This is a genomic window from Kitasatospora sp. NPDC015120 (assembly GCF_043080305.1).
Lineage (GTDB): Bacteria > Actinomycetota > Actinomycetes > Streptomycetales > Streptomycetaceae > Kitasatospora.
This window is the reverse complement of sequence record NZ_JBIBVJ010000015.1, coordinates 57,672-115,342: the sequence shown is the minus strand read 5'-3', so window position 1 is coordinate 115,342 and position 57,671 is coordinate 57,672. Positions and strand designations below refer to the sequence as shown.

At 74.4% G+C, this 57,671-nt stretch carries 44 protein-coding genes (2 of these 44 cut by a window edge); 10 read left to right on the top strand and 34 right to left on the bottom strand.

The window, feature by feature from the left end; genetic code table 11:
* Positions 1–64 carry the 3' portion of a response regulator transcription factor gene (locus ACF1AK_RS27660; RefSeq protein WP_391501537.1) on the top strand. The gene continues 380 nt to the left of window position 1, outside the view, so 64 of the gene's 444 nt are visible here — the last part of the coding sequence; its start codon lies beyond the left edge, outside the window; the stop codon is at positions 62–64.
* Positions 65–85: 21 nt separating this feature from the next.
* Here the strand turns inward: ACF1AK_RS27660 and ACF1AK_RS27655 are convergent, their stop codons facing one another.
* Positions 86–355: a hypothetical protein gene (locus ACF1AK_RS27655; protein WP_391501536.1), complete on the bottom strand. Its 270-nt coding sequence runs from the start codon at positions 353–355 to the stop codon at positions 86–88.
* Positions 356–647: 292 nt separating this feature from the next.
* On the opposite strand from ACF1AK_RS27655, the gene ACF1AK_RS27650 reads away from it, so the two are divergent.
* Positions 648–1,277, top strand: a complete 630-nt coding sequence (locus ACF1AK_RS27650) for a TetR/AcrR family transcriptional regulator (protein WP_391501535.1) — start codon at positions 648–650, stop codon at positions 1,275–1,277.
* Positions 1,278–1,353: 76 nt separating this feature from the next.
* Here the strand turns inward: ACF1AK_RS27650 and ACF1AK_RS27645 are convergent, their stop codons facing one another.
* From ACF1AK_RS27645 to ACF1AK_RS27635, 3 genes are all read right to left on the bottom strand, one after another.
* Complete coding sequence (locus ACF1AK_RS27645) at positions 1,354–2,547, bottom strand: RtcB family protein (protein WP_391501534.1); 1,194 nt, start codon at positions 2,545–2,547, stop codon at positions 1,354–1,356.
* 335 nt (positions 2,548–2,882) lie between these two features.
* Entirely contained in the window at positions 2,883–4,250 is a 1,368-nt protein-coding gene (locus ACF1AK_RS27640) for a M16 family metallopeptidase (protein WP_391501563.1), read from the bottom strand.
* Positions 4,251–4,270: 20 nt separating this feature from the next.
* On the bottom strand, positions 4,271–5,626 hold the full coding sequence (locus tag ACF1AK_RS27635; RefSeq protein ID WP_391501533.1) for a M16 family metallopeptidase: 1,356 nt from the start codon (positions 5,624–5,626) through the stop codon (positions 4,271–4,273).
* Positions 5,627–5,886: 260 nt separating this feature from the next.
* Here ACF1AK_RS27635 and ACF1AK_RS27630 point away from each other — a divergent pair, with 260 nt between their 5' ends.
* Together ACF1AK_RS27630 and ACF1AK_RS27625 are read left to right on the top strand one after the other, a co-directional pair.
* Positions 5,887–8,337 (top strand): DNA topoisomerase (ATP-hydrolyzing) subunit A, encoded by a 2,451-nt coding sequence (locus ACF1AK_RS27630; protein ID WP_391501532.1) that lies wholly within the window; start codon positions 5,887–5,889, stop codon positions 8,335–8,337.
* A 174-nt stretch (positions 8,338–8,511) separates the two neighbouring features.
* Positions 8,512–9,420, top strand: coding sequence for a sucrase ferredoxin (locus ACF1AK_RS27625; RefSeq protein WP_391501531.1), 909 nt, complete (start codon positions 8,512–8,514; stop codon positions 9,418–9,420).
* Positions 9,421–9,471: 51 nt separating this feature from the next.
* On the opposite strand, the gene ACF1AK_RS27620 is transcribed toward ACF1AK_RS27625, so the two are convergent.
* The 6 genes from ACF1AK_RS27620 to ACF1AK_RS27595 all read right to left on the bottom strand — a co-directional run bounded on the left by ACF1AK_RS27620 (position 9,472) and on the right by ACF1AK_RS27595 (position 16,514).
* Positions 9,472–11,235 (bottom strand): cation acetate symporter, encoded by a 1,764-nt coding sequence (locus ACF1AK_RS27620; RefSeq protein ID WP_391501530.1) that lies wholly within the window; start codon positions 11,233–11,235, stop codon positions 9,472–9,474.
* Positions 11,232–11,657, bottom strand: coding sequence for a DUF485 domain-containing protein (locus ACF1AK_RS27615; protein ID WP_391501529.1), 426 nt, complete (start codon positions 11,655–11,657; stop codon positions 11,232–11,234). Before ACF1AK_RS27615 ends, ACF1AK_RS27620 begins: the two co-directional genes overlap by 4 nt.
* A gap of 234 nt (positions 11,658–11,891) precedes the next feature.
* Positions 11,892–12,575: a response regulator gene (locus ACF1AK_RS27610; RefSeq protein ID WP_391501528.1), complete on the bottom strand. Its 684-nt coding sequence runs from the start codon at positions 12,573–12,575 to the stop codon at positions 11,892–11,894.
* Positions 12,572–13,732 (bottom strand): sensor histidine kinase, encoded by a 1,161-nt coding sequence (locus ACF1AK_RS27605; RefSeq protein WP_391501527.1) that lies wholly within the window; start codon positions 13,730–13,732, stop codon positions 12,572–12,574. The genes ACF1AK_RS27610 and ACF1AK_RS27605 overlap by 4 nt, the downstream gene beginning before the upstream one ends.
* A gap of 30 nt (positions 13,733–13,762) precedes the next feature.
* Positions 13,763–14,248 carry a DUF1453 domain-containing protein gene (locus ACF1AK_RS27600; protein ID WP_391501526.1) on the bottom strand — a complete coding sequence of 162 codons (486 nt, stop codon included), beginning with the start codon at positions 14,246–14,248 and terminating at the stop codon, positions 13,763–13,765.
* Between the two features lie 154 nt (positions 14,249–14,402).
* Positions 14,403–16,514 carry a type IIA DNA topoisomerase subunit B gene (locus ACF1AK_RS27595; protein WP_391501525.1) on the bottom strand — a complete coding sequence of 704 codons (2,112 nt, stop codon included), beginning with the start codon at positions 16,512–16,514 and terminating at the stop codon, positions 14,403–14,405.
* Between the two features lie 539 nt (positions 16,515–17,053).
* Here ACF1AK_RS27595 and ACF1AK_RS27590 point away from each other — a divergent pair.
* A complete protein-coding gene (locus ACF1AK_RS27590) occupies positions 17,054–17,284 on the top strand; it encodes a hypothetical protein (RefSeq protein WP_391501524.1) in 231 nt (76 codons plus the stop codon).
* Positions 17,285–17,459: 175 nt separating this feature from the next.
* Here ACF1AK_RS27590 and ACF1AK_RS27585 read toward each other — a convergent pair whose 3' ends face one another.
* The 7 genes from ACF1AK_RS27585 to ACF1AK_RS27555 all read right to left on the bottom strand — a co-directional run bounded on the left by ACF1AK_RS27585 (position 17,460) and on the right by ACF1AK_RS27555 (position 27,694).
* Positions 17,460–18,266, bottom strand: coding sequence for a S1 family peptidase (locus ACF1AK_RS27585; RefSeq protein ID WP_391501562.1), 807 nt, complete (start codon positions 18,264–18,266; stop codon positions 17,460–17,462).
* A 312-nt stretch (positions 18,267–18,578) separates the two neighbouring features.
* Complete coding sequence (locus tag ACF1AK_RS27580) at positions 18,579–20,222, bottom strand: RNA polymerase sigma factor (RefSeq protein ID WP_391501523.1); 1,644 nt, start codon at positions 20,220–20,222, stop codon at positions 18,579–18,581.
* Positions 20,223–20,769: 547 nt separating this feature from the next.
* Positions 20,770–21,702: a FadR/GntR family transcriptional regulator gene (locus ACF1AK_RS27575; protein ID WP_391501522.1), complete on the bottom strand. Its 933-nt coding sequence runs from the start codon at positions 21,700–21,702 to the stop codon at positions 20,770–20,772.
* A gap of 108 nt (positions 21,703–21,810) precedes the next feature.
* Positions 21,811–22,716 (bottom strand): hypothetical protein, encoded by a 906-nt coding sequence (locus tag ACF1AK_RS27570; protein WP_391501521.1) that lies wholly within the window; start codon positions 22,714–22,716, stop codon positions 21,811–21,813.
* Between the two features lie 3 nt (positions 22,717–22,719).
* Complete coding sequence (locus ACF1AK_RS27565; protein WP_391501520.1) at positions 22,720–24,447, bottom strand: ATP-binding cassette domain-containing protein; 1,728 nt, start codon at positions 24,445–24,447, stop codon at positions 22,720–22,722.
* A 228-nt stretch (positions 24,448–24,675) separates the two neighbouring features.
* Positions 24,676–25,434, bottom strand: a complete 759-nt coding sequence (locus ACF1AK_RS27560) for an NUDIX domain-containing protein (protein WP_391501519.1) — start codon at positions 25,432–25,434, stop codon at positions 24,676–24,678.
* A gap of 139 nt (positions 25,435–25,573) precedes the next feature.
* Positions 25,574–27,694: a glycogen debranching N-terminal domain-containing protein gene (locus tag ACF1AK_RS27555; protein ID WP_391501561.1), complete on the bottom strand. Its 2,121-nt coding sequence runs from the start codon at positions 27,692–27,694 to the stop codon at positions 25,574–25,576.
* A 564-nt stretch (positions 27,695–28,258) separates the two neighbouring features.
* On the opposite strand from ACF1AK_RS27555, the gene ACF1AK_RS27550 reads away from it, so the two are divergent.
* Positions 28,259–29,575, top strand: coding sequence for an alpha/beta fold hydrolase (locus ACF1AK_RS27550; RefSeq protein ID WP_391501518.1), 1,317 nt, complete (start codon positions 28,259–28,261; stop codon positions 29,573–29,575).
* A 133-nt stretch (positions 29,576–29,708) separates the two neighbouring features.
* Here ACF1AK_RS27550 and ACF1AK_RS27545 read toward each other — a convergent pair whose 3' ends face one another.
* Positions 29,709–31,325 carry a DUF4192 domain-containing protein gene (locus ACF1AK_RS27545; RefSeq protein WP_391501517.1) on the bottom strand — a complete coding sequence of 539 codons (1,617 nt, stop codon included), beginning with the start codon at positions 31,323–31,325 and terminating at the stop codon, positions 29,709–29,711.
* Positions 31,326–31,556: 231 nt separating this feature from the next.
* Between ACF1AK_RS27545 and ACF1AK_RS27540 the strand changes: the two genes are divergently transcribed.
* Both ACF1AK_RS27540 and ACF1AK_RS27535 read left to right on the top strand, forming a co-directional pair.
* The gene (locus ACF1AK_RS27540; RefSeq protein WP_391501516.1) at positions 31,557–33,755 is read left to right on the top strand and encodes a RecQ family ATP-dependent DNA helicase; all 2,199 of its coding nucleotides are present in this window, start codon (positions 31,557–31,559) and stop codon (positions 33,753–33,755) included.
* A gap of 309 nt (positions 33,756–34,064) precedes the next feature.
* Positions 34,065–34,757 (top strand): hypothetical protein, encoded by a 693-nt coding sequence (locus ACF1AK_RS27535; protein ID WP_391501515.1) that lies wholly within the window; start codon positions 34,065–34,067, stop codon positions 34,755–34,757.
* Between the two features lie 220 nt (positions 34,758–34,977).
* Here the strand turns inward: ACF1AK_RS27535 and ACF1AK_RS27530 are convergent, their stop codons facing one another.
* From ACF1AK_RS27530 to ACF1AK_RS27520, 3 genes are all read right to left on the bottom strand, one after another.
* Entirely contained in the window at positions 34,978–35,691 is a 714-nt protein-coding gene (locus ACF1AK_RS27530) for a hypothetical protein (RefSeq protein WP_391501514.1), read from the bottom strand.
* A 100-nt stretch (positions 35,692–35,791) separates the two neighbouring features.
* The gene (locus ACF1AK_RS27525; protein ID WP_391501513.1) at positions 35,792–36,502 is read right to left on the bottom strand and encodes a ribonuclease HII; all 711 of its coding nucleotides are present in this window, start codon (positions 36,500–36,502) and stop codon (positions 35,792–35,794) included.
* Positions 36,503–36,711: 209 nt separating this feature from the next.
* Positions 36,712–37,416, bottom strand: a complete 705-nt coding sequence (locus ACF1AK_RS27520; protein ID WP_391501512.1) for a TetR/AcrR family transcriptional regulator — start codon at positions 37,414–37,416, stop codon at positions 36,712–36,714.
* Positions 37,417–37,584: 168 nt separating this feature from the next.
* Here ACF1AK_RS27520 and ACF1AK_RS27515 point away from each other — a divergent pair, with 168 nt between their 5' ends.
* The gene (locus ACF1AK_RS27515) at positions 37,585–39,132 is read left to right on the top strand and encodes an MFS transporter (RefSeq protein WP_391501511.1); all 1,548 of its coding nucleotides are present in this window, start codon (positions 37,585–37,587) and stop codon (positions 39,130–39,132) included.
* A gap of 169 nt (positions 39,133–39,301) precedes the next feature.
* Here ACF1AK_RS27515 and ACF1AK_RS27510 read toward each other — a convergent pair whose 3' ends face one another.
* The 12 genes from ACF1AK_RS27510 to nrdR form a co-directional block, all read right to left on the bottom strand.
* A complete protein-coding gene (locus ACF1AK_RS27510; protein WP_391501510.1) occupies positions 39,302–40,912 on the bottom strand; it encodes a DUF4153 domain-containing protein in 1,611 nt (536 codons plus the stop codon).
* A gap of 302 nt (positions 40,913–41,214) precedes the next feature.
* Positions 41,215–42,132, bottom strand: coding sequence for a carbohydrate ABC transporter permease (locus ACF1AK_RS27505; RefSeq protein ID WP_391501509.1), 918 nt, complete (start codon positions 42,130–42,132; stop codon positions 41,215–41,217).
* Entirely contained in the window at positions 42,129–43,121 is a 993-nt protein-coding gene (locus tag ACF1AK_RS27500; RefSeq protein WP_391501508.1) for a carbohydrate ABC transporter permease, read from the bottom strand. The genes ACF1AK_RS27505 and ACF1AK_RS27500 overlap by 4 nt, the downstream gene beginning before the upstream one ends.
* A 224-nt stretch (positions 43,122–43,345) precedes the next feature.
* Positions 43,346–44,764: an ABC transporter substrate-binding protein gene (locus ACF1AK_RS27495; RefSeq protein ID WP_391501507.1), complete on the bottom strand. Its 1,419-nt coding sequence runs from the start codon at positions 44,762–44,764 to the stop codon at positions 43,346–43,348.
* A 250-nt stretch (positions 44,765–45,014) separates the two neighbouring features.
* Positions 45,015–46,241: a cytochrome P450 gene (locus ACF1AK_RS27490; protein ID WP_391501506.1), complete on the bottom strand. Its 1,227-nt coding sequence runs from the start codon at positions 46,239–46,241 to the stop codon at positions 45,015–45,017.
* Between the two features lie 56 nt (positions 46,242–46,297).
* Positions 46,298–47,542, bottom strand: a complete 1,245-nt coding sequence (locus tag ACF1AK_RS27485) for a cytochrome P450 (RefSeq protein WP_391501505.1) — start codon at positions 47,540–47,542, stop codon at positions 46,298–46,300.
* On the bottom strand, positions 47,539–48,216 hold the full coding sequence (locus ACF1AK_RS27480; protein WP_391501504.1) for an ATP/GTP-binding protein: 678 nt from the start codon (positions 48,214–48,216) through the stop codon (positions 47,539–47,541). The genes ACF1AK_RS27485 and ACF1AK_RS27480 overlap by 4 nt, the downstream gene beginning before the upstream one ends.
* Entirely contained in the window at positions 48,197–48,586 is a 390-nt protein-coding gene (locus ACF1AK_RS27475; RefSeq protein ID WP_391501503.1) for a DUF742 domain-containing protein, read from the bottom strand. Before ACF1AK_RS27475 ends, ACF1AK_RS27480 begins: the two co-directional genes overlap by 20 nt.
* Complete coding sequence (locus ACF1AK_RS27470; protein ID WP_391501502.1) at positions 48,583–49,029, bottom strand: roadblock/LC7 domain-containing protein; 447 nt, start codon at positions 49,027–49,029, stop codon at positions 48,583–48,585. The genes ACF1AK_RS27475 and ACF1AK_RS27470 overlap by 4 nt, the downstream gene beginning before the upstream one ends.
* On the bottom strand, positions 49,029–50,711 hold the full coding sequence (locus ACF1AK_RS27465) for a sensor histidine kinase (RefSeq protein WP_391501501.1): 1,683 nt from the start codon (positions 50,709–50,711) through the stop codon (positions 49,029–49,031). The genes ACF1AK_RS27470 and ACF1AK_RS27465 overlap by 1 nt, the downstream gene beginning before the upstream one ends.
* 327 nt (positions 50,712–51,038) lie before the next feature.
* Positions 51,039–53,927, bottom strand: a complete 2,889-nt coding sequence (locus tag ACF1AK_RS27460; protein ID WP_391501500.1) for a vitamin B12-dependent ribonucleotide reductase — start codon at positions 53,925–53,927, stop codon at positions 51,039–51,041.
* A gap of 215 nt (positions 53,928–54,142) precedes the next feature.
* The gene (gene nrdR / locus ACF1AK_RS27455) at positions 54,143–54,640 is read right to left on the bottom strand and encodes a transcriptional regulator NrdR (RefSeq protein WP_355365127.1); all 498 of its coding nucleotides are present in this window, start codon (positions 54,638–54,640) and stop codon (positions 54,143–54,145) included.
* 344 nt (positions 54,641–54,984) lie between these two features.
* Here nrdR and lexA point away from each other — a divergent pair, with 344 nt between their 5' ends.
* Positions 54,985–55,866: a transcriptional repressor LexA gene (gene lexA / locus ACF1AK_RS27450; protein ID WP_391501499.1), complete on the top strand. Its 882-nt coding sequence runs from the start codon at positions 54,985–54,987 to the stop codon at positions 55,864–55,866.
* A gap of 79 nt (positions 55,867–55,945) precedes the next feature.
* On the opposite strand, the gene ACF1AK_RS27445 is transcribed toward lexA, so the two are convergent.
* Positions 55,946–57,671: the 3' portion of an ATP-dependent DNA helicase gene (locus ACF1AK_RS27445; RefSeq protein WP_391501498.1), read on the bottom strand. The gene runs 407 nt beyond the window's last position; only the last 1,726 of its 2,133 coding nucleotides appear in the window; the start codon falls outside the window, past its right edge; it ends in the stop codon at positions 55,946–55,948.

Sequence of the window (57,671 nt, the reverse complement as noted above, 5' to 3'; positions counted from 1 at the left end):
GGGCGGGACGCCGTCCGGCCCGGAGACCGGCGCCGCGGCGCGGCGCTCCGGCCCCGGCGGCTGAACCGGCGGCCCGTCCGGCCGCTCAGCGTTCCAGCAGGTGCGCCCACAGCTCCTCCTCGGACCGGGTCAACGGCGCGGCGCCCGCCCCGGACCGTTCCGGATGCCACGGCGGCACGCCGGGCGGGGGCAGCACGTCCTGCGGCTTCCGCGCTCCCGGCAGCGCGCCGGGCCAGGCCATCGCCCCCATCGCCAGCCCGAGCCAGACCAGCCCGTCCGCCAGGTGGCGGCCGGTCCGCCGCAGCCACCGGCGCAGCAGCAGACGGCGGTGGGCGCGGCGCAGGGCGGTTCGCATCGGGGCCTCCGGCGGAACGGCAGCAGGGGGGCGGTGCCACGGCGGCGCCACGGCCGTCCGTCCCACCGCGCGAGCGGCCGGGAATCCCCGGCACGCTGGAAACCCCTCCTGCCCCGCCCCCGGTCACGGCCCTTCACCCGGGCGGCCGAAGCACGGCGGGCGGCACGCGCCGCACCGTCGGTGGCGCACGCCGGGGTGGGGACCGGCCTTGGAGGGGCACCCCCGGTATTTCTATGTGGACCGAGTGCACAATGAAAGCCGGAGCACCCGCCTCAGGAGACGTCGACAGCGCATGAGCCCACGCCAGTACCGAGCCGGCCAACGCCAGGTGGCCGCCGAACAGACCCGCACCCGCATCCTGGAGGCGGCCTGCGAGCTGCTGACCGGGGAGAAGGGGCCGGCCTCGTTCAGCATGGACGCCGTCGCCAAGACCGCCGGTGTGGCGCGGATGACCGTCTACTACCAGTTCGACTCCAGGACCGGCCTGCTGGAGGCGCTCTTCGACGACCTGGCCCAGCGCGGCGGCATGGCCGGGATGCCCGCGGCGTTCACGGCGCCCAGCGGCCGGGAGGCGCTCTCCGCCGTCCTCGACGTGCTCGCCGGCTTCTACGCCTCCGGCCGGGTCGCCCTGCGACGGCTGCGCGGCCTGGCCATCCTCGACCCGGAGCTCGACACCGCGCTGCAGAACCGGGGCGAGCGGCGGCGCGGCGGCCTGCGGGTGGTGCTCGGCCGGGTGCTCGCCGACCGCGACGCGCGGCTCGGCGAGGCGGAGCTCGACGAGCTGGTGGCGGTGCTCTTCATGCTGACCAGCTTCGAGACCTTCGACCTGCTGGCCGGGCCGGACGGCGACAGCGCCGCGGTGGCCCGCCGGGTCGAGGAGCTGATTCTCGCCGTTCTCGACCGGCGGCTCGCGGCCGCCTGAACCCCGGAGCCCCCGGCCGGACGGCCGGGGGCTCCGGGGGCTCCGGGGCCGGCGCGGGGAGCCCCACGCGCCCGGCTCAGCCCTTGACGCAGACCACCTGCTTGAGGTGCGCGACGACCTCGACCAGGTCCCGCTGCTGCTCGATCACCTTCTCGATCGGCTTGTAGGCGCCGGGGATCTCGTCCACCACCCCCGCGTCCTTGCGGCACTCCACGCCCTTGGTCTGCTCGGCCAGGTCCTGCGTGGTGAACCGCTTCTTCGCGGCGTTGCGGCTCATCTTCCGGCCGGCGCCGTGCGAGGCCGAGTTGAACGACGCCTCGTTGCCCAGCCCGCGCACGATGTACGACCCGGTGCCCATCGACCCCGGGATGATCCCGTAGTCGCCCGCCCCGGCCCGGATCGCGCCCTTGCGGGTGACCAGCAGGTCGACGCCGTCGTAGCGCTCCTCCGAGACGTAGTTGTGGTGGCAGCTGATCACCTCGTCGAAGGCGACCTTCGCCCGCGGGAACTCCCGCCGGACCACGTCCTGGAACAGCGCCATCATCAGCGCCCGGTTGCGCTTGGCGTACTCCTGCGCCCAGAAGAGGTCCTGCCGGTACGCGGCCATCTGCGGGGTGTCCGCGACGAACACCGCGAGGTCGCGGTCGATCAGGCCCTGGTTGTGCGGCAGCGACTGGGCCACGCCCATGTGGTGCTCCGCCAGCTCCTTGCCGATGTTGCGCGAGCCGGAGTGCAGCATCAGCCAGACCGCGCCGGTGTCGTCCACGCACACCTCGATGAAGTGGTTGCCGCCGCCGAGGGTCGCCATCTGCTGGGCCGCCCGCTCACGGCGCCACCTCACCTCGGACGCGACCGCGTCGAAGCGCTGCCAGAAGTCGTCCCAGCCGCCGGCCGGCACACCGTGCAGCCGGCCCGGGTCGACCGGGTCGCTGTGCAGGCCGCGGCCGACCGGGATGGCCTGCTCGATCCGCGAGCGCAGCCGCGACAGGTCGTCCGGGAGGTCCTTCGCGGTGAGCGAGGTCTTCACCGCGCTCATCCCGCAGCCGATGTCCACGCCGACCGCCGCCGGGCAGACGGCGCCGCGCATGGCGATCACCGAGCCCACCGTCGCGCCCTTGCCCAGGTGGACGTCGGGCATCACGGCGAGCCCGTGCAGCCAGGGCAGCGAGCTGATGTTGCGCAGCTGCTGCATCGCCTGGCCCTCGACGGTGGCCGGGTCGGTCCACATCCGGATCGGAACCCGGACGCCGGGTACCTCGGTGTACGACATGGTTCAACGACCTCCAAGGTCGGATGGTTCAAGCCTAGGCGGGGTGTCCGCCCCGGGGGATGCCGCGCGAAGGGACCCGGCGCGACGCGGGGATGTCAGAGGTCGGCGGCGCTCAGGCGGCCGAGGGGCATCGGGAGGACAGTCCCGGGGAGCGCCGCTGGGATGGCTCGACCCGCATGGTGACCGCCTCCTCTCCGTGTGTGTGACCGGTGCCGGGGGCTATCTACCCACGCACGGCGCCGCCGTCGCAAGGGAATTAACGCCGCGACGCCGAGGGCCCGGCGGAGCGTCGGAACGCTCCGCCGGGCCCTCGGCGTCTCGGTGCCCCGGGTCGGTCAGGCGCTGATCACGGTGACCTCGCCGATGCCCAGCTCCCGCACCGCGTCCGCGAACGCCGCGGCGTCGCCGACCAGGACGGTGACCAGCCGGTCCGGCGGGAACGCCTTGACCACGGCCTCGGTGGCGGCGGCGGTCGGCAGCTCGGCCAGCTGCCGGTAGACCTCGGCCTGGAAGTCGTCGGCCAGGTGCTGCTCGACCTGGTCGGCCAGGGTGCCGGCCACCGAGCCCGCCGTCTCGTACTTCAGCGGCGCCACGCCGACCAGGAACTGCACGGCCTCGGCGCGCTCCGCGTCGGTGAGCCCCTCGGCGGCCAGCGTGCGCAGGATCGTCCAGGTGTCGGCCAGCGCCGGGGCGGTGGAGGCGGTGTCCACCGAGCCGCTGATCGCCAGCAGGGAGCGCCCGCTGCCGTCGGCGGCCGAGCGCAGCGGCTGGGCGAAGGCCCGCACGCCGTAGGTGTAGCCCTTCTCCTCGCGCAGCACCCGGTCCAGCCGGGAGGTGAGGGTGCCGCCCAGGCAGTAGGTGCCCAGGATCTGCGCGGCCCAGCTCGGGTCGTGCCGGTCCGGGCCGATCCGGCCGATCAGCAGCTGGGTCTGCACCGAGCCCGGACGGTCCACGATGATCACCCGGCCGGTGTCGTCGGCGGTCACCGGCGCGTGCACGCTCGGCTCGGCCGCGGAGCCCTTCCAGGCGCCCAGGGTGGACTCCAGCAGGGCCGGCAGGTCGATGCCGGTGAGGTCGCCGACCACGACCACGGTGGTGGTGGCGGGCCGCACGTGCGCCTCGTAGAACGCCCGGACGGCGGCCCGGTCGATCGTCTTGACCGTCTCGGCGGTGCCGGCGCGCGGGCGCGACAGCCGGTCGGCGCCGTCGAACAGCTCGGCGTACAGCGCCTTGGCGGCCCGCCGGGCCGGGTTGGCCTGCTCGTGCACGATCTCGTCCAGCCGGTTGGCGACCAGCCGCTCGATCTCGTTCTCCGGCAGCGCCGGGCTGCCCAGCGCGGCGGCCAGCAGGTCCAGGCCGCGGGCCAGCCGGGAGGCCGGGACCTCCAGCGAGACCCGGATGCACGGGTGGTCGGCGTGCGCGTCCAGGGTCGCGCCGGCCCGCTCCAGCTCCGCCGCGAACTCCTCGGCCGTCAGCGTGTCGGTGCCCTCGCTGAACGCCCGGGCCAGGATCGAGGCGACGCCGTCCACGCCCTCCGGCTCGGCCGCGAGCGGCGCGTCGAGCAGCACGTCGACGGCCACCAGCTGCTGCCCGGGGCGGTGGCAGTGCAGCACCGTGATGCCGTTGCCGAGCGCGGCGCGCTCCGGCGCCGGGAACGCCCACGGGCTGGGGGTGCCGGGCTGGGGCTGGGGGTGGAAGGTCATGGCGGGGACGTACTCGGTGCTCATACGGCGGCGCCCTCCTCGTCGGTCTCGGCGGTGGCAGCGGTGTCGTCGGCGGTGTCCTCGGCCGGGGTCGGCTCGTACACCAGCACCGCCCGGTTCTGCGGGTGCAGCCGGGCGGCGGCGATCTCCCGCACCTCCTCGGCGGTGACGTCGAGGACCTTGGGCAGGGCGTCGTTCAGCAGCTTCGGGTCGCCGAACAGCACGGCGTAGCGGCAGAGTTCGTCGGCACGGCCGGCCACCGTGGTGAGCCGGTCCAGCCACTCGCGCTCGATCTGCGCCTGGGCGCGCTCCAGCTCGGCCGGGGTCGGCCCCTCGGCGGCGAACCGGGCCAGCTCCTCGTCGACGGCCGCGTCGATCTGCTCGATGGTGGCGTCGCCCGAGGTCTTGACGTCCAGCCAGCCCAGGCTCGGCGCGCCGGACAGCCGCAGCAGGCCGAAGCCGGCCGCGACGGCGGTGCGGTCCCGGCGGACCAGCCGGTTGTACAGCCGGCTCGACTCACCGCTGCCGAGGATGGTCAGCGCCAGGTCGGCGGCGTCCGCCTCGCGGGTGCCGTCGTGCGGCAGCCGGTAGGCGGCCATCAGCGCGCGGGACGGCACGTCCTCGCGGATCAGCTCGCGCAGCTCCCGGCCGATCGTCTCCGGCAGGCTGCCGTCGCGCGGCGGCTGCTTGCCGTCGTGCGCGGGGATGCTGCCGAAGTACTTCTCCACCCAGGCGACGGTCTGCTCGGGGTCGATGTCGCCGACCACCGACAGCACCGCGTTGTTGGGCGCGTAGTAGGTGCGGAAGAACGCCCGGGCGTCCTCCAGGGTGGCCGCGTCGAGGTCGGCCATCGAGCCGATCGGGGTGTGGTGGTAGGGGTGGCCGTCCGGGAAGGACAGCGCGGCGAGCTTCTCGAACGCGGTGCCGTAGGGCACGTTGTCGTACCGCTGGCGGCGCTCGTTCTTCACCACGTCGCGCTGGTTCTCCATCGACGTCTCGTCGAGGGCCGCCAGCAGCGAGCCCATCCGGTCCGCCTCCAGCCAGAGCGCCAGCTCCAACTGGTGGGCCGGCATGGTCTCGAAGTAGTTGGTGCGCTCGAAGCTGGTGGTGCCGTTGAGCGAGCCGCCGGCGCCCTGGACCAGCTCGAAGTGCCCGTTGTTGGACACGTTGGCGGACCCCTGGAACATCAGGTGCTCGAACAGGTGGGCCAGCCCGGTGCGGCCCTTCACCTCGTGCCGGGAGCCCACGTCGTACCAGAGGCAGACCGCTGCCACCGGGGTCAGGTGGTCCTCGGAGAGGACGACGCGCAGGCCGTTGGCCAGGCGGTGCTCGGTGATGGCGATGCCTCGCTGGGAGGCGGGGGCCGGGTTGGCCATGCGCTCGGGTCCTTCCCGTCGTCGAAGTCGGGGTTCGTGTGGCGTCCCCCATTGTGGTGCAACGCGCGAACGGCGTGGATGTGTCCGCGCGGACGGGGCGTTCGCCAGGGGCGGAAGAGGGGCGCTGGCCGGGACTGTCGGCGGGAGGGTCCACAATGGGGGCGCCGAGCCCTGTTGACAGATCCGCCGACAGCCCCGGCGAAACCGCGCCGACGAGACGTGGACGAGACGCAAGCGAGACGTAAGGGAGCCCCGCCGCGATGGCCCGCCGCAGTTCGCAGACCCCGCCCCCCGGAGACTTCGAGGAGCGCATCCTCGACGTCGACGTCGTGGACGAGATGCAGGGCTCGTTCCTCGAGTACGCCTACTCGGTCATCTACTCCCGGGCCCTCCCGGACGCCCGGGACGGCCTCAAGCCGGTGCATCGCCGCATCCTCTACCAGGCCAACGAGATGGGCCTGCGCCCGGAGCGCGGCCACGTCAAGTGCGCCCGCCTGGTCGGCGAGGTGATGGGCCGGCTGCACCCGCACGGCGACGCCTCCATCTACGACTCGGTCGTCCGGATGGCCCAGCCGTTCTCGATGCGGCTGCCGCTGATCGACGGCCACGGCAACTTCGGCTCGCTCGGCAACGACGACCCGCCGGCGGCGATGCGCTACACCGAGTCCCGGCTCACCGCCGCCTCGATGGCCATGGTCGAGTCGATCCACGAGGAGACCGTCGACTTCGGGCCCAACTACGACGGCAGCGAGCAGGAGCCGCTGGCGCTCCCGGCCGCCTTCCCCAACCTGCTGGTCAACGGCGCCACCGGCATCGCCGTCGGCATGGCCACCAACATGCCGCCGCACAACCTCTCCGAGGTCGTCGCCGCTGCCCGCCACCTGATCAAGCACCCGAACGCCGACCTCGACACCCTCATGCGGTTCGTCCCCGGCCCCGACCTGCCCACCGGCGGACGGATCGTCGGCCTCTCCGGCATCCGGGACGCCTACGAGTCCGGCCGCGGCACCTTCAAGATCCGCGCCACCACGAGCATCGAGGCGGTCACCGCCCGCCGCAAGGGCATCGTGGTCACCGAGCTGCCGTACAACGTCGGCCCGGAGAAGGTCATCTCCAAGATCAAGGACCTGGTCAACGCCAAGAAGCTCCAGGGCATCGCGGACGTCAAGGACCTCACCGACCGCGAGCACGGGCTGCGCCTGGTCATCGAGGTCAAGAACGGCTTCGTGCCCGAGGCCCTGCTGGAGCAGCTCTACAAGCTGACGCCGATGGAGGAGACCTTCGGCATCAACAACGTGGCGCTGGTCGACGGCCAGCCGCTCACCCTCGGCCTCAAGGAACTGCTGGAGGTCTACGTCGACCACCGCTTCGAGGTGGTCCGCCGGCGCAGCGACTTCCGCCGCCGCAAGCGCCAGGAGCGGCTGCACCTGGTCGAGGGCCTGCTGGTCGCGCTGGTCGACATCGACGAGGTCATCGCGATCATCCGGTCGAGCGACAACGCCGCCCAGGCCAAGGAGCGCCTGATGGAGCGCTTCTCGCTGTCCGAGACGCAGACCGCGTACATCCTCGACACCCCGCTGCGCCGGCTCACCCGCTTCGACCGGGTCGAGCTGGAGCAGGAGCAGGCCAAGCTGACCTCCGAGATCGCCGACCTGACCGAGATCCTGGAGTCGGACAGCAAGCTGCGCAGCGTGGTGTCCGGCGAACTCGGCGCCGTCGCCAAGCAGTTCGGCACCGAGCGGCGCACCGTCCTGCTGGAGGCCGGCGCCGCCCCGGCCGCCTCGCTGACCGTTCCGCTGGAGGTCGCCGACGACCCGTGCCGGGTGCTGCTCTCCTCCACCGGCCTGCTCGCCCGCACCGCCGACGGCGAGCCGTTCGAGCTCTCCGAGAAGCGCGCCAAGCATGACGTGATCGTCTCCGCGGTGCCCACCACCGCCCGCGCCGACGTCGGTGTGGTCACCTCGGCCGGCCGGGTCCTGCGGCTGCCGGTCATCGACCTGCCGGCGCTGCCGCCCACTCCCTCGCCCACGCTGGCCGGCGGCGCCGCCGTCACCGAGTTCCTCCGGCTGGAGGCCGACGAGCGGGTGCTCGCGCTGACCACCCTGGACGAGTCCTCCCCCGGCCTGGCCCTGGGCACGGCGCAGGGCGTGGTCAAGCGGGTGGTCCCCGAATGGCCCGCCAACAAGGACGAGTTCGAGGTGATCGCGCTCAAGGACGGCGACGAGGTGATCGGCGCGGTCGAGCTGCGCACCGGCGAGGAGGACCTCGTCTTCATCACCTCCGACGCCCAACTGCTGCGCTACCCCGCCGGACAGGTCCGCCCGCAGGGCCGCCCGGCCGGCGGCATGGCCGGCATCAAGCTCGCGGACGGCGCCCGGGTGCTCTCCTTCACCGCCGTCGACCCGGCCGCCGACGCGGTGGTCGTCTCGGTGGCCGGCACCTCCGGCACGCTGGCCGGCGAGGCCCAGTCCTCCTGGAAGGTCACCCCCTTCGAGCAGTACCCGCGCAAGGGCCGTGCCACCGGCGGCGTGCGCTGCCAGCGCTTCCTGCGCGGCGAGGACGCCCTCGCGTTCGCCTGGGCCGGACCGGCGCCCGCCCGCGCCGCCACGGCCAAGGGCGCCCCGGTCGACCTGCCGGAGCGCGACCCGCGCCGCGACGGTTCCGGCACCCCCGTGACCACGCCCATCAGCACCGTCGCCGGTCCCGCCTGATCGCCGTCCCCCCGCAGGGCGCCGGACCACGTCCGGCGCCCTGCGGCGTTCTCGCCGGCCGGCGCCCGGCGGGCCCGCCCGCGACCCCACCCGTGCGATTCCGCCCCACCCGCACGCGTCCGTCCCGCCCCGGCGGCCGCGCCCCGGCGGACGGGCAAGGGTAGCCTTACCGGGGTGAGCACCTGTGCGACCCTGTCGCGTGAACTGTCGGAACCCCTGGCCGCCACCGCCGCGACCGCGACCACCTGGCTGCTGGTCGAACAGAACGGTCCGTGGGGGGCGAAGGCGCTCGCCGAGAGCCACCTGGACCCGGCGGTCGGGCGGGCCCTGGACGCGGCGGCGGCCGGCACCGGGGTGCGGGTGGCGCTGATCCGGCGGCCCGGGCGGCACGCGGACTGCCTGCCGACGGCCCGCCACGAGGTGATCGTGGCGCACACCGTCCCGGCCCCCGGCCGCAGCTGGGTGCGCCGCCACGAGGTGGCCGACCCGGCGGAGCTCCTCGCGCTCGACTTCGCGGCCCTGGGCGCCGGCGACCACGGCGGCCTCGGGGTGCCGCACGTCGGCGGCCCGGTCGCCCTGGTGTGCACCAACGGCCGCCGGGACCGCTGCTGCGCGCTGCTGGGCCGCCCGCTCGCGGCCGACCTGGCGGCCGCCGGGCACAGCGAGGTCTGGGAGGTGACCCACCTGGGCGGGCACCGCTTCTCCCCCACCGTGCTGGTGCTGCCGTACGGCTACGCGTACGGCCGGCTGACCGCCGAGTCCGCCAAGGAAGTGCTGGCGGCGACGGCCTCCGGCCACATGGTGCCGGAGTGGTCGCGCGGCTGCTCCGGCTGGGAGCGTCCGGGCCAGGCGGCCGACCACGCCGTGCGGCTGACCACCGGGGAGACCAGGGCCGACGCGCTCACCGTGGCCCAGCACGAGGACGGCGCGGGCCGCTGGCGGGTCGAGGTCCGGCACGAGGACGGCCGGGCCTGGGAGGTCCGGGTGGTCGAGGGCGTCAGCGAACCGGCCCGGCCCGAGAGTTGCGGCAAGGCGGCGGCCACGCCGTCCCGGATGGAGGCCGTCTCGCTCCGGGAGCTGTGACGTGCGACGACCCCCGGCGGATGCCCGCCGGGGGTCGTTCGTGCGGGGTGCTCAGACCGCACCGGCTCCGGTCAGCGAGCGGACCTCCAGCTCGGCGTACCGGTCCGGATCGGCCGTCTCGGGCGAGAGCAGGGTGCCGATCCAGCCGGCCAGGAAGCCGAGCGGGATGGAGACGATGCCCGGGTTCTCCAGCGGGAACCAGTGGAAGTCCATGCCCGGGAACAAGGCGACCTTGGTACCGGAGACCACCGGTGAGAAGGCCACCAGCACCACCGCGGGAACCAGCCCGCCGTACACCGACCAGACCGCGCCGCGGGCGGTGAACCGCCGCCAGAACAGGCTGTAGAGCAGGACCGGCAGATTGGCGGAGGCGGCGACGGCGAAGGCCAGGCCGACCAGGAAGGCGACGTTCAGCTGCTGGGCGAAGAGGCTCAGCACGATCGCCACCGCGCCGATCCCGACCGCCGCGATCCGCGCGACCAGGACCTCGTCCTGTTCGGCGACCGCGGGCGCGCCGTCCGCCTCCGCCCCGGTCCCGCTCCCGGCCCGGGTGTCCGCCTCGCCGCGGGCCCGCCGGGAGGCCGGCACCACGGCGCCCCCGCCGCGGGCACCCCGGCCGCCGCGCTGCGCGCGCGCACCGCGGGGCCGTCCGCGCCAGGCACCCGCCCAGATGTCGTGGGCGAACGCCGCCGAGGAGGCCAGGGTGAGCCCGGCGACCACGGCGAGGATGGTGGCGAAGGCGATCGCCGAGATCAGCGCGAACAGCACCACCCCGCCGGTGGAGCCGTTGCCGCCGCCGAGCACCAGGGCGAGCAGCGGGACGGCGGTGTTGCCCGCCGAGTTGGCCTGCCGGACCTCGGCCGAGCCGATCAGCGCGGTGGCCCCGAGGCCCAGCGCGATGGCCATCAGGTAGAAGCCGCCGACCAGGCCGATCGCCCACATCGTCGAACGCCGGGCGGCCCGCGCGGTGGGCACGGTGTAGAAGCGGGACAGGATGTGCGGCAGACCGGCGGTGCCCAGCACCAGGGCCAGGCCCAGGCTGAAGAAGTCCAGCCGGCTGGTGAAGCTCTTGCCGTACTTCAGCCCGGGTTCCAGGTAGCGCTGCCCGGCGCCGCTGTGCTGGGCCGCCTGCCGCATCAGCTCGGCGACGTCCCCGTGGAAGCGGACCACCAGCAGCACGGTCAGCACCACCGAGCCGGCGACCAGCAGGAACGCCTTGACGATCTGGATCCAGGTGGTGGCGCGCATGCCGCCGATCGTGACGTAGACGATCATCAGACCGCCCACCGCCACGATGGTCCAGGTCCGGGCCTGGGCGCTGTTGGTGCCGAGCAGCAGGGCGACCAGACTGCCCGCGCCGACCATCTGGGCGACCAGGTAGAACAGCGTGACGACGACACTGGCACCGCCGGCCGCCGCCCGGACCTTGCGCCGGCGCAGGCGCAGCGCCAGCACGTCGGCCAGGGTGTACCGGCCGGCGTTGCGGACCAGTTCGGCGACCAGCATCAGCACCACCAGCCAGGCGACCAGGAAGCCGATGCTGTAGAGCACGCCGTCGTACCCGTACAGCGCGATCAGCCCGGCGACGCCGAGGAAGGAGGCGGCGGAGAGGTAGTCGCCGGAGAGTGCGAAGCCGTTCTGCAGCGGCGTGAAGTCGCGGCCTCCGGCGTAGAAGTCCTCGGCGGCGTTGCCGCCGCGGCGGCCGGCCCAGAAGGTGATCGCCAGGGTGACCAGGACGACGACGGCGAAGAGCACCACGGCCAGTCCGTGGTGGTCCCCGGTGGGGGCGACGGGGGGCGGGGTGGCGGCCCTCATCGCAGCTGGTCCTGGGTGTCCCAGCGCAGCGACAGGGCGGCCCGGTCGCGCTTGGTGCGGGCGTTGCGGGCGTAGAGCCAGGCCAGCAGGAAGGTGGTGGCGAACTGCAGCAGGCCGAGCAGCCAGGCCACGTTGACCGGGCCGGCGACCGGGCGGCGCATCATCCCGGGGGCCGCGGTCTGGGCGGCCACGTAGAGCAGGTACCAGCCGAGGAAGACGCCGGTGACCGGGAAGACGAACGTCCGGTAGCTGTGGCGGATCCGCTGGAAGGCCGCGCTGCGCTGGACGGCCCGGTACACCTCGGTGCTGCTGTCGGGCCCGGGTGCCTCGTCTGCCTCGTCGGGCCCGGGCACCGGCGCGGGGCCCGGGACGGCGGTCCCCGGGACGACGGTTCCCGGCGCGGGGGCTCCCGGCGCGGTCACCGGGACGGCGGTTCCCGGCGCGGGTCCGGACACCGGTGCGGGCGCCGGTTCCGGTGCCCACCAGTCCAGTTGCCCTCCCGGCTCGGGGTTTCTCGTCTGCTGTTGTGGCACGGCTGCTCCTGGGCCGGGGGGTTGTGACCCGACCCATCATGGGGTCGCCCGAACTCCCCAAACTCCCAACGCAGATACGTTCACTCGATGAGGTGATCGATGATCCGACAGACACTCATCCGACTACTGCGGCGACCCGGTGATTCCGTTTCGGAAGGCGTACGCGACCGCTTGCGCACGGTCGCGCACGCCGGTCTTGGCGAAGAGGTTGTTGATGTGGGTCTTCACGGTGGCCGGGCTGACGTACAGCCGGCGGGCGATCTCGGTGTTGGAGAGCCCCTGCGCGATCAGCCCCAGCACCTGCGCCTCCCGCGCGGTCAGCCCGTCCGGCAGCTCCGCCTGCGCCGCCGGTCCGCCCGCCGGGGCCGGGGCGTCCCCCGACAGCCGCTCCAGCAGCCTCAACTGCACCTGCGGCGCCAGCCCGGCCGCCCCCGACCGGACGTCCGCGATCGCCCGGGCGATCTCCTCGGCGCCCGCGTCCTTGGTGAGGTAGCCGCGCGCCCCGGCCCGCAGCGCCGGGAACAGCGAGTCGTCGTCGGCGTAGGTGGTGAGCACCACGACCTCGGTGCCCGGGTGTCCGGCGCGGATCCGCCGGGTCGCCTCGACCCCGTCGCAGCGCGGCATCCGCAGGTCCATCAGCACCACGTCCGGCCGGTGCCGGGCGACCAGCGCGACGGCCTCCTCGCCGTCCGCCGCCGAGCCGACCACCTCGATCCCGGGCAGCAGCCCGAGCAGCATCACGATGCCCTCGCGGACCACCGTCTGGTCGTCCGCCACCAGCACCCTGGTGACCACCGGCTCCGTCATGCCGGCACCCGCAGCAGCACGCGCCATCCTCCCTCGTGGGGGCCCGCCAGCAGGGTGCCGCCGAGCAGTTCCGCGCGTTCGCGCATCCCCAGCAGACCGTACCCGCCGCCGCTGGCCGCCAGGTCACCGGACGCTTCGGACCGTCCCGCACGCCGGTCCCGCACCTCCAGCTCCACCTCGTCCGCCAGGTAGCGCAGTTCGACCGTGCAGCGCGCACCGGGGGCGTGCTTGCGCACATTGGTCAGCGCCTCCTGCGCCGTGCGCCGGACGGCGAGCCCCGCCTCGGCGGCCAGCGGACGCGGCGTGCCGACCACCCCGAACCCCGCGCGCTCCACCCCGGTCAGCTCCACCAGGTACTCGCCGACCGGGGTGAACTCGCCGCGCAGCGCGGACAGCGCCTGCCGGGTCTCGGCCAGTCCGTCCTGCGCCATCCGCCGGGCGGCCACCACCCGTTCGCGGACCTGCTCGCGGTCGGTGCCGGAGTCCAGCATCAGCCGGGCCGCTTCCAGGTGGACCAGCTGGGCGGAGAGGCTGTGCGCCAGCACGTCGTGGATCTCCCGGGCGATCCTGGCCCGTTCGGCGAGCGCGGCGCTCTCCGCCTCGGCGGCCCGGGCGGCCCGTTCCTGGTCGAGCAGCCGGCGGGCGGTGCCGCGCGCCTCGATGTCCAGCCGCAGCAGGTAGCCGAGCAGCAGCAGACCGCCGACGGTCGCCGTGATGCTCAGCCAGCTCGCCCAGCTCACCGAGGCGTACGAGCCGAGCGCGGCGCCGGCCGTGAGCAGCGCGGGCCAGGGCGGCAGCCGGACCACCGCGGTCACCGCCAGCCCGTACCAGAGCACGTCGGAGAGCAGGTAGGCCTGCCCCCGGTCGGCCAGCCAGGCGGCCGTGAAGACCCCGGCGGCCAGCAGGTAGGAGCGCGTCGCCCGCTGCTCCCAGCTGGCGTGCAGGTAGCCGGCGGCGAGGACGACCGCCGCGCCCAGCCCCGCCACCGCGACCACCAGCGCCCAGCCCGCGTACCTGCCGCCGGAGAGCGTCCCCCAGCAGACGCTGACCAGGACGACGAGCCTGCCGAGCACGGTGAGCAGCCGCCGCGGCCGGCTCCCGGCGTCGTCCCGCAGCCCCTCGCGGGACGGCCAGCGGGTCCAGTACCCCTCGGCCACGTGTTTCCTCCAGGTGACTCGCGACGGCGGTCAGCGCGACACGGCGGCCGGACCCGGGGGCTCCAGCGCCCGCGCCCTCCAGTTCACCACGAGCGTGCGGACCAGCAGCAGGAGCGCCAGCCCGAGCAGCAGCGCACTGCTCGACTGGTGCAGGTGCAGGACCTCGCCGATCCCGAAGAGGCCGAACCTGATCGCGAGCAGCCCGCCCCAGGCGGCCAGCGTCGCCGTGGTGCCCCGGACCCAGAGCGCCCCGTCCGGCCCCCGCCAGATCCGGACGGTCCACCCCCAGACCGAGCCCGCCGCGAGCACCGCGAGCAGCCCGCAGCCGACCAGGACGGCGGACCGGGCGGTGTCCCGGTGGTCGAGCAGCTGCGGGTCGCGCAGCGCGACCGCGGCGAGGACCACCGGCAGCACCCGGAAGCGGCGTTCGGTGTCCAGCCGCCGGGCGCGCATCTGGCGCTGGAGCACCAGCACCGACACCGCGACCACCAGGGCGGCGTTGACCTCGGCAGACATGGGCTTCTCCGTCCGGGAAGGGGCTCGCTCCGACCCCTTCGACGCTACGGATCCGGCCCTCCGGGCTGATCGGCGCCGGGGTGGACGGCGGGTGGAACCGGCAGCACGAGGGCCCTCCACCCGCGGGTGGAGGGCCCTCGTGACGGCGGGGTGCTCAGGCGTCGATGCGCGAGCGGTCCAGGGTGGCCGCCGAGTCCACGATGAACTCCTTGCGCGGCGCCACGTCGTTGCCCATCAGCAGGTCGAAGACCTTCTCGGCCTGCTCCAGGTCGCCCAGGTTGATCCGGCGCAGCGTGCGGTGGCGCGGGTCCATGGTGGTCTCGGCCAGCTGGTCGGCGTCCATCTCGCCCAGGCCCTTGTACCGCTGGACCGGGTCCTTCCAGCGCAGGCCCTTGCGCTGGAACTCCAGCAGGGTGGAGCGCAGCTCGGCGTCCGAGTAGGTGTAGTGGTACTTCTCCTGCCCGCGCTTGGGGTTGGTGAGCTCGATCCGGTGCAGCGGCGGCACGGCCGCGAAGACCCGGCCCTGCTCGACCATCGGCCGCATGTAGCGCTGAAACAGCGTCAGCAGCAGGCAGCGGATGTGCGAGCCGTCGACGTCGGCGTCGGCCATGAAGATGACCCGGCCGTAGCGGGCCTGGTCGATGTCGAAGGTGCGGCCCGAGCCGGCCCCTATCACCTGGATGATCGCCGCGCACTCGGCGTTCTTGAGCATGTCGCTCACGGACGCCTTCTGCACGTTGAGGATCTTGCCGCGGATCGGGAGCAGGGCCTGGAACTCGGAGTTGCGGGCCAGTTTGGCGGTGCCGAGCGCGGAGTCGCCCTCGACGATGAACAGTTCGCTGCGGTCGACGTCGTCGCTGCGGCAGTCGGCCAGCTTGGCCGGCAGGGAGCTGGTCTCCAGCGCGGTCTTCCGGCGCTGGGCCTCCTTGTGCTGGCGGGCGGCGACCCGGGTGCGGGCGGCGGCCACGACCTTCTCCAGCACCGCCCGGGCCTGGACCTTCTCGTCCTTCTTGGCGGAGGTGAGGAAGGCCTTGAGCTCCTTGGCGACGACCGCCGCGACGATCCGGTTGGCCGCCGAGGTGCCGAGCACCTCCTTGGTCTGGCCCTCGAACTGCGGCTCGGCGAGCCGGACGGTGACCACGGCGGTGAGGCCCTCGGTGGCGTCGTCCTTGGTGATGTCGTCCTCGGCGACGCGCAGCAGCTTGCTCGCCCGCAGCGCCTCGTTGACGGTCTTGGCCAGCGAGCGTTCGAAGCCGGTGACGTGGGTGCCGCCCTTGGGGGTGGCGATGATGTTGACGAAGGAGCGCAGCGTGGTGTCGTAGCCGGCGCCCCAGCGCAGCGCGATGTCCACCCCGAGGTGCCGGGTGACCTCGGTCGGCGTCATGTGCCCGAGGTCGTCCAGGACCGGCACGGTCTCCTTGAAGGTGCCCTCGCCGTGCAGCCGCAGCACGTCGCAGATCGGCTTGTCCGGCGCCAGGAACTCGCAGAACTCGGCGATGCCGCCGTCGTAGCGGAAGGTGCTCTCCTCGACCCGCTCGCTCTCGGTGAGCCGCTCGTCACGCACCACGATGGTCAGGCCGGGCACCAGGAAGGCGGTCTGCCGGGCCCGGGCGTGCAGGTTCTCCAGGGAGAGCTTGGCGTCCTTGAGGAAGATCTGCCGGTCGGCCCAGTAGCGGATCCGGGTGCCGGTGCGGGTCTTGGGCACCTTGCGGACCTTGGTCAGGCCGTTGGCCGGCTCGAACGGGGCGTCCGGGCTGGTCTCGGTGAAGATGCCCGGGGTGCCGCGGCGGAAGCTGATCGCATGGGTGTGGCCGCCGCGGTCGACCTCGACGTCCAGACGGGCGGAGAGCGCGTTGACGACGGAGGCGCCGACGCCGTGCAGGCCGCCGGAGGCCGCGTACGAGCCGCCGCCGAACTTGCCTCCGGCGTGCAGCTTGGTCATCACGACCTCGACGCCGGACAGTCCGGTCTTCGGCTCGACGTCCACCGGGATGCCGCGCCCGTTGTCGCGGACCTCGACCGAGGCGTCGTCGTGCAGCACGACCTCGATCCGGTCGCAGTAGCCGCCCAGCGCCTCGTCGACGGAGTTGTCGATGATCTCCCAGAGGCAGTGCATCAGGCCGCGGCTGTCGGTCGAGCCGATGTACATGCCGGGGCGCTTGCGGACCGCCTCCAGACCCTCCAGGACGAGCAGGTGCCGAGCGGTGTAGTTGGAACCGTCGTCGCCGGCCAGCAGAGCGGACGGCACGGTCGTTTCGGCACTCACGCGGCACTCTCCTCGGTCAAGTTCTGTCTCATCGGTCACATCCGGACGCGTCCGGACCGTCCGCCAGTGCAGCACACCGCACCGACAGCCGTTTCCCCTGCGTGTGCGCACCCCTCCGCTGGGTGCACAGCACGGCGGGCCGGTCCCGCGCAGCTTGTACGCGCTGCGCGAACAAGGGCCGTGCCGGATTCGGGTCGCCGGGGCTCCATCTCCTCCCGGTACCACCGCTCCTGGCGGACCGTGGGACCGGGTGCAGGCTCCGGAACTGCCGTTATGCAGGCTACCGGGGCCCGGGACGGGGCTTATGCTCCAACCCAGCAGAGGATTATGCTACGCGGACTCTCACATCCGGTTCCGATCGGGCGTTCGAGCGACGGGCGGATCCTGGGATCCGGTACGCATGAACCACCGGCCCCCGGGGCACGTCCTCATCAACACAGCAGAATCCTCAGAGAAGAAAAGCCACGAGCGGGAACGTTTTCGGCCTGGTTGGATGTTGACCCTGGTACGACAGCTCGTCGAGCTAGAGAAGAGGCGACGTGACTACTGTTCTGACCCCTGCGAGCCCGCTCACCGCGGCTGACCGCTGCGACCGCTGCGGCGCCCAGGCCTACCTGCGCGTCGTACTCGCCAGCGGCGGAGAGCTGCTCTTCTGCGCCCACCACGGCAGGAAGTTCGAGCCCGAGCTCAAGAAGATCGCCGTGGAGATACAGGACGAGAGCGGCCGCCTGGGCAGCACGTCCGCCACGGCCACCGACGACGAGCGCTGATCCGCGCCACCAGGAACCAGTGTCGAGCTGTGTGTCCGGTCACGCACGGCGCGTGACCGGGTGAGCCGGGCGACCACCCCCTCGGGGGCCGGTCGCCCGGCTTCGTCGTTCCCGGACCGGTTCCACCCGCCGCCCCGGGCGCTGCCCGCACGGCCGGCCCCGGGTGCCCGCCCGGCTACAGCACGGCGCGCACCGCGTCGGTGACCGAGGCGATCCGGGTGTAGACGCCGGGGTGGCCCGCCTCGGCGCAGCCCGTCCCCCAGGAGACCAGCCCGGCGAGCCGGCCGGCAACCACCAGCGGGCCGCCGCTGTCCCCCTGGCAGGCGTCCCGGCCGCCCTGCTGCTCGCCGGCGCAGACCATGCCCCGCGCGTCGAAGCGACCGTCCGGGCCGCCCGGGTAGGCCTGGGCGCAGGTCTGGTCGGGGATGACCGGCACCTCCACGCTGCGCAGCGCGGGCGAGTAGTCGCCGCGGCCGGTGGTGTCCCCCCAGCCGTACACCTGCGCCCTGGTCCCCGGCCGGTACGGCTCCGTCTCGCCCTGGCCGACCAGGTCGATCACCGGCCGGGCGCCCTGCGACTCGGCCAGGGTGACCACCGCCACGTCGTTCATGTTGGCGGTGAAGGAGTAGCCGGGGTGGACCCAGACGCCGCGGACCGCGACCTCGCGGCCGGCCGAACCGCGCAGGTCGTCCCGGCCGACCACCACCCGCAGGCCCGGCCGGTCCACCTGGCGCCCGGTGGACTCGTCGTAGAAGCAGTGCGCCGCGGTGACCACCTTGGTCGGGGTGACCAGCGCTCCCCCGCAGAACTGTCCCGAGCGGCCGGAGCCGAACTGCTGGCGGCTGGCCAGCGCGACCATCCACGGGTGGTCGTCCGTGCTCACCGTCCCGCCGCCGACGATCCGGCCCTGCGGCCGGGCCTGGGCGGCCGGGACCGCCGGGCCGAGGGCGAGCAGCGGCGCGGGCAGCGCGGCGAGCAGCATCAGGACGGCGGCCCGGCGCCGCCGGGAGACCGGGCCGGCGGCCTCGGATGCGACGGCGGGCGCGGGGATCGGCAGGTCGGCGCGGGAGGGCGGCACCGTGTCTCCAGGTGGCTCGGCAGCAGGCAACCGGCACAGCGTAGGGGAACCGCTACAGTCCGCGACCACTCACCGCCGCGGCACCACCCGGACGAGCGACAACGGCCACCCGGACGCTGACGCGACCGGGCCCGAACGGCCGGAAGGCCCGGAGCACGGGGGCTCCGGGCCTTCCGGCAGTACCGGACGACCGGTACCGGGGATCGTTCGCGGCGATCAGTCCAGGTAGTCGCGCAGCACCTGGGACCGCGACGGGTGGCGCAGCTTGGACATGGTCTTGGACTCGATCTGGCGGATGCGCTCACGGGTGACCCCGTACACCTTGCCGATCTCGTCCAGCGTCTTCGGCTGACCGTCCGTCAGGCCGAAGCGCATCGAGACCACGCCCGCCTCGCGCTCGGACAGGGTGTCCAGCACCGAGTGCAGCTGCTCCTGGAGCAGGGTGAAGGAGACCGCGTCGGCCGGGACGACCGCCTCGGAGTCCTCGATGAGGTCACCGAACTCGCTGTCGCCGTCCTCGCCCAGCGGGGTGTGCAGCGAAATGGGCTCGCGACCGTACTTCTGGACCTCGATGACCTTCTCCGGGGTCATGTCGAGTTCCTTGGCCAGCTCCTCCGGGGTGGGCTCGCGGCCCAGGTCCTGGAGCATCTGGCGCTGGACGCGGGCCAGCTTGTTGATGACCTCGACCATGTGCACCGGGATGCGGATGGTGCGGGCCTGGTCGGCCATCGCGCGGGTGATCGCCTGGCGGATCCACCAGGTCGCGTAGGTGGAGAACTTGTAGCCCTTGGTGTAGTCGAACTTCTCGACCGCACGGATCAGACCGAGGTTGCCCTCCTGGATGAGGTCCAGGAAGAGCATGCCGCGGCCGGTGTAGCGCTTGGCCAGCGAGACGACCAGGCGGAGGTTGGCCTCCAGCAGGTGGTTCTTGGCGCGGCGGCCGTCCTCGGCGATGATCTCCAGCTCGCGCTTGAGCTTGGGGGCGAGCTTGTCGGCGGCCGAGAGCTTGTCCTCGGCGAACAGGCCGGCCTCGATCCGCTTGGCGAGCTCGACCTCCTGCTCGGCGTTGAGCAGCGGGACCTTGCCGATCTGCTTCAGGTAGTCCTTGACCGGGTCGGCCGTGGCACCGGCGACGGCGACCTGCTGGGCCGGCGCGTCGTCCTCGTCGTCGTCGGAGAGGACGAAGCCCTCCGACTCCTCCTCGGGGGCGTCGCCCTCGGCACCGGCCTTGTCGCCCGGCAGGGCCACCTCTTCGAGCAGCTCCTCCTCGCCGAGCAGCTCCTCGTCGCCCTTGCCCGTCTTGGCGGCGGTGGTCTTCTTGGCGGCGGTCTTCTTGGCCGGGGCGGCGGCCTTCTTCGCGGCGGCCTTCTTGGCCGGGGCCGCCTTCTTCGCCGGAGCCGCCTTCACCTCGGCGGCCGGGGCGGTGGCCTCGGCGGTGATCTCGGCCGACACCGTGCTGACCGGCGCGGCGGCGGCCGCGACCGCCGGGGTCGAGATGGTCGCACCGGGCGCGATGCGCACGGGCGGCTTGGTCGGGGCCGACGGGGCGGCCGGGGTCCGGGTGGTGACCGCCTTGGTCGCCGTGCGCTTGGCGGGGCTCTTGGCAGCAACGCTCTTGCGCTTGGCGCCGGCCGGTTCGGCCGCGCTGACCATGAGGTCCACCCCCTCCTCAATCAGCACCTGGTTGAGGCTGCGCATGACGTTCTTCCACTTGGTGACCGGGATCTGGTCCGCCTCGAACGCCTGGCGCACGTCGTCACCGGCGATCTGCCCCTGGGCCTTGCCCCGCTCGATGAGCGCCAGCAGAGCCGCGGACTCGGCGATCTCGGGGGGAAGCGAACGGGATGTGCTGGCCGACACGAACAACCTCTCGGACGATGAGTGGACTCGAACCCGTACCGGCCGCCCGAGCGGGCGGGGAAGGAGATCGCGCGTCGGGCACGCGGTGTCGATTCCGACCGACTCGGGTTTGAGGACTGGGTTTGCAGGACGGCAGCAGCGCCGCAGACCAACACAGCATTCTGACATGTTGGGGTATTCCGGAGCTGCTTCCGCTCAGGACACATCGCTGCTACTCGTCAAGTGTTACGCATGGCCTTCGTGTCGCGGGTCACACCGGACGTGGCCCCGCGGCCCGGGGCCGGCTTCCATCATCCCCCACCCGCGCTCCTCTTGTTCCCCATGAACACGACATTCCATTCCCGGCCGGCGCCGCCGGGCGGACGCGGACCGCTCCCGGAGAACGCGGAGGCCCCCCGGCTGCACCGTGGCGGCAGCCGGAGGGCCGGGGTCGCGGAGGAGGCGGCGGATCGCCGCGGGACGGTCGCGGTCGGACGGATCATGGCGGAGGCGGTCCGTGGACGGGCCGGGGGCAGCGGTGACGGCACCCGGTCACCGAACGGTCCGCTCAGTGCTCCCGGGGAGCCGGCACGGAGGGCTCGATCTCGGGGTGGACGGTGAGCAGCGCCCGCATCGCGGTCTCGGCGGCGGTGCCGTCGCCGGTGCCGAGCGCGTCCACCAGCCGGGCGTGCAGTCCGACCGAGGGCTCCGAGGGCCGCTCGCAGGAGGTGGCCGGACCGCCGGACACCTGGAGCGCGCAGGCGACGATCCCGGAGAGGTGCTCCAGCATCCGGTTGCCCGCCAGCTGCAGCACGAGGCCGTGCAGCTCGGCGTCGGCGCGGGCGTAGGTGGCGAGGTCCGCCTGGGCGCAGGCGTGGCCCATGATCTCGACCAGCTCGGCCAGCCGCTGCTGGACGTCCTCCCGGCCGTGGCCGGCGGCCAGCCGGGAGGCCAGCGGCTCGATCGCCCAGCGGAGCTCGAACAGCTCCCGGCGCTGTTCGTCGCGCTGCGGGCCGAAGGCGCGCCACTCGATGATGTCCGGGTCGAGCAGGTTCCAGTCGCTGACCGGGCGGACCCGGGTGCCGACGTTGGGGCGGGCACTGACCAGGCCCTTGGCCTCCAGCACCCGCAGCGACTCGCGGACGACCGTGCGGGAGACCTCGAAGCGCTGGCCGATCTCCTCGGGGACGAGCGGGCGGTCGGCGCCGAGGTCGCCGGAGACGATCATCTGGCCGAGCTGCTGGACGAGCTGGCCGTGCAGGCCGCGGCCGCGGCTGCTGGTGGTCTTGCGGCCGACCCGGGCGAGGTCCGACTCGGCGCCCTCCCAGCGGGGCGCCGGCGGGGTGGGCCGGTCGGCGTAGGAGAAACGGTCCAGGTCGGCCGGGCCGGGGATGGCCCCGTCGGCGGAACGGGCGGGGGTCATGGGGGGGTGCGCAAGGGTGTTCACAGCTCCTTTGTCGGCGATCGGCGGGCGCAGCTTGAGAATTCTCGTGAAAAGCACACGAAAGGGTGATCGGCCGTGACTGGATAATTGACTTCTTATCAGGGCGAAGCGCGCATTACGGTCACCCTTGGTCGATCTTGACGAACCGCCCCGCCGGGCCGGGACTCACAGCGTCCGGCGCCTGACCTGCACCGCGAGGGTGAGCAGCAGCAACACGAAGGCCGGCGCGGCCGCGGCGGCCAGCAGCGCCGGATCGCTCAGCACCGATCCGCCGTCCGCAACCCGGCGGTCCCCGCCGTACACCCATCCGTACGCCCACTCGATCCCGGACTGGAACGGCAGCAGTTCCGCCGCCCGGGCCGGCCAGGCGGTCCCGGTCTGCCGCAGCAGCAGCGCCACCCCGGACTCCAGCAGCGGCGGCAGCGCACAGAGCAGCAGCACCCCGGCGACCGCGCTGCGGGTCAGCGCGGCGGTCAGCACCCCGGTCCAGCCCGCCGCGACCACCAGCAGGGCGAACGCCAGCAGCGCGGCCGGCGTCCCGGGCCCGGCCCCCAGTGCCAGCGGCGCCGGCAGCCCCGCCAGCTCGCCCGGCCCGCCGAAACCGGCCGAGGCCAGGGCCCGGGTGATCCGACCGGACAGCGCCGCCTGCTCCGGCCAGACCTCGACCGCCACCCCGGACGGCAGCGCCAGGTGCACGGTCACCGCGTCGACCAGCAGCGTCACCAGCGCCAGCGCCGCCGCGACCGCCCCGGTCACCAGCAGCTTGCCCGTCAGCAGCCGCACCCGGCGCAGATAGCCCACCTGCGAGGCCGCCAGCCCCGGGTGGCGCACCTCGTGCCCGTACGACAGCGCGCCGAGCACCCCGGCCCCCAGCGCCGCGAACGGCAGCGGCACCAGCGGCACCGCCGCCGTCAGCAGCCGCACCGCCGCCGGGCCGCCCAACTCCCCGTCGGCCGTCCGGGCCGCCAGCACACCGGCGACCACGGCGTCGGCGAGCACCACCAGACCGAGCAGCAGCCAGGTCGAACGCAGGCCGCGCACCCGGCGCAGCTCATAAGCCAGAACTCGCACGCTTCACTCGCTCCGAAGGTCAGAGGTCACGGGAACAACGACCCCGCCCCGGTCCGCCCCGGCGGCGCCGCCGGCCGCCTCGCCCGCGCCCTCCGGGGCCGCGGCCGGCGCCGGGGCCCCGGCGGGCGGGCGGGGGGCCCGGTAGGGGGCCTGGGGAGGGGCGGCGGGCGGGTGGGGGGCCTGGGGCTGGGCGGTCGGCAGGTGGGCGGCCTGGGGGTGGGCCGCCGACGGGTGAGGGGCCTGGGGCTGGGCGGCGAGCGGGTGGACGACGCGGCCCAGGCGGATCGTGTCGTCGGCCCGCGGGTCCACGGGCTCGTCGGAGCGGCCGTCGGCCGGGCGGGCGAGGCCGCTCCGCCCGTCCCGGAAGAGCCGGTCCACCGCGACGGTCGGCGAGGCCTGCTCCTCCGGCCTCCCGCCGTCCCCGGTCCCGCCCTTCCCCCGGGCCCGCGGGCGGGACCGTCCGTCCTCGGCGGCCGCGCGCCGGGGGACCGTCCGGACCCCGCTGCGGGCGGTGAGCGCGGACAGCGCGGTCGCGGCCGAGAGGCCGGCCACCGCCGCGACCGGAAGGGCGAGGGTGGGCGCAGGGTCCGGCTCCCGGCCGGCGGCGGGGACCGGCGGCCCCGCCGGCGCCCGCTCCGGCACGGCCTGGTCCGGCACGGCCTGGTCCGGCGCCGTCCGCGCGGCCGTCGCCGGGGCGGTCGCCCGCTCCCCGGCCCGCTCCTTCGGGCCCTCCCCCGACGGCGCGGCCCCTGCCGGCACGGCCCCCGACGGCCGGAGCGCTCCGGGACCGGCCTGCGCCCGGAGGTGACCGGACCGGCCGGAGCCGGCCGGCAGGGCCGCCCGGGGAGCCGGCTGCTCGACCACCCGGTCGGCGAGCTCGTGCAGCAGGATGCCGTGCCGGTAGGCGAGTTCGCCGATCTCGGTGCGCCCGATCCCGGCCACCGCGAGCCCCGCGCCGCCGTCCCGGCGGACCTTCGCGCCGTGGCCCGTCAGCAGGTCGGCGAGCCGGGCCATCTGCGGCCCCCGCACGGCGACCTCGGGGCTGATCCGGGTGCGCCGGAACTCCGCCACCGGCTGGTCGGCCGCCATCCGGCCCTCGTCCAGGGTGATCACCCGGTCGGCGAACCGTGCGGCCTCCTGCGGGGTGCGGGTGGTGACCAGGACCGTGCCGCCGGCGGCGCCGAACGAGCGCAGGAAGGAGTGGAACCACTCCACGTTGCGCGGGGAGAGGCCCTCGGTGGGCGCGTCCAGGAGCAGCGTGCCGGGCTCGCCGAGCAGTGCCGCGGCCAGGGCGAGCCGCCGGTGCATGCCGGGCGAGAAGGTGCGCAGGCGCTGGTCGGCGACGGCCGCCAGCCGGATCTGCTCCAGGAGTTCGTCGGCCCGCCGGGCCGGCACCCCGACGGCCGCGGCCAGCATCCTGAGGTGCCCCCGGGCCTTCCGGCCGGGGTGCCCGGCGGTGTCCGGCACCCCGGGCGTGCCGCCCGGGGCGGTGAGGACCACGCCGACCTCCCGTTCGGGCCACCGCAGCCGCCGGTAGGTGCGGCCGCCGAAGAGCGTGACGCCCCGGCCCCGTTCGAGCTCCAGCATCAGCCGCAGCGCGGTCGTCTTGCCGGCCCCCTCGGGGCCGAGCAGTGCCGTCACCTCGCCCGGGCGGGCCTCGAAGGTCAGGTCCAGCACCGCCGGCGGAGCACCCCGGCGGTAGACCTTGGTCAGTCCGGTGATCTGGATCATCGCTGGCTGCTCCCATGCCCTCGGCCGACCTGGTCCGTGCGGCGCCGGGTCGCGCCCGCACGGTTCCGCGCCAGCACATTAGGGGTCCGCGGCGGCGATTCCGGGCATTGCGGGAGCGGCACGGGCCCACCGCCCGCACACCTCACCCGATCAGGGGACAATCCGATCCTGCGACCGAGACGTCGGGGGCCGCCGGCCGTGCCGGTCCGGGGCACCGGAGGAGCGGGTTCAGGACTCCGGGCGCAGCATCGGCGGGTTGAGCACATTGGCCCCGCCGGAGGTGAACAGCTGGGCTGGGCGCCCGCCCTGACGGGTCGTCGTGCCGCCCGAGGGCAGCAGGAAGCCGGGGGTGCCGGTGACCTTGCGGTGGAAGTTCCGCGGGTCGAGGACCACGCCCCAGACCGCCTCGTAGACCCGGCGCAGCTCGCCGACGGTGAACTCGGCCGAGCAGAAGGCCGTCGCGAGCGAGGAGTACTCGATCTTGGAGCGGGCGCGTTCCACCCCGTCCGCCAGGATCAGCCCGTGGTCGAAGGCGAGCGGGACGCCGTCGGCCGGGTTGGGGCCGAGGAGCTCGGTGACCGGGGCCCAGCGGGCGCCGCTGGCGTCGCCGCCGGCGCGCGGGGTCGGCAGGTCGGGCGCGAGCACCAGGTAGGCCACGCTGACCACCCGCATCCGGGGGTCGCGCTGGGGGTGGCCGTAGGTGGCGAGCTGTTCGAGGTGGGCGCCGGCGGCGCCGGGCCCGGCCGCGTCGTGGCCGGGGGCGGAGTGGGCGCGCAGGCCGGTCTCCTCGGCCAGCTCCCGCGAGGCGGCCTCGGCCAGTCCCTCGTCGGGGCGCACGAATCCTCCGGGAAGCGCCCAGTAGCCCTGGTACGGCGGCTCGCCCCGGCGGACCAGCAGGGCACAGAGCGCGTGCTCGCGCACCGTCAGCACGACCAGGTCGACCGTGACTGCGAACGGGGGGAAGGCCGACGGGTCATAACGCGACATGGCGACGATCATAGTCGTCTCTCTGACGATAAGCACAGGCCCGTGTACGGGCCGTGCCGCCCCGTGCCGTCCGCGCCGCCCGGCCCGCGCGGGCCGGTGGAGTCCGGCCCGCTCCCGGGCGGCGGGGGCGGGGGCGGCGTCAGCGCGCCACCAGCTGGAGCTCTGCGGACGCCTCCTCCACCATCGCCACGCCGATCCGGCTGACCCGGACCGAGAACGGCTCGCCGGCCACCCGCAGCCCCGTCAGTTCCAGCTCCCCGAGCGGCGCCGTGCTGGCCGGGCGGACCAGCACCCGCCCGCCGGGGACGTCCGGCCTGACCCCGGCGAGCGCGAACACCGCGTGCGCGGCACCGGCGGCCGAGACCGCCGCCGGCCGGCAGGCCCCCGGGTGCGGCACCGGCGGACAGCCGGGGGTCCACTGCTCCCCCGCGTACATCTCGGGCAGCCGCCCCTCGAAGTGGGCGGCGGCGGCGAGCAGCCCCTCCAGCAGGGCACCGGCCTCGTTCTCGTGGCCGGCCTCCGCGAGCCCGGCGACGGCGAGGGCGGTCTCGTGGACGCGCACCGCCCCGCTGCGGTGACCCAGCGGGTTGAACCGGGGCGACTTGGCGCTGAGCGTGCGCAACCCCCAGCCGCTGTCGAGCTCGGGCGCGGCCAGCCGCTGGGCGAGCAGCCTGGTCTGCTCGCGGTCCAGCAGGCTCTCGTGCCGGCCGCCGTCGGCGGACAGGCCCGGGTCGAGGAGGTGGACCAGGGACGCGGCGACGGCGGGCAGCGGCCGGCCGCCCGGGGCGAGCCCGGCGGCGGGGCGGCCGCCGGAGAGGTCGTCCACCCAGAACCGTTCGCGGAACCGGCCGCGCAGGTCGGCCGCCCAGCCGCGCCACTCCTGCGCACCGGGCCGCCCGAAGGCCTCCAGGAGGTCGGCGCCGTGCAGGGCGGCCCGGTGCGCCTGGGCCTGCACCTCGGCACGCGCCGGAACCGGGTGGGCCGAACGCTCCTCGACCGGTCGGCTCAGGTCGGTGACGAAGCCGTCCACCAGACCGTCGCGCAGCGCGCCGAGCGCGCGCTCGGCGGCCGGGAGGAGTTCGGCCGCCTCCGCCCGGGGCAGGCCCCAACGCCAGGCCTCGGCCAGCACGGTGACGAACAGCAGGGTCGCCTCGGTGGCGGTGCAGGTCGGCGGCAGCTCGGGGCCGCCGTGCCGCAGCGCGCCGGGGAGCAGCCCCTCGGGGCGGTGCGGGCCCTGGCCGGGGGCGGCGGCCGGCTGCTGACGGCGGGCCAGGGCGCGCAGGGTGCCGGCCGCGAGCCGGGTGCCGAGCGGCAGGGTCAGCCTCGCCGCCCAGAGCGCGTCGGCCGGAGCGAGACCGAACCTCCAGGGTGCGCCGGAGGCCAGGTAGAGGTCGGTGGGCCGGTCGGGGTCGGCGAACAGCAGCCCGCCGAGGGCGTCCAGGGAGCGCGACACCACCAGCGCCGCGCGCGGATCGTCGCAGCGCACCTCGGGCTCGGCCCACGGGAGCGGCACCCCGGTGCCGCGGCCGCCCGGCGGGCGGGGTCCGGGGGCCGTGGTCTCCAGCCCGGCCCGCAGCTCGACCGACCAGCGCGCCCCCGGCTGGACCTCCAGGTCCCAGCGCAGCACGCCGGCTCCGGCCAGCACGGCGTGCGGCGAGGGCTGGGCGCTGACCGTGGCGCTGTGGGCCGGCCCCGCCCAGCGCAGCCCGGCGGACTGCACCTGGCCGGGCAGGTCCGGCGGCCGGTGGCCGGCGGCGATCTCGCCGACCGGGCCGAGGTCGGTGGAGAGCGCGATCTCCAGCGGCAGCCGGGCCGGGCGGCTGCCGGCGTTGCGCACCGTGACGGTCTCGACGCCGTCGGCGTGGCGCAGCCGCTCGACGGTGAGCGCCGGGTCCGGGTCGAGGTCGCCGGGCAGCCGGACGGCGCCCAGGAAGCGGGCCTGGGCCGCCGAGGTGAGGGTGCCCTGGAGCGGCAGCGGCTCGACCCCGCCGAGGCGCACCTCCATCCGGGCCACCACCCGGACCCCGGAGCGGTAGAAGCCGTGCAGGCCGTGTCCGCGCAGCTGGCCGTCGGGGCCCGAGGCGGCCATCGCGGGCGCGTTCACGCAGAGCACCGCGTGGTGGGTGGCGGCCGGCTGCGGGCGCGGCGGCACGGACCGGGCCGGGCCGCCGGGGCCGGCCGGCTGGGCCTGGTCCGGCCGGCCCGCCGGTCTGGGCGCGCCGGCCACGCTCTCGGCGGGTGCGGCCTGTGGCGGCCTCATCGCGGTCACCGGACTCTCCTCCCCTCGGCGGTCCGGTGGCCGGTCAGGGCCGGTGGGCCGCGAGCATGTTCGATCGCGTGCGTGCTGCTGCCGGGCCGGCGGACACCCCGCCGGCCGCTGTGCCGTGTCTGGCCGTACCCGGTGCCGGGCCGTGCCAAGCGGCGCCCGGTACCGCGTCGGTACCGGCTCCGCGTCGTTCGTTCCCCGGGCGTCGTCGCGCCCGGCCGTCACCGCGCCTCCGGCGCACCGCCGGGCCCCGCGGGGCGGTCCGCCCCCGGGCACAGGGCCCCCGGGGTGAACGCCGGAGACCGGCGGCAGGTCACGCCCGCCGGGTCGCCCCGGGCCGGGCCGCCGCCCGGGCGCCGCGGTCGCCGGCCGGACCGCCGCCCCTGCCGGCCCGTCGTACCCGGCCGCCCGGGCCGCCGGGTGGGCGGTCGCGGGTGGCGGCCGCCGGGGCGGCCCCGGGCCGCGGCCAGGATACGGTGCGGGGGTCGCGGCCCCGCCACCGGCAACCCCGGCCGGGGCCGGCGCGACCGCTGTGACCAGCAGAGACCGAGGAGTTGTATGTCCACCGCCAGCCGGCTGCCCGGGATTGAGTTCACCGACCACGTCTTCCGGGTGCCGCTCGACCACGCCGCCCCGCAGGGCGAGCAGATCGAGGTGTACGCCCGCGAGGTGGTCGCCTCCGGCCGCGCCGAGGACACCGGACTGCCGTGGCTGCTCTTCCTCCAGGGCGGTCCGGGCGGCAAGGCCGGCCGCCCGCTCGGCCGGGACGGCTGGCTGGAGCGCGCGCTCGACGACTACCGGGTGCTCCTGCTCGACCAGCGCGGCACCGGGCGGTCCACGCCGGCCACCCGGCAGACGCTGGCGCGCCGGGGCGGCGCCAAGGAGCAGGCCGACTACCTCGCGCACTTCCGGGCCGACTCGATCGTGCGGGACGCCGAGCTGATCCGCCGCCGGCTGCTCGGCGACGACCGCCGGTGGAGCGTGCTCGGCCAGAGCTTCGGCGGCTTCTGCACCCTCACCTACCTCTCGAACGCCCCCGAGGGGCTCGACCGGGCCTTCATCACCGGCGGACTGGCCGGGCTGCGCAGCTCCGCCGACGACGTCTACCGGGCCGCCTACCCGCGCGTCGTCCGCAAGAACGAGGGCCACTACGCGCGCTTCCCGCAGGACGTCGAGGCGGTGCGCCGGATCGCCGCGCACCTCGCCGACGCCCCCGCCGTCCTGCCCGACGGCGGACGGCTCACCGTCGAGGCGTTCCAGGCGCTCGGACTGCTGCTCGGCGGCGGCAGCGGCTCCGGGACCCTCCACTACCTGCTGGAGGAGGCCTGGGTGGAGGGCGCGGCCGGTCCCGAGCTCTCCGACACCTTCCTCGCCGGCGCCCAGGCGCAGCTCTCCTTCGCGCAGGGCCCGCTCTACGCCGTCCTGCATGAGTCGATCTACGGCCAGCGCTCGGTGGACCCGGCCGGCACCGGCTGGGCCGCCGCGCGCGTCCGCGCGGAGTTCCCGGAGTTCGACGCCCGGGCGGCGCTGGAGTCCGGTGCGCCGGTGCTGTTCACCGGGGAGATGATCTACCCCTGGATGTTCGACACCGACCCGGCGCTGCGCCCGCTGAAGGAGACCGCGGAGCTGCTCGCCGCCCGCACCGACTGGCCCGACCTCTACGACCCGGCCCGGCTGGCCGCCAACGAGGTGCCGGTGGTGGCGGCGGTCTACCACGACGACATGTACGTCGACACCGCCGATTCGCTGGAGACCGCGCGGTCCGTTCGGGGGCTGCGGACCTGGATCACCAACGAGTGGGAGCACGACGGCCTGCGGGTCAGCGGGGGCAAGGTGCTCGACCGTCTGATCGCGATGGCGCGCGGCGAGGCGTAGCGCCCCGCCGGCAGCGGCCACCGGGCGGAACCGGTCCGGCCGGGGCTTCCCCGGCCGCCCGGTGGGGTGGCGGGGGAGGCCGGTCCCCCGGCGGGCGGGCCCGGCCGGCCCGCCCGCCGGGGCCGTCAGGACGTCACTTCCCATGACGCTCCGCCGCCGCGCCCCGCACGCCCCGGGCCCGGCTCCGTCGGCAGCCGCCCGCCGGGGAGGGAGACGGCCAGGGCACCGGACGGCCGATCCGTCCCGCGCGGAGGGCACGCTGCCGCTCCGGCGGCCGGCACCCCGCCGCCCGGGCGGTGCGGCAGCGGGCCGCGGCCGCATCCGTGCACCGCGGCCGCGCGGTGGAGGCCACGGCGCCTCCACCCGGCCCCGGGGCGCCACCGCTGCCGTCGCCGTCCCGCCCGGGCGGCGCCCCGGCCGGGCGGCCGGGGCCGGCGGGTTCCCCGGGCACCCGGCCCGGCCCGGGCCCACCGGCCGTCGTGCCCTCCGCCGAGGGACGGCCGCGCCGCCGACGGCCACGGCGGCGCGCCCTCCCGGCGGCGGGCCCGTCCGTGGCGGGGGCGGGCGCCGGGAGCGGATCCGGCGCCAGCCCGGCCTCCGGCTCCCCGCCTCCCGCCGGCCCCTCGGCCGCCTGCTGCTCCCGCTCCTCCAGCCCGATGCGACGGCGGCGCTCCGCCTCCACGGTCGCCAGCAGGGTGTCCGGCGCGAAGCCCCCGTTCAGCGACTCGTACAGCAGCTGCGCGAGCAGGTAGGAGGGATGCCGGCGGAGCGTGTGGCCGAGCACCACCCGTGCGGTCGCGAGGTCCCCCGCGACCCACGAGACCCAGGCCAGCAGGGTGAGCGGCGGCGCGGCGCAGCTCTCGTAGGGCGGCACGCAACGGGTGGCCAGGAACCGCCAGAGCCGTTGGGCGGGCGCCAGCTCGGCGGGTCTGGCGTACTCGGCCGCGCGGTCGCGGACGGTCCGGTCCTGGAGCGCCAGCAGCAGCCGCGCCGTCCGGTCCTCGTCGAGCACCCTGGCCCCGGCCATGAACTCCGCCACGACCGCGTCGAGCAGCGCGGCGTGCTCGCGCCGGTCGGGCGACCGCCCCGGCGACGGGCCGGCTCCCGCCCGGGCGAAGGCCCCCCGCAGGGCGGCCGCTCCCGGCGGGCCGACCGGGGCCAGCCCGGCGAGGATCTCCTTGCGGCTGCCGCGCGGCGCCAGGCCGGCGACGGTCGCCGCCACCGCGACCGGCCCGGGCCCGGGCGTGCGGCGGATCGGGTGGCCCGACGGGTCGCAGCAGCCCTCCCGCGTGCAGAGGAAGGACCACCAGCGGCCCGCCGAGACGCACAGCGACTCCTTGACCCGCACGTCCCGGCTCTCGAAGGCCTGCCGCAACCGTTCCGCGAGCGGGCGCAGCCGCTCGGCCACCGGCGGGCCGTGTCTCCCGCCGGGCGGCCCGGCGGGATCCTGGCAGAGGTAGAGGAGGACCTGGACCGGCCGCCGGTCCTGCCGCTCGGAGAGCCGGACGAGGAGCGCGGCCGTCTCCTCGGCGGCGGCCGGCCACTCCTCGGCCGACTCGGGGATGTCCAGCCGGATCACCCCGCCCTGGTGCAGGCCGGGCGGCTGGAGGCCGACCGCGACGATGCTGTCGTCGGGGAAGAAGCCGAGCAGGTAGGGCAGCACCTCGGCCATGTCGGCCGGGCCCCGCATGGTGATCGGACGGCCGTCGGGGCCGTCACCGAAGGAAAGCGCGATGGGTTCGTCGGTCATGACCGGAAGGCTGCCGCACTTCTCCGCAGCCCCCGGAAAGTTCCTCCAGATCTGTGGACAAACCCGGCCTGTGAATATCTCCTCCCCCGAACGGCGTATCGCCGAGCCACTCGTCCGGGGGAAAATCGGCCGCCGTTCAGCAGAAGAACGGATGAAACACCTCCCCGCCGACGCCTCCTCCCACCCCCCGTCGTTCGCCCCTTGTCGGTTCCTCGGGGTTACATGGGGGCCATGCAGCAGCCGAAGACCCCCACCACCGCCACCGCCGCCGACCGCGCCGAGGTCCGGGCGCGGGCCGAGGCCGTCCTGCGCGAGCTGGCCGGCCCGGGCGCCACCCTCCGCGAGGACCAGTGGACGGCCATCGAAGCCCTGGTGGTCGACCACCGCCGGGCCCTGGTGGTGCAGCGCACCGGCTGGGGGAAGTCCGCCGTCTACTTCATCGCCACCGCCCTGCTGCGGGCGCGCGGCGCCGGTCCGACGGTGATCGTCTCGCCGCTGCTCGCCCTGATGCGCAACCAGGTCGACTCGGCGGCCCGGGCCGGCATCCACGCCCGCACCATCAACTCCGCCAACACCGACGAGTGGGACGCCGTCCAGGCCGAGGTCGCCGCCGGGGCGGTGGACGTCCTGCTGGTCAGCCCCGAGCGGCTGAACAACCCGGACTTCCGCGACCACGTGCTGCCCAAGCTCGCCGCCTCCACCGGCCTGCTGGTGGTCGACGAGGCCCACTGCATCTCCGACTGGGGCCACGACTTCCGCCCCGACTACCGCCGGCTGCGCACCATGCTCGCCGAGCTCCAGCCGGGCGTCCCGGTGCTGGCCACCACCGCCACGGCCAACTCCCGGGTCACCGCCGACGTCGCCGAGCAGCTCGGCACCGGTGCCGGCGACGAGCACGCGCTGGTGCTGCGCGGCCCGCTCGACCGCGAGAGCCTCACCCTCGGCGTGCTGAGCCTGCCCGACCCGGCGCACCGGCTGGCCTGGCTCGCCGACCACCTCGACCGACTGCCCGGCTCCGGCATCGTCTACACCCTCACGGTCGCCGCCGCCGACGAGGTGACGGCCTTCCTGCGCGAGCGCGGCTTCACGGTGGCCTCCTACTCCGGCCGCACCGAGGACGCCGAGCGCCGCACCGCCGAGGCCGACCTGCTGGCCAACCGGGTCAAGGCGCTGGTCGCCACCTCCGCCCTCGGCATGGGCTTCGACAAGCCGGACCTCGGCTTCGTGGTCCACCTCGGCTCCCCCAGCTCCCCGATCGCCTACTACCAGCAGGTCGGCCGGGCCGGGCGCGGGGTCGACCGGGCCGAGGTGCTGCTGCTGCCCGGCCGCGAGGACGAGGCGATCTGGCGCTACTTCGCCTCGCTCGCCTTCCCGCCCGAGGAGCAGGTCCGCAGGACCATCGACGCTCTCGCCGAAGCCGGCCGGCCGCTCTCCACCGCCGCGCTGGAGCCCCGGGTGGACCTGCGCCGCACCCGGCTGGAGACCATGCTCAAGGTCCTCGACGTGGACGGCGCCGTCCGGCGGGTCAAGGGCGGCTGGACGGCCACCGGCCGGAGCTGGGAGTACGACGCCGCCCGCTACGCGAAGGTGGCCGCCTCCCGGGAGGCGGAGCAGCGGGCGATGCGCGAGTACGCGACGACCACCGGGTGCCGGATGGAGTTCCTGCGCCGCCAGCTGGACGACGAGCAGGCGGCGCCCTGCGGCCGGTGCGACAACTGCGCCGGGCCGCTGCACGGCCCGGAGGTCTCGGCGCAGGCCCTGGAGGCCGCCCGCGCCGCCCTCGGCCGGCCGGGCGTCGGCGTCGAGCCGCGCCGGCTCTGGCCCACCGGCATGGACGCGCTGGGGATCCCGCTCAAGGGCCGCATCCCGGCGGGCGAGCAGGCCGAGACGGGCCGGGCGCTCGGCCGGCTCTCGGACATCGGCTGGGGCACCCGCCTTCGCTCGCTGCTCTCCGACCAGGCCCCGGACGGGCCGGTCCCCGGCGAGGTGGTGGACGCCCTGGTCACCGTGCTGGCCGACTGGGCGCGCGGGCCCGGCGGCTGGGCCGGCCCGGCGACGGCCGACGGCACCCGGCTGGAGCGCCCGGTCGGCGTGGTCACGATGGCCTCCTCCACCAGGCCGCAGCTGGTGGGCAGCCTCGGCTCCAGGATCGCCGAGATCGGGCGGCTGCCGCTGCTCGGGCGGATCGAGTACGCGACCGGGCAGCCGCCGCACGGGTCGCGCAGCAACAGTGCGCAGCGGCTGAACTCGGTGGCGGGCGCGCTGGTCCTGCCGCCGGAGACCGCCTCGGCGGTGGCGGCCGCGGGCGGGCCGGTGCTGCTGGTGGACGACCTGGTGGACTCCGGGTGGACGGTCACCGTGGCGGCCCGGCTGCTGCGGCGCGCCGGGGCGGGGGCGGTGCTGCCGCTGGTGCTGGGCCTCCAGGGCTGACCACACCCGCCCGGAGCAGTGCCGGGCACCGTGCAGAGCGTCGGGGGAAGGGAGGAACGAAGTTGTCCGGGAGGCTCGGCAGCGCCCTCCGGCCCGGCCGGGTCACGATCCGGCGGTGGCGGGGCCGGTTCCGGGCGACCGTGGAACATCTCCGGCGGAATGTGGGCTTTCGGGCGGCGTTCATCATTTCGTCATTGCCGCTCCGCCCCCTCTGCCCTGAGAATTGGACCGTACCCGGAGCGCGGTCCCCTGGACCATGCCTCCGGCGTACGCGGACACCCGCGCGTTCGTGGGTCGGGAAGGAGGGCCGTGATCAGCGGAATCGACCGGGGTCCGTATTCCCCCGCCAGGAGACCGGCCCCCGGACGGGTGCTCGACCTGGAGACCTGGACGGCCTCGGGGATCCCGTTGCTCCGCGATCCCCGCGAGTTCGTGGCGGACCTGCACCGTCGCCACCTGCCGCAGCCCGGCACGGTGGTGGTCTCCGTCCTGGACGCGCTGCACCGGGTGACCGCCTCGGCCTCGTTCGCCCCCTGGCCGCACGACACGGACGGCTGGCAGCACCGCAACGCGATCCTCACCCACCTGCGCCAGGTCACCCCGCACGACCTGCGGCTGCCCACGCCGAGGCGCACGACCGTCCTGCTGCGCTGCCGCGAGGGCTCGGCCGGCTGGACGGAGCAGGACGGTGCCTGGATGTGGGCCCTGCGGGACGCGGCCGGACTGCACGGGCTGCGCTGCGGGGCGTACGTCGCGCTGACCCCGGCCGGCTGGCAGATCCTCGGCGACGGACGGAGCGGACGCAATCCGCACGCGGGCTCGTGGGCGCAGGGACCGGTCCACACCGTGACCGAGCTGCCGCCGCGCACCACGCGGGACACCCCGCGCACCCAGCGGCCGCAGCGCGGCGAACGGCCGACGCGCTCCCGCCAGCCCGAGCGCCCCTGGGGGCCCGCCCGGGTCACGGCGATCGAACCGGCCCGCCGCACCGGCACCCGCTGACCACCCGTCCACCCGGCCGCGGTCCGTGACGGCCGACGGGAGCGGCGCCGGGAGCGGCGCCGTGCCCGCCCCGCGCCACCGGACCCGTCCGGCCGGGCCGCACACCCCGCCTCCGGTGCCGGGCGGGTGACGGGTCGCGGGAACGCCGCGTCCCGGTACCCGAAGGGATACCGGGACGCGGACCTCGCGCCACTCGCCCGGTGGTCCCGGGCCACGGGTCTCAGGCGGGCAGCCTGCGCGGAGCCGGGGTGCCGGTGGCGCCGGGCGGAGGACCGGCGGCGGCCGGATCGGCGCCGCCGCAGACCACCAGCAGCGCCTCGGCGTGCTGCAGCGCCTTGGCGTACACCGCCGCGGCACGGTCGGCCGGGCCGCCGTTGACCACCAGCACGACCACCGGCCGGCGGGCCGGGCGGGTCAGCCCGGCGTCGGCGTAGAACACGTCGCCGCCCTCGGCGAGCTGCGCCCAGTAGCGCTCCTCGCCGAAGGAGAGCTCGTGCTGCTGCCAGGGGTGCGCCGCGCCGACCGTCAGCACCAGGACGGCGCCGGGGTCGCGGCCGGACTCCAGCAGTTGGTCGACGGTCTCGTCCGCGCGGTCCAGCGCCTCCGCCTCGGCGGCGGGGACGTACCGGACCTCGACCGGCGCCGGGCGGGGCGCGGGGCGCGGGGGGCTGGGCTTGGGGATCGGGTTCGGGCGCGGCGAAGGCCCCGGTCGGTCCGCCCGCGCGGCCGTCGGACGCGGCGGTGCCGGCCGCGGCGGCGCCGGGCGGGGGCCCGGAACCGGGGCGGGCGCGACGCCGGCGGCCGGCGGTACGGCGGTGGTCGCGCCGCCGGTGGCTGGCGCGCTGAGGGCTTGTGCGTCCGACTCGCGGGGGCTGGGAACGCCGGGGCCCGGGAGGCTCTCGCTGATCTCCGGCTCCTCGGGGAAGACAGGCATACCCGGATATCTATCAAATGCCGGTCGGACGCGCACGGGCGCCCCACCCCTTGGGCACCCGGAGCACCCCGCCCCGCCCCGGAGGTTTCCCGACGTACCGTCAGAAACCGAGCGAGAGCTGTTCCCCCGCGGGCTCCGCGGAGCCCGCGCCGCCGGGACCGGGAACCGTCCGGACCCGCTTCAGGTGGCGCCACCGTGGCAGCCCGTCGAGATAGGACCAGGAGAGGCGGTGGTGCTCGGTCGGCCCGAGTTCCTCCAGCGCGGCCCGGTGCACCGGGGACGGGTAGCCGGCGTTGTCGGCGAAGCCGAACTCGGGGTGCGACTCGCCGAGATCGGCCATCAGGCCGTCCCGGTGGACCTTGGCGAGCACCGAGGCGGCGGACACGCAGATGCACGACTGGTCGCCCTTGATCACCGTGCGCACCCGCCAGGGGCCGCCGAGGTAGTCGTGCTTGCCGTCGAGGATCACCGCGTCGGGCTCCACCGGCAGCGCCTCCAGCGCGCGCACGGCGGCCAGCCGCAGGGCGGCGGTCATCCCGAGCTCGTCGCACTCCATGGCCGAGGCGTGGCCGAGCGCGTACGCGGTGACCCAGTCGGCGAGCACGGGAGCGAGCGCCCGGCGGCGGAGTCCGGTGAGCAGCTTGGAGTCGGTCAGCCCCTCCGGGGCCCGGCGCAGTCCGGTGACGGCCGCGCCCACGGTGACCGGACCGGCCCAGGCACCGCGCCCGACCTCGTCGAGGCCGACGACGATCCTGGCGCCGGCGCGGCGCAGCGAGCGCTCGACGGAGTGCGTCGGCGGGACGATGGGCATGGGGGGTCCGTTCAGCTGGTCGGACTCCAGCCTATGCCACCCGGCCCCGCCTCCGACCCGCCCCCGGACGGGCTCCGGCACGGGCCCGGGGCGGCTCCAGGGAGGAGCGGATCCAGGCCGGGCCCGGGGCGGGCGCGGCGCGGGGCGGGTCGGAAGCGGGGCGGGCGCGGCGCGAGGCGGGCGCGGCCCGGGGCGGGCGCGGCGCGGGATCAGGGCCGGATCAGCGGGACCAGCACCTCGTCGACCAGCTGGTCGACGAACTCGGGGCCGATCCGCCGGTCGCAGACCTTCAGCCGGTAGAGCAGCATCGCCGGGACGACGTCGGCGACCACCGGGCTGGCCGCGCCGGGCCGGACGTCGCCGCGCTCGGCGCCGCGGCGCAGGATGTCCAGGATCACGTCCTTGGTCGGCTCCAGCATCCGCTGGGCGATGAAGCCCTTGAACCGCTCCGCCTGGTCGTGGTCCAGCTCGGCCATCACCGCGCTCATCGCACCGCCCGCGCGGGAGCGCGCGACGGAGACGAAACTCTCGACGAGGTAGTGCAGTTCCGCGCGGGCGGACCCGAGGGCCGGGGTGTCGGCGGGGCGTGGCAGAGTGGAGTCCAGGGCGTCGATGACCAGGTCCACCTTGGACGCCCACCGCCGGTACAGCGCGGCCTTCCCGGTCCGCGCGGCGCCGGCGACCCCTTCCATCGTCAGCCGCGCGAATCCGCCGGAGGTGAGCTGATCGAGCGTCGCTTCGAAGATCGCCGCCTCCAGCTCCCTCCCCCGCCGCCGCCCCGGCCGCGCCAGCGCCCCGGCGACGACCTGGACGGGGCACGGCGTCCGCGCGGCCTCGGGCGCCCGTCGCGCCGCCCGCCCGGCCGGAGGGCCCGCCGAGTCGTCCACCGCCTGACGCCGCGTCAGCTGATCCATCGTCACCAACCCTAAGGAACGCTTGCGTTCATAATCTCTCCAGCGCTATCGTCCACAGTAGTGAACGATTCCGTTCCTTCATAGCCCGCGGGACGCCGTCGGGCCGCGCCGGACCCCACGGTCCGCAGCATACGAAGCAGTAAGCAGTAGCCAGCAGGGGGCATCAACTTGGCTATCTCCGACACGCTCAGCAAGAACGCTCCACCACGGGGCGGCCGCGGCCCGCGCAAGGGCATCACCCTGACCGTCATCGCGGCCTCGCAGCTGATGGTGGTGCTCGACGCCACCATCGTGAACATCGCCCTGCCGCAGATCAGGGACGCGCTGGAGTTCTCCACCACCAACCTGTCGTGGGTGATCAACGCCTACACGCTGACCTTCGGCGGCCTGCTGCTGCTCGGCGGACGCGCGGGCGACATCCTCGGCCGGCGCCGGGTCTTCATAGCCGGCACGCTGCTGTTCGGCCTGGCCTCGCTGCTCGGGGGCTTCGCACAGGACGGCGGCATGCTGCTGGCGGCCCGCGCGCTCCAGGGCATCGGCGGCGCGATCTGCTCGCCGACGGCCTTCGCCCTGATCGCCACCAACTTCGACGAAGGGCCCGAACGCAACCGGGCCTTCGGCGTGTTCTCCGCGGTGGCCGGTTCGGGCGCCGCGATCGGCCTGCTGGCCGGCGGTGTGCTCACCGAGTACCTCGACTGGCGCTGGGTGTTCTTCGTCAACGTGCCGATCGCCGTGCTCATCGCGGTCGCCGCGCCGCGCCACATCGCGGAGTCGGAGCGCCACCCGGGCCGCTTCGACCTGCCCGGCGCGCTCACCTCGACGCTCGGCCTGGTCGGCCTGGTCTACGGCTTCATCCGCGCCGCGTCGGACGGCTGGTCGGACGCGCTGACGCTCGGCTCCTTCGCCGCCGGCGTGGTCCTGCTGATCGCGTTCGTGGTCATCGAGACCCGGACCGCGCAGCCGATCACCCCGCTGAAGCTCTTCGCCGACCGCAACCGCACCGGCGGCCTGGTGATGATGCTCTGCGTGGCCGCCGCCATGTTCGGCATCTTCTTCTACATCACGCTCTTCGTGCAGGGCCCGCTGGACTACAGCCCGCTCAAGGCCGGCTTCGCGTTCCTGCCGATCAGCGCGGCCATCATCGTGGCCGCCCAGATCGCCTCCACCCTCCAGGCCAAGTACGGCCCGAAGCCGTTCATGGCGGGCGGCGCGCTGCTCGTCACCGTCGGGCTCTCCTGGCTGACCTTCCTGGACGCGGACAGCGGTTACGTGGACGGCATCCTCGGCCCCACGGTGATCTTCGGCTTCGGCATGGGCCTGATCTTCGTACCGGTGATGCTGCTCGCCGTCTCCGGCGTCTCCGGCCAGGAGACCGGCGCCGCCTCCGGCCTGCTGAACTCCATGCAGCAGATCGGCGGTTCACTCGGCCTGTCGATCCTGACCACGGTGTTCGCGCACTACGCGACCAGCGAGGGCAAGGTGCAGCTCCCGGGCTTCATGGCCACCGCCACGCCGGAACAGAAGGCCTGGCTGCTGGAAAAGCAGGAGTTCCCCAAGGGCACCACCGCGGCCAACGAGGTGCTCGCCCAGGGCATTTCGCACGGCTTCGTGGTGAGCGCGCTGCTGGCGGGAATCGCCTTCGTGGTCGCCGCCGTCGTGGTCAAGGCCAAGGCCTCCGACCTGCCGTCGAACACCTCCGGTGTCGCGATGCACTGACCGGCCGCCCGCCCGGGGGAGGCGGACCGGACAGCGCAGGGGCCGGACGGGAGCAGCACCGCTCCCGTCCGGCCCCTCGCCATTCCCTCGCCCACCGCCCGCCGCCCCCGCCCCCGCCCCCGGTCCCCTGCCGACCGGCCGCCCGGCCGCCCGGCCGCCCGGCGAAGGGTCAGCCGCCGAAGCTGAACACGCGGCGCGGCCCCACCCGCTCGCAGGCGTATTCCCGGCCCTCCAGCCGGTCGGCCACCGGGCGTGCGGCGAGGATGTCCCGGGCCCGCGACTCGGCCAGGCTCGCGGCGTACCAGGGGGTGGGCCCGTCGTGCTCCAGATCGGCGGCGAGGATGCCCAGCGCGCACGTCCGGTAGTCCCCCGGCAGCCGGTCCAGGGCCGGGACGGCATCCGCGGAGAGGCTGCGGACGTTGCGCAGGTCGATCTGCCCGGTCCGCTCGAAGCGGGCCACGTTCTGCTCGGCGACCACGGCGTCCGGCCCGGCCAGCCCGTACACCGCGGCGGCCAGCGCGGCGCTGAGCACCACCGCACGCGGCAGCCAGCCGGCCGACGGGGTCAGGCCCGATGCGATCAGCAGCAGGAAGACCACGCCCAGCCACAGTTCGACCGCCAGCACCCAGAGCCGCAGCGCGGTCAGGCCGGAGGCGTCCACGTAGAACCACATCCGCCCGAGCGCCGAGGCCACCACGACCAGCGTGAGCAGGCAGAGCGCCCCGAGCAGCAGCCGGGCGATCCGGCGGTCGGCCTCGTTCCCGCGCGGCGCCCAGCGCTTGGCGACCGCGACCACCACCAGGGTCAGCACGGTGACCACCAGCAGTTGCCAGAAGCCCTGCCGGGCGTACTCGGAGCGGCTCATCCCGGTGCGCTCCAGCACCGACTCCCCGCCGCCGAGCACCACCACCGCCTGCACCACCGCGAAGGCGCCGAACATCAGGTTCAGCGCGGCCAGCGGCAGCGCCCACTCCAGCCGGCCCCTGGGGCGGCCCGGCCGGACCGGCGTGCGGTCCCAGCGGCGCGGGCCCGCCGCGATGTGCGCGAAGCCCAGCGCGGTCGCCAGGCCGAGCACGAACAGGGACGCCCGGGAGGGGAGTTCGCCGAGGTCGAGGCTGGGCACCAGACTCCCGAGGACATCCGCCATGGCCGCGTCGGCACTGGCGAACAGGGCGCCGAAGACGGCGAGCAGCACGGCGGCCACCAGGACCCCCTTGAGCACTGGCACCACCCGGCTGCGGGAGTTCCCGCCGCGCCCGGCCAGCCCCGCCCGGGCCCACCCCAGGGCCGGCACCAGCTGCCAGAGCAGTCCCGGCAGCGCGAGCAGGACGCCGCTCCAGCGCCGCCCGCCGTGCAGCGCGAGCGAGGCCAGGCCGACGGCCCAGACCGTGCTCAGCAGCACCGGCCAGTGGGCCTCGTACAACGCCGGGACGGCGAGCAGGGCGAGCGCGAGGGCGCTCCACAGCGCGGTCCACACCCGCAGCCGGCGGCCGGCCGTACGGGCGGCGATCCCGGCGCCGGCGGCGGTGAGGGCGGCGCAGAGCAGCAGGTTCACGCCGAGCCCGTCGGCCAGGACCAGTGAGGTGAGCAGGCCGGTCAGCACCGCCGCCAGCACCGTCCGGCCGGTGGCCGGGGCCTTGCGCTCCGGGTCGCCGGGCCGCAGCCACGCGAACGGCTGCGGCGCGGGCGTCCCGGGCCGGTAGGGCCCGGCACCGGCACCGGTGCCGGCACCGCCGCCGGGCGGCACTCCGTCCGCCGCTGGCGTGCTGAATCCGGACATGGCTTCCCCCTCAAGGGTCGGGTGGGCGTGCGGAAGCCACCCTCCGGGCGGTCCGCCGACGGGCACGCGGAACCACACCGGCGAGGACGCCGGGCACCACGGCCGATGCCGACTGTAGACCATTCTGAACAAGTTCAAAAAGGCCCGGCCCGGCCCCGTCACACCCCTGTGACAGAGCCGGGTCCGGGGCGCGGAACCGCCCCTGAGCACGGATCAGCCCCGCCCGGCCCGCCGCTCCGCTGCCGCCGCGGACCGACCGGTACGGGCCGACGCCCCCGGCCCCGGCCCCGGCGGGGCCGCGCTCACCCCTTGACCGACCCGGCCAGCAGACCGCGCACGAAGTACCGCTGGAGCGCGAAGAACACCCCCAGCGGGATCACGATGGACAGGAACGCCCCCGCCGTGAGCAGCTCCCACCGCCCGCCGAAGGACCCGGAGAGCTGCGCCAGCCGGACCGTCATCGGCGCCACCTCCGGCGTGCCGCCGGCGAAGGTGAGCGCCACCAGCAGGTCGTTCCAGACCCAGAGGAACTGGAAGATCGCGAAGGAGGCCAGCGCGGGGGTGCAGAGCGGCAGCACGATCGAGCGGAAGATCTTGAAATGCGAGGCGCCGTCCACCACCGCCGCCTCCATGAGGTCACGCGGCAGCTGGGCCATGAAGTTGTGCAGCAGGAAGATCGCCAGCGGTAGCGCGAACATGGTGTGCGCCAGCCAGACCGGCACGTAGGTGCCCTTGAGGTCCAGCGCCGGGACCACGGTCAGCGAGCCCAGGTGCGCCCCGCCCGAGAACAGCTGGAGCAACGGGATCAGCGCCATCTGCATCGGCACCACCTGGAGCGCGAAGACCACGAAGAACAGCGTGTCACTGCCCTTGAACCGCACCCAGGCCAGCGCGTACGCGGCCATCGCCGCCAGCACCAGCGGGAAGAGGGTGGCCGGCACACTGATCGCCAGCGAGTTCACCAGGAAGGGCATCAGCCCGGTGGAGACGCCGGAGCCGCCCTCGAACAGCACCGTGTGGTAGTTGTCCAGGCCGAAGTCCGGGTGGAGCAGGGCGTTCCACCACCCGTCGGCGGTGACGTCCTGCTTGGGGCGCAGCGAGGTGACCAGCAGCCCGACGGTGGGGACGGTCCACAGCACCGTCACCGCGATCACGAAGACCGAGGCGAGGGGGGAGGAGAAGGCCTTCCGGACGGCGTTGCCGTCGCGCCGTACGCTCATCGGACCTCACGCTCCTTGCGCAGCTGGAGGATGTTGTAGGCCACCAGTGGCAGCACCGCGAGGAAGAGGATCACCGCCAGCGCGCTGCCCCGTCCGGTGTTGAACTGGACGAAGGACTGCGAGTACATCTCGTTGGCCAGCACCTGGGTGCCGAAGTTGCCGCCGGTCATGGTGCGGACGATGTCGAAGGCCTTCAGCGTGGTGATCATCACCGTGGTCAGCACCACCACCGCCGTGGTGCGGATCATCGGCACGGTGACGTACCAGAACAGCCGCACGCCCTGGGCGCCGTCCAGCCGGGCCGCCTCGGTCACCTCGTCCGGGATCGCCTTGATGGCCGCCGACAGGACGACCATCGCGAAGCCGGTCTGCACCCACACCATGACGGCCATCAGCAGGAAGGTGTTGAGCGGCTGGGAGAGCATCCAGTTCGGCGGATCGTCCCAGCCCAGCGCGATCGCCACCTGGCTGAGCAGGCCGATCTGCTGCTGCGAGGGGTCGCGCGACTCGTAGACGAACTTGAAGATGATCGAGGCGCCGACCAGCGAGATCGCCATCGGCATGAAGATCAGGGACTTGTAGACCGCCTGGCCGCGCATCCGGTCCACCAGCAGGGCCAGGACGAGGCCGAGGCCGGTGGCCGCCAGCGGGACGACCACCAGCCAGAGCAGGGTGTTGAGCAGCACCTCGCGCAACGGGTCGCTGGTGAACGCCCAGCCGTAGTTCTCGCCGCCGACGAAGCGGCGGCTGTCGTCGCCGTAGAAGCTCAGGTAGACCGTGCGGACCAGCGGCGCGGCCAGGCCGACCACCAGCAGCAGCAGCGCCGGTCCGAGCAGGACCAGCACGGCCAGCGGGCGGGCGACACGGCCGGAGGCGCGCCCGGCGACCAGGAAGACCAGCAACAGGATGCCGAGGAAGCCGGCGATCGCTCCGAAGCCGTTGCCGAACTTGACCATCGCGTCGCCCCAGGCGCCGGCGGAGAGGGACATGGCGGAACGTCCTTTCCCAACGGAGGGCGGAACGGGAACTGGGAGGGGTGCTCCCCGACGGCCCCGGGGCGGGACACAGAGAGGCGGGGGCACGGAAGGGCGGGGGCACGGGGCGGAGCACGGAGGGGCCGGGGGCACGGAGGGCCGGGGGCACGGAGGGGCGGGCGGTGCGGGTGGGTGGCCCCGCACCGCCCTTCGGCAGGTGGTTCCTGCGACGCGCGCCGCTACTGCGGCCAGGCGGCGTCGATGTCCGCGGCGGTCTTCTGGATCGACTGCCCCTCGGCGAACCAGGCGGTGAGCGACTTCCACTCCTGCCCGGCGCCGACCGCCGCCGGCATCAGGTCCGAGCCGTCGAACCGGAAGGTCGCCGCCGGGTCGGTGAGGGCGTCCGCGGAGAGCCGGTCGATCTGGTCGGTGTACAGGTTCTTGTCCACGCCCTGGTTGGCCGAAACCCAGCCGGTCGCGGTCCGCACCCGGCTGCTCGCCCAGTCGCTGCTGGACAGGTAGTTCTGCACCGCCTGCACCTCGGGCCGGCTCGCGAACGCGGTGAGGAACTCGCCGCCGCCCTCGACCGGGCTGGACACCGACGGGTTCACCGCCGGCAGGTTGAAGGCGAAGATGTCGCCGTCCGGCCCGATCGCGGTGTCCTTGGGCCACTGAGCCTTGTAGAAGGACGCCTGCTGGAGCATGAAGCACTTGCCGGTGAGGATCGGCGCGCCCGCGTCCTGGAAGGTCGTGGTGGCGATCGACTTCACATCACCGTAGCCGCCGTTGACCCAGGCCGGGTTCTGCATCCAGTCGGCGACCGTCTTCATCGCCGCGGTGATCCTCGGGTCGGAGAACTTCACCTGGTGGCTCACCCACTGGTCGTACACCTCACCGCCGAGGGAGCCCAGGACCACCTCTTCCAGCCAGTCGGTGGCCGGCCAGCCGGTGGCCGTGCCGGAGGCGATGCCGCCGCACCAGGGCTTTCCGGCGCCGGCCTTGGCGATCCGGTCGCTGAGCGCCATCAGGTCGGCCCAGGTCTTGGGCACGCTGTAGCCGGCCTGCTTGAACGCCTTCGGCGAGTACCAGACCAGGGACTTCATGTTGGCGCTCATCGGCGCGGCGTAGAAGGTGCCGTTGACCGAGCCGTAGGTCTTCCAGACCGGGCTCCACTTCTCCTGGTTGGCCACGGTCTGCGCGGGCGGCTTGACCACCTTGCCGCTCTTGACCATCTGGGCCAGCAGACCGGGCTGCGGGATGATCGCGAAGTCGGGGGCGTTGCCGCCGCTCACCCGCACCGGCAGCTGGGACTCGAAGTCGTTGCTGCCCTCGTAACTGATCTTGATCCCGGTGCACTTGCTGAAGTCCGCCCAGGACTTCTCCAGGTTGTCCGACTCGGGGCTGAGGATCGAGGCGAAGACCGTCACCGTCTTGCCGGCGTGCCCGGCGTACGGCTGGTACGCGGCGCAGTCACCGGACAGCGTCTGCCCGCCCCCCGATCCTCCCGAACTTCCGGAACTGTCGGAGCTGTTGGAACAGGCCGCGGTGAGGGCCGCGGCGGCCAGCAGGGCCACGGCGGCCGGCAGGCGCCGGCGCCGGGCGGCGGGTGCGGGAACGGGCGGCGCAGTCGTGGACGGCACGGTCGGGGTGGAAGTCAATGCGGTCCTCCTCGCCGGGGCGTGAACGCTCGGCTGTACGACGGAACGACATTGCGCTGTACCGGAGTTCGACGTTCGACATGGACGCGGCGGCCGGCCGATCCCAAGACGGTAACGCAGCCGCCACGTGCCGCCAAGGTCCGGACCCGACCATCATTCCCTCGTGCCCCGGTTGTGACCCGGACGCCGTTCGGCCCCGCCCGGAAGGACCGGGCGGGGCCGAACCATGGCCAGCAGAAACGATTCTGCTTCAGAAGAGACGGACCGGAAGCTCCTTCAGCGCGTTCACCACCAGCGAGCCGCTCGGCCGCAGCTCCTCGTCCGGCACCGCCAGCGCGAGGTCCGGGAACCGCTCGAACAGCGCCGGCAGCGCGATCCCCGCCTCCAGCCGGGCCAGCGGCGAACCCGGGCAGACGTGCGGGCCGTGCCCGAAGGACAGGTGCCGGACCGGATCCCGGGTGACGTCGAACACCTCGGCGGTCACCCCGTGCTGCGCGGGGTCCCGCCCGATCGCGTTGTACGAGATCAGCACCGGCTCGCCCGCCGGGATCACCGCGCCGCCCACCGCGACGTCCTCGGCGGCGAACCGGAACAGGAAGTTGCTGGTCGGCGGCGTCCAGCGGAGCGACTCCTCCACCACCGCGTCCCAGCCGGCCCTCCCCTCGCGCACCAGCGCCAGCTGGTCCGGGTGCGAGAGCAGCGCCCGCACCGCGTTGCCGATCAGGTTCACCGTGGTCTCGTGGCCCGCCGCGATGATCACCCGCAGGGTGGCCGCCGCTTCCTCGTCGGTCAGCGCCCCGCCCTCCGCGTCGGCCAGCAGCAGCACGCTCGCCAGGTCGTCGCCGGGAGCCGCGCGGCGCTGCGCCACCAGGCCGTTGACGAAGGCGTTCAGCCCGGCGATGGTCGCCTGGATGCCCTCCGGGTTCGGCCGGGCACCGAAGAACCGCTCGTAGAGGTCCCGCAGCCGGCCGTGCTCCGACTCCGGCACGCCCAGCAGCGAGCAGATCACCGTCATCGGCAGCGGGAAGGCGAAGGCGGACTTGAGGTCCACCACCGGCTCCCCCGCCGCCAGGGTGTCCAGCAGCTCACGGGTGATCGCCTCCACCCGCGGGCGCATCAGCTCCACCTGGCGCGGGGTGAACGCGTGCGCCACCAGGGCGCGCAGCCGGCGGTGCTCGGCGCCGTCGGTGGTCACCATGCTCGGGCCCGGCACCGCCAGGCCGATCAGCGGCCAGGTCCTCGGCACCTCGCCGCGCTGGAACGCCGCCCAGTGCCGGGCGTCCTTCACCAGCCGCGCGTCGGTCAGCAGTTCACGGGCGGCCGCGTGCTGCGTCACCGCCCAGGCGGCGACACCTCCGGGCAGCACCACCGGCACCACCGGACCGGCGGCGCGCAGCAGCGCGCCCTCGGCGGCGTTGTCGCGCGCCAGCGGGTCGAGGGCGATCGGGTCGGGGGCGATCGGGGCAGGGGCGGTCATCGGCTTCAGCTCCTTCGGTTCGGGTCCAGCGGTACCGGGGTCCTGCTGCGCGCGGGTCAGCCCGCGTACCCCGGGGTGAACGACACCGGCAGCGCCACCAGCCCGCGCACCCAGGCCGACGGCCGCCACACCAGCGCGTGCTCGGCCACCGCCAGGCCGAGGTCCGGCAGCCGGTCCAGCAGCACCTCGACCGCCGTCGTCGCGATCACCTCGGCCGCCTCCTGCGCCGGGAACGGGCAGCCGTGCTCGCCGTACGAGTAGCTCAGGTACGCGCGGTTGCCCTCGGCCGGCCGTCCGTCCGGCCGGCGTACCGACGGATCGGAGTTGGCGCCCGCGAAGCCCAGCAGCAGCATGTCCCCGGCGGCGATCCGCTGCCCGCCGAGCCGGGTGTCGCGGACGGCCCAGCGGCCGGCGAAGATCTGCGTCGGGGTGTCCTCCCAGAGCGCCTGGTTCAGCGCCTGGCCGATGCTGCGCCGCCCGCCGGACAGCGAGGCGGCGAACCGCTCGTCGGTGAGCATCAGCCGCAGCGCGTTGGAGATCCAGTACGAGCAGGGCTGGTGACCGGCGATCAGCAGCACCCGGAGGTCCCGCATGACCTCCTCGTGGGTCAGGCCCGCCGGGTGCGCCAGCATCCGCGAGGCGACGTCCTCGCCCGGGTGCGCGGCCTTCTCCTCGACCAGCTCCAGCATCACCGCCAGCAGCCGCTGCGCTCCGGCCGGCGCGTCCGCACCGCCGTCCAGCATGGTCAGCAGGCTCTCGATGAGCACCGGCGCCTGCTCCTCGCTCAGCCCCAGCACCCGGCAGAGCACCAGCAGCGGCAGCCGGTGCGCGTACTCGGCGACCAGGTCCGCCTCGCCGCGCCCGGCGAACTCGTCGATCAGCCGGTCGGCCAGCTCCTCGCAGTGCTTGCGCAGCTCGTACGGGTCGACGGCGGACAGCGCGTCGGTGACCGCCCGCGAGCGCCGGACGTGCTCCTCGCCCTCGGCGTACAGGATCGACGGCACCGGGGCCATCATCGGCTTGAGCGGCCAGTCCTCGGGGATCTCCGACCAGCCCGACCAGCGGGTGGAGTCCCGGCCGAACAGCTGCGGCTGACCGGTCACCAGCTGGAGCTCGCGGTAGCCGATCACCAGCCAGGCCGGCACCCCGCCGGCCAGCTCGACCGGCGCGACCGGGCCGTGCGCGGCCCGCATCTCGCGGTAGACCTGCCCGGGGTCGGTCTGGAAGCGCGGCCCGTACAGCGGGACGGCACCGGCGTGCGCCGGGCAGCCCGGCGGCGGGGTGGCGGCGGGCTCGGTCACGGGGTGCTCTCCTCAAGGACGTCGGGGACGGTCGCGGCGGCGGTGGCGGCGGCAGCGGCCGCCGACCCGGCCTCGACCCGGGCGGTCAGATGGCGGACCAGCTCGATCAGCACCTGTTTGCCGGACGCCCGGTCCCGGGCGTCGCAGTCCACCAGCGGCACCCCGGGCGGCAGGTCGAGCGCCTCGCGGACCTGCTCCAGGGTGTGGGTCGGCTCGCCGAAGTTGTTGCGGGCGACGATGAAGGGGGTGCCGTGGTGCTCCAGGCGGTCGATGGCGTACCAGGAGTCCTCCAGCCGCCGGGTGTCCACCAGCACGACCGCGCCCAGGGCGCCGGAGAACAGCCGGTCCCAGAGGAACCAGAACCGCTCCTGACCCGGCGCGCCGAACAGGTAGAGCACCTGGCTGGCGGAGAGGGTGATCCGGCCGAAGTCGAAGGCGACCGTGGTCGACCGCTTGCCCCAGGCGCCGGTGGGGTCGTCGATCCCCTCACCGGCCCTGGTCATGATCTCCTCGGTGTTCAGCGGGCGGATCTCGCTGACCGCGCCGACCAGGGTGGTCTTGCCCACGCCGAAGCCGCCGACCACGACGATCTTCAGCGCGTTGTCGGCGGTGCGGCGCAGCGGCGTCCGCCCGAGCGGACGCACGGCGCGCCCCTCAGAGCTGTTGGAGTCCATGCAGTACCTGCTTCAGCGTGTCGAGATCGGGCAGCCGGGCCTTGGTCGGCGCGAACCGGGGGTGGCGGGCGGTGATCGACCCGGCCTCCAGCAGGTCGCCGAGGAGGATCTTCACCACCGACACCGGCAGCGCCAGCTCCGCGGCGACCTCCACCACGGCGGTCGGCGCCTCGCACATCCGCAGGATGCGCGCGTGTTCCGACTGCATGCCCGGCACCGGCTCCTGCTCGGCGACGATCAGCGTGACCAGGTCGAACGCGTTCTCCGGGGCCCGGCTGCGGCCCCTGGTGATGGTGTACAGGCGGTCCGGGTCGTCGTCCCGGCCCGGCATGACCGGCCGCCCGCCGGTGGTCCCCCCGCCCCCGCTCATGCCCCGGCGCTTCCGTCGGCCCCCCGGGCGTCCGGATCCGCGGCGGCCTCCCGGGCCGGAGCACTGAGGTGGACGCCGATCTGCTCGATCAGCCCATGCATGTTGTGGCCGACCACGCCCACGTCGGCGTCCTCGTCGGTGACCACGGCGAGGTGGGCGCCCTCGCCGGCCGCCACGATGCACAGCACGCCGCCGTGGAACTCGGTCATCGACTGCCGGACCCCGCCGGTGCCGTCGCCGAACTCGATGGACGCGCCGTGCGCCAGGCTCTGCAGACCGGAGGCGATGGCGGCGAGCTGGTCGGCCCGGTCGTCGTCGAGGCCGGAGGTGTGGCAGAGCTTGAGGCCGTCGGCGGAGAGCACCAGGGCGTGCCGGGTGCCGGGGGTGTTGGTCAGCAGGTTTTCCAACAGCCAGTCGAGGTCGCGGTCGGTGGCACTGCTCATCAGGAGTCCTTCTCGGTGACGGGGGAAACGTCGGACGCGGGGTCGGTGGCGGACCGGGTGCCCGGGGTGTCCGCGGCCGGTGCGGCGTCCGCGCCCGGCCGGGTCGCCCGGCGGAACGCGCCGAACCGGGCGGCGGCATCCGCCGTGCCGGGGCGGGCGGCCCGTTCGGCCGGGGCGGCCGCGGGGGCGGCCGCGCCGAGCGTCTGGCCGCGGCGGCGCTGTGGCAGGCCGCTGTCGGTGACCCCGGGCGCGGGGGCCGGAGCGGGAGCGGTGGGCGCGGGGGGCGTGGCCGGCGCCGTGCGGGCGGGGGTGAGCGCGGGGCGCGCGGCCCGCTCGGCGGACGCGGGTGCGAGTGCGGCCGGGGGTGCGGCGGCGGGTGCGGCGAGCGGCGCGGGCTCCGCCACGGGCTGGGTCACCAGCTGCTGCGGGATCAGCATCACCACGCCGGTGCCACCGCGCGCGGAGGGCCGGAACGAGATCTGCAACCCGTGCTTGCGGGCCAGCACCCCGACCACCGCGAGGCCGATCCGGGTGCCCGCCGACAGCGTGGTGAGGTCCAGCGGCTCCGCCGAGACGGCCCGCTCGGCGCGGCGCAGCCAGCTGTCGCTCAGGCCCAGGCCGCTGTCCTCGACGGTGATCGCCAGGCCGGCCGGCACCTCCTCGACGTAGACGTGCACCTCGGCCGGCGGGGCGGAGAAGGTGGTCGCGTTGTCCAGCAGTTCGGCCAGCGCGTGCATCACGCCCTCGGCGGCGAACCCCGCCACCGCGGCCGTGCTCGCGTTGTGCAGCCGCACCCGCTGGTAGGCGCTGATCCGGCCGAGCGCGCCGCGCAGCACCGACTCCACCGGGATCGGCTTGCCCCAGCGCCGGCCGGAGCGGGCACCGGTGAGCACCGCGATGCTGTCGGCCATCCGGCCCGCCTGCGCGGTCGCGTGGTCCAGGCTCAGCAGGTCCCCGAGGACCTCCTCGTCGTGCCGGTGCTGCATCTCGCGCAGCTCCGCGTGCATGCTCGTGGCGAGCGCCTGGACCCGGCCGGCGGCGGTCGCGCAGACCGCCAGCGCGGCGGCCCGCAGCCGCTCGCCGCGGCCGATCTCCTCGGCGACGGCGCGCAGCAGCGCCCGCTGGGGGTGCTCGCGGTGAGCGGCCAGCGCGCTGTCCACGGTCGCGCCGGTGCGCAGCCGCTTCACCACCTCGGGCAGCACCTCGTCGGCCAGCCGGTCCAGGACGGCCCGCTCGGCGCGCTCCGCCTCGGCCTCCGCCCGGGCCCGGGCCGCGTCCGCGCGGGCGGCCGTGACCTCCTCCTCGGCGCGCCCGAGCGCGGTCCGCGCCTCGTCCCGCTCGGCCTCCGCGGCGGCGGCCCGCGCCCGGGCGGAGGCCTCGCCCTGGCGGGCCGCCCCGGCGACGACCAGCGCCGCCATGGCCTCGTCGTCCTTCCCGGCCAGTTCCGCCTCCAGCCGCCGGGCCCGCTCGGTGGCGCTGCCGGCCTGCCGGACGGCGATCAGCCAGAGCACGGCGACCGCCGCCACGGCGGCCGCGGTCAGCGGCTGCCCGGCGTCGAGCGCCCGCATCACCCCGACCGGCCCGGCCACCGCCGCCAGCAGGGCGGCGGCCGCCGTCAGGGCCTTGGTGCGCGCGTCGGGTCGACGGAGCGGCCCGCCGTCGGGGTTGGAGCGTTCTGTCATCGGTGCGGTGTCCTCGGCAGAAGTCGGGCGAATGCGCGACCGCCCGGCCGACGTCGTGGAACGTCTCCGGGCGGCGATTCGGTTCACGCAGTCGGCCGATCATATCCATTCAGACGATGTACTCAACCGAGAAGTTGACGGTCAGTCTCCTCCCGCAACGCTCCGTATAGCGCAGCGCCCCCTCCCCCTCACCCCGTCGCCACCGTGCGCCGGCCGCACGACGGCTGAGGCGGGGGCGCCGGCCGGTCGGCCGGCGCCCCCGCCTCAGGGGTCGCTCATCGGATCAGGAACGGCGCAGTGGTGCGCTCGGCGCCGTTCCGCCCGGCATCAGCTGCAGCCGCTGGTGGAGCCGCAGCCCTCGCAGAGGTAGCAGCTGCCGGCGCGGCGCATCTTGGTGCCGCAGGAGAAGCAGAGCGGCGCGTCGGCGTTCAGGCCCAGCTGGATCTCGATCAGCTCGGTCGAGTTGTGGGCCTGGGCCGGGGTGGCCTTCGGGGCCGGGGCCGGGGCGGCGGCCGGCTTGGCGGAAGCGGCGGGGGCGACCGGGGCGGACTGGGCGAGCGTCTCGGTGTCCAGCTCCTCCTCGGCCTCCAGCGGCTCGTAGGACCCGGTCTCCAGGTGGCGCTGGCGCTCCTCGACGGAGTGGATGCCGAGCGCCGAGCGGGTCTCGAACGGCAGGAAGTCCAGCGCCAGGCGGCGGAAGATGTAGTCGACGATCGACTGCGCCATCCGCACGTCCGGGTCGTCGGTCAGACCGGCCGGCTCGAAGCGCATGTTGGTGAACTTCGAGACGTAGGTCTCCAGCGGCACGCCGTACTGCAGGCCGACCGAGACGGCGATGGAGAAGGCGTCCATCATGCCCGCGAGGGTCGAGCCCTGCTTGGACATCTTCAGGAAGACCTCGCCGAGGCCGTCGTCCGGGTAGGAGTTGGCGGTCATGTAGCCCTCGGCGCCACCGACCGTGAAGGAGGTGGTGATGCCCGGGCGGCCCTTGGGCAGGCGCTTGCGGACCGGGCGGTACTCGACGACCTTCTCGACCGCGGCGGCCGGGGCCTCCTCGGCCTTCTCGTCCTTCTTCTTGGCCGAGAGCGGCTGGCCGACCTTCGAGTTCTCGCGGTAGATGGCGAGCGCCTTGACGCCCATCTTCCAGGCCTCGAAGTAGATCTCCTCGACGTCCTCGACGGTCGCGGAGGCCGGCATGTTCACCGTCTTGGAGATGGCGCCGGAGATCCACGGCTGGATCGCGGCCATCATCCGCACGTGGCCCATCGGGGAGATGGAGCGCTCGCCCATGGCGCAGTCGAAGACCTCGTAGTGCTCGGCCTTCAGGCCCGGCGCGTCGACCACGTTGCCGTGCTCGGCAATGTGCGCGACGACCGCCTCGATCTGCTCGTCCTGGTAGCCGAGGCGCTTCAGGGCGCGCGGGACGGTGCCGTTGACGATCTGCATCGAGCCGCCGCCGACCAGCTTCTTGAACTTGACCAGCGCGAGGTCCGGCTCCACGCCGGTGGTGTCGCAGTCCATCATCAGGCCGATGGTGCCGGTCGGGGCGAGCACCGACGCCTGGGCGTTGCGGAAACCGTTCTGCGCGCCGATCCGGAGCACGTCGTTCCAGGTCTCGGTGGCCGCGGCCCAGACCGGGGCGTCCAGGTCGTCGAACGAGACGGCCGCCTTCGAGGCGTCCGCGTGCTGCTTCATGACCCGCTGGTGCGGGGCGGCGTTGCGGGCGTAGCCGTCGTACGGGCCGACCACACCGGCGAGTTCGGCACCGCGGCGGTAGGCGGTACCGGTCATCAGCGAGGTGATGGAGCCGGCCAGGGCGCGGCCGCCCGCGCTGTCGTAGGCGTGGCCGGTGGCCATCAGCAGGGCGCCGAGGTTGGCGTAGCCGATGCCCAGCTGGCGGTAGGCGCGGGTGGTCTCGCCGATCTTCTCGGTCGGGAAGTCCGCGAAGCAGATGGAGATGTCCATCGCGGTGATGACCAGCTCGACGACCTTGGCGAAGGTCGCGGCGTCGAACGAGTCGTCGTCGCGGAGGAACTTCATGAGGTTGAGCGAGGCGAGGTTGCAGCTGGAGTTGTCCAGGTGCATGTACTCGGAGCAGGGGTTGGACGCGTTGATCCGGCCGGACTCCGGGCAGGTGTGCCAGTGGTTGATCACGGAGTCGTACTGGATGCCGGGGTCGGCGCAGGCCCAGGCGGCCTCGGCCATCTTGCGGAAGAGCTTCTTCGCGTCGACGGTCTCGATGACCTCGCCGGTCATCCGGGCGCGCAGGCCGAATTCGGTGCCGTTCTCGACGGCGGTCATGAATTCGTCGCTGACGCGGACCGAGTTGTTGGCGTTCTGGTACTGGACGGAGGTGATGTCGTCCCCGCCGAGGTCCATGTCGAAGCCCGCGTCGCGCAGGGCGCGGATCTTCTCCTCCTCCTTCACCTTGGTCTCGATGAAGGCCTCGACGTCCGGGTGGTCGACGTCCAGGACGACCATCTTGGCCGCGCGGCGGGTGGCGCCGCCGGACTTGATGGTGCCGGCGGAGGCGTCGGCGCCGCGCATGAAGGAGACCGGGCCGGAGGCGTTGCCGCCGGAGGAGAGCAGTTCCTTGCTGGAACGGATCCGGGAGAGGTTCAGGCCGGCGCCGGAGCCGCCCTTGAAGATCATGCCCTCTTCCTTGTACCAGTCGAGGATCGACTCCATGGAGTCGTCGACGGACAGGATGAAGCAGGCGGAGACCTGCTGGGGCTGCTTGGTGCCGACGTTGAACCAGACCGGCGAGTTGAAGCTGAACACCTGGTGGAGGAGGGCGTGGGTCAGCTCGTGCTCGAACACCTCGGCGTCGTCCGGGGTGGCGAAGTAGCCGTTCTTCTCCCCCGCGGCGCGGTAGGTGAGCACCACGCGGTCGATGATCTGCTTGAGGCTCCACTCGCGCTGCGGGGTGCCCACGGCGCCGCGGAAGTACTTGGACGTGACGATGTTGACCGCGTTCACCGACCAGAAGTCGGGGAACTCGACGCCGCGCTGCTCGAAGTTGATCGAGCCGTCGCGCCAGTTGGTCATCACGACGTCGCGCCGCTCCCAGCGGACCTCGTCGTACGGGTGCACGCCAGGAGTGGTGTAGATGCGCCCGATCCGCAGACCGCCCTTGGGGGCCTTGCCGGCGCCGCCCTTGGCCGCCGCCTTGTCGGACTTCGACCCGCGTGCGGAACCGCTCGTGGTGTCTGTCACTTCTGTTCCTCCTCCTGGTTGGGCAAACGCCCGGAGTGCCCCGAAAAGTCCGGGCACGGCTGGTTCGCTCTTCCGGTGTGCGGGCAGGCGGGAGTCCTCGCCGGCCGCGCACGGTTTGTCATGGTCTGTGCGCCGTTTTCGGGCACACGTCGGCCCTTGCGGGGGCCGGGGGTGCTGCCGACCCCGGAAAGGGGCCGGTGAAGGGGCCGGGCCGGTTAGGGCGCGGCGGAGGCGACGGGCACGGGAGTGCCGTCCGCCTCGGGAGCGGGCCGCTCGGCGCGGAGTTCCGCGATGGCGGCCTCGAAGTCTTCCAGTCCGTCGTACGCCTGGTAGACGCTGGCGAAGCGCAGGTAGGCGACGACGTCGAGTTCCTTCAGCGGGCCGAGTATGGCCAGCCCGACGTCATGGGTGGTGAGCTCGGCGTTGCCGGTGGCCCGCACGCACTCCTCGACCCGCTGGCCGAGCTGGGCGAGGGCGTCCTCGGTGACCGGGCGGCCCTGGCAGGCCTTGCGGACGCCGGAGATGACCTTCTCCCGGGAGAACGGCTCGGTGACGCCGCTGCGCTTGATGACCATCAGGGCGGCCGTCTCCACCGTGGTGAAGCGGCGGCCGCAGTCCGGGCACTGCCGACGACGGCGGATGCAGCTGCCGTCCTCGGTGGTCCGGCTGTCGACGACGCGGCTGTCGGAGTGCCGGCAGAAGGGGCAGTGCACCTGAGGATCCCTCCCTGGCAGGACGTGCGGACTGGTCGAGTCTATGCGATCCGGGGGCGCTGGTAGCAACCCGATCTTGAGCCCTCGACCACAAGTACTGGGCCACGGGGAGGACTGTAGCCACTACATCTAGGTCTGTGATGGAAGTCGACCCACGGGCGTGTCGGCGCCGACTAAGATTCCGGGGACGCCTTCGGGTCGAACATTTAATCGATGTACAACAAAGCCTTGATCGAGTCAGCCAACTCCCGAATAATTCACTCGAACGTGTGTTTGGCGCAACCTTTCGATACGAGGTGCGTTGGGCTGGAAAAAGGAGAGGACAGCCGTCGAGAGGGGCCGCCGTGAACACCGTCGAAAGCAACACCATCCCGGTGCAGGAACACTCCCAGCTCAAGGTGGGGCAGCGCACCACGAATCAGCAGAGTGTGGACATCAGCATGGACCGTAGCGAAGACCACCGCCTCCCGGGCCCGGGCCTCCCCGGCGTCGGCCGCGTTCCGGACCAGCCCATCGAGCACTCCCCCGCGCTGGACGACGCCCACCCCGCCCCCGCCCGCTCGGCGCCCGGCCGGCCGCCCGGCATCCGCACCGACGAGGCCGGCCTCACCGAGCGCCAGCGCCGGGTGATCGAGGTCATCCGGGATTCGGTCCAGCGGCGCGGCTACCCGCCGTCCATGCGCGAGATCGGCCAGGCCGTGGGCCTGTCCAGCACCTCCTCGGTGGCCCACCAGCTGATGGCGCTGGAGCGCAAGGGCTTCCTCCGCCGGGACCCGCACCGCCCGCGCGCCTACGAGGTCCGCGGCGTCGAGGTGGCCCGGCCGAACACCGCCGAGACCGCCGGCCGCCCCTCCACCTCCTACGTGCCGCTGGTCGGCCGGATCGCCGCCGGCGGGCCGATCCTGGCCGAGCAGACGGTCGAGGACGTCTTCCCGCTGCCACGCCAGCTGGTCGGCGAGGGCGAGCTGTTCGCGCTCACCGTGCGCGGCGACTCGATGATCGAGGCGGCCATCTGCGACGGCGACTGGGTCACCGTCCGCCGCCAGCCGGTCGCCGAGAACGGCGACATCGTGGCCGCGATGATCGACGGCGAGGCCACCGTCAAGCGCCTCAAGCGCGAGGACGGCCGGATCTGGCTGATGCCGCACAACCCGGCCTACGAGCCGATCAACGGCGACAACGCGACCATCCTGGGCAAGGTCGTGGCGGTGCTCCGCCGGCTCTGACGGCCGCCCCCGGCCCCTCGGGCACCCTCGGGACGGGAAGGGGCTCCCCGCGGACCGCGCGGAGCCCCTCCGGCCCGTCTCAGCCCCGCTTCACCACCGGCCGCACCGGCGCCGCCGAGGCGTCGATCGCCGCGAGCGAGCGACGCACCTGGTTGCGGTCCGTGGTGTACCAGAACTCCGGCATCGAGGAGCGGAAGAAGCCCCCGTACCGCTTGGTCTCCACCCGCGGATCGAGCACCGCCACCACGCCCCGGTCGTCCGCCGCGCGCACCAGCCGGCCCGCGCCCTGCGCCATCAGCAGCGCCGCGTGGGTGGCCGCGACGGCCATGAAACCGTTCCCGCCGCGCTGTTCCACGTCCTTCTGCCGGGCGCTCATCAGCGGGTCGTCCGGACGCGGGAACGGGATCCGGTCCATCACCACCAGCTGGCAGGCCGACCCGGGCACGTCCACGCCCTGCCAGAGCGACAGCGTGCCGAACAGGCAGGTGGTCGCGTCCGAGGCGAACTCGCGGATCAGCTCGCCCAGGGTGTCCTCCCCCTGGAGCAGGATCCGGTGGTCCAGCCGCTCCCGCATCGCCTCGGCGGCCGTCCGGGCACCGCGCATCGAGGAGAACAGCCCGAGCGTGCGCCCGCCGGCCGCGCCGATCAGCTCGGCCAACTCGTCCAGCATGTCCGGCCGTTCGGGATCCCGCCCGGGGTCGGCCAGATGCCGGGCGACGTACAGGATGCCCTGCTTGGGGTACTTGAACGGCGAGCCGACGTCGATCCCCCGCCAGTGCGGCACCGGCTCGTCGCCGAAGCCCGCGCCCGCCGCCTCCGGGTTGTCGCCCGCCGTGCGGACGTCGGGCAGCCGGGCCTCGGAGGGCAGGCCGACCGAGGCCGCCACGCCGTTGAAGTCCCCGCCGAGCTTGAGGGTGGCCGAGGTGAGCACCACCGAGCGTTCCTTGTACAGGCCCTCGCGCAGCAGCCCGGAGACGCTCAGCGGGGCGACCCGCAGCGAGGCGGTGCCCAGCCCGTAGCGGTCGCTGCGCTCGATCCAGACGACGTCGTACTCGGAGTCCTGGAGCAGCCGGTCGGCGGTCTCGTGCAACGCCTCGGCGGAGGCCATCGCCTGCTTGCGCACGGCGTCCTCGTCGCTGAGCCCCTTGTCCCTGGTCTCGCCGAGCGAGGTGATCACCTGCCGGGCGGCGTCCCGGATCGCGGTGACGGCGTACCCGAGGTACTCCGGCAGCTCCTCGACCCGGCCGGGCTGGGCGGTCTCCATCAGGCCGTGGTAGTTCTCGGCGGCGGCCTGGAGCGCGTCCACGGCCTTCTCGTTGGCGAGCCGGGCGGCCCGCTTGACCGCGCGGTTCACCGCGCCGACGGTCAGCTCGGCGGTGGCCGCGCCGGTGACCCGGTTGACCAGCTCGTGGGCCTCGTCGATGATCAGCAGCCCGTGCTCGGGCAGCACCGGCGCGCCCTCGATCGCGTCGATCGCGAGCATCGCGTGGTTGGTGACCACCACGTCGGCGAGCTTGGCCCGCTCGCGCGCCTTCTCCGCGAAGCACTCCTGCCCGTACGCGCAGCGGGTGGCGCCCAGGCACTCCTTCGAGGTGACCGAGAGCTGGGCCCAGGCCCGGTCGGAGACGCCGGGGGTCATGTCGTCCCGGTCGCCGGTCTCGGTCTCGTCGGCCCAGTCGCGCAGCCGGAGCACCTCCTGGCCGAGCTTGCCGGCCGGCCCGCCCATCGCCTCGACCGGGTCGAACAGCCCCTCGCCCTCCTCGCTCGGGGTGCCCTCGTTGGCCCGGTGCAGGCACAGGTAGTTG

Coding starts and splice junctions, on each gene's coding strand:
- ACF1AK_RS27655 (WP_391501536.1), bottom strand. CDS start 355: ATGCGAACCGCCCTGCGCCGCGCCCACCGCCGTCTGCTGCTGCGCCGG.
- ACF1AK_RS27650 (WP_391501535.1), top strand. CDS start 648: ATGAGCCCACGCCAGTACCGAGCCGGCCAACGCCAGGTGGCCGCCGAA.
- ACF1AK_RS27645 (WP_391501534.1), bottom strand. CDS start 2,547: ATGTCGTACACCGAGGTACCCGGCGTCCGGGTTCCGATCCGGATGTGG.
- ACF1AK_RS27640 (WP_391501563.1), bottom strand. CDS start 4,250: ATGACCTTCCACCCCCAGCCCCAGCCCGGCACCCCCAGCCCGTGGGCG.
- ACF1AK_RS27635 (WP_391501533.1), bottom strand. CDS start 5,626: ATGGCCAACCCGGCCCCCGCCTCCCAGCGAGGCATCGCCATCACCGAG.
- ACF1AK_RS27630 (WP_391501532.1), top strand. CDS start 5,887: ATGGCCCGCCGCAGTTCGCAGACCCCGCCCCCCGGAGACTTCGAGGAG.
- ACF1AK_RS27620 (WP_391501530.1), bottom strand. CDS start 11,235: ATGAGGGCCGCCACCCCGCCCCCCGTCGCCCCCACCGGGGACCACCAC.
- ACF1AK_RS27610 (WP_391501528.1), bottom strand. CDS start 12,575: ATGACGGAGCCGGTGGTCACCAGGGTGCTGGTGGCGGACGACCAGACG.
- ACF1AK_RS27600 (WP_391501526.1), bottom strand. CDS start 14,248: ATGTCTGCCGAGGTCAACGCCGCCCTGGTGGTCGCGGTGTCGGTGCTG.
- ACF1AK_RS27585 (WP_391501562.1), bottom strand. CDS start 18,266: ATGCTGCTCGCCGCGCTGCCCGCGCCGCTGCTCGCCCTCGGCCCGGCG.
- ACF1AK_RS27565 (WP_391501520.1), bottom strand. CDS start 24,447: ATGATCCAGATCACCGGACTGACCAAGGTCTACCGCCGGGGTGCTCCG.
- ACF1AK_RS27560 (WP_391501519.1), bottom strand. CDS start 25,434: ATGTCGCGTTATGACCCGTCGGCCTTCCCCCCGTTCGCAGTCACGGTC.
- ACF1AK_RS27555 (WP_391501561.1), bottom strand. CDS start 27,694: ATGAGGCCGCCACAGGCCGCACCCGCCGAGAGCGTGGCCGGCGCGCCC.
- ACF1AK_RS27550 (WP_391501518.1), top strand. CDS start 28,259: ATGTCCACCGCCAGCCGGCTGCCCGGGATTGAGTTCACCGACCACGTC.
- ACF1AK_RS27545 (WP_391501517.1), bottom strand. CDS start 31,325: ATGACCGACGAACCCATCGCGCTTTCCTTCGGTGACGGCCCCGACGGC.
- ACF1AK_RS27540 (WP_391501516.1), top strand. CDS start 31,557: ATGCAGCAGCCGAAGACCCCCACCACCGCCACCGCCGCCGACCGCGCC.
- ACF1AK_RS27530 (WP_391501514.1), bottom strand. CDS start 35,691: ATGCCTGTCTTCCCCGAGGAGCCGGAGATCAGCGAGAGCCTCCCGGGC.
- ACF1AK_RS27525 (WP_391501513.1), bottom strand. CDS start 36,502: ATGCCCATCGTCCCGCCGACGCACTCCGTCGAGCGCTCGCTGCGCCGC.
- ACF1AK_RS27520 (WP_391501512.1), bottom strand. CDS start 37,416: ATGGATCAGCTGACGCGGCGTCAGGCGGTGGACGACTCGGCGGGCCCT.
- ACF1AK_RS27510 (WP_391501510.1), bottom strand. CDS start 40,912: ATGTCCGGATTCAGCACGCCAGCGGCGGACGGAGTGCCGCCCGGCGGC.
- ACF1AK_RS27505 (WP_391501509.1), bottom strand. CDS start 42,132: ATGAGCGTACGGCGCGACGGCAACGCCGTCCGGAAGGCCTTCTCCTCC.
- ACF1AK_RS27500 (WP_391501508.1), bottom strand. CDS start 43,121: ATGTCCCTCTCCGCCGGCGCCTGGGGCGACGCGATGGTCAAGTTCGGC.
- ACF1AK_RS27490 (WP_391501506.1), bottom strand. CDS start 46,241: ATGACCGCCCCTGCCCCGATCGCCCCCGACCCGATCGCCCTCGACCCG.
- ACF1AK_RS27480 (WP_391501504.1), bottom strand. CDS start 48,216: ATGGACTCCAACAGCTCTGAGGGGCGCGCCGTGCGTCCGCTCGGGCGG.
- ACF1AK_RS27475 (WP_391501503.1), bottom strand. CDS start 48,586: ATGAGCGGGGGCGGGGGGACCACCGGCGGGCGGCCGGTCATGCCGGGC.
- ACF1AK_RS27470 (WP_391501502.1), bottom strand. CDS start 49,029: ATGAGCAGTGCCACCGACCGCGACCTCGACTGGCTGTTGGAAAACCTG.
- ACF1AK_RS27465 (WP_391501501.1), bottom strand. CDS start 50,711: ATGACAGAACGCTCCAACCCCGACGGCGGGCCGCTCCGTCGACCCGAC.